Genomic DNA, 57,671 nt, shown 5'->3' with positions numbered 1-57,671 from the left:
CCTGGCAGAGAATGTCGAGACGTCCATCCTCGTATTGGTGCAGGACGCGGAGCATACGGGCTGTGCATCCGATGACGGCCAGGCCGTCCTGCTGCGCGCGCACCACGCCGAAAGCGGTGTTCTGCTCGAGGCATTCCCCAATCATCTTCTTGTAGCGATCTTCGAAGATGTGCAGCGGGAGCGGTGCTCCGGGAAAGAGCACCACGTCCAGCGGAAAGAGGGGGATTCTCATGGTTTTTGTATTATGCGCGTTTCATCCGCCGCGTGGGCCAGAGTGAAGAGCCTGTTTTGATGCCGCACTCCGCGGGTGTGCATGAGCCGCAAAGACTCAGCCGGCCAGATCGAGATCGTCGAGCATGGCCTGCATTTCGCTGAGTGCGTGCTGGTTGCCGGTGCGCTGTGCGGATGCAATCCCCTCATGGAGCCGGGCGCGGGCCTCGTCATTGCGGCCGGCCTTGGCCAGCGTCTGCGCCGCCATGAAGTAGCCGGCAGTATAGTCAGGATGCTCGGTAAGCAGGTGGCCGAATTCGGCCAGTGAGGTCTCGACCTCGCCGCGGCTGGCATATTCCATCGCCAGACCATAGCGTGCGAAGGCATCCGACGGGTTTTGCGCCAGGATTTCGGAGAGCAGGGCAACTTTGTCCATGAGGATATTTTCGCCCGGCCGCCGCGCATTTGCCTAAAATCGTGCGATTGCCGACACTGGAGAAGAACGCTGCAAGAAAGAGCAGCGCGGGCTACAGTCGTCAGCCCCGAAGGCAAGAAAGGGATTACGCATGGAGTTTTCCGGCCAGTCGTTACCGGTCCGCAGTGTAAGAGAGTCGCGGTCCGAGATGACCGAATTGATTCTGCCGAATGATACGAATACGCTCGGGAACCTGCTGGGCGGACGCCTGATGCACTTTATCGACCTGGTGGGCGCCATGGCTGCCTATCGGCACGCGCGCACGCATGTGGTCACGGCTTCGATGGATCACATCGACTTCATCGCGCCCGTGCATGTGGGCGATCTGCTGATCCTCAAGTCGTCGCTGAACCGCGCCTTCAACACTTCGATGGAAGTAGGCGTGAAGGTGTGGGTGGAGAACACGGTAGCCGGAACCTATCGGCATGTGGGCTCGGCCTATCTCACCTTTGTGGCCGTCGACGCGCGCGGACGCAGCGTGCCGGTCGCGCAGCTGGTGCCGGAGACCGACGAGGACAAGCGCCGCTACGAGGATGCGATCCGTCGTCGCGAGCTGCGCAAGCTGGAGCTGGAGCGCAAGAAGCAGGCGCGCGCGGCAACGCCCGAAGCCCGGGTATAACCAGAGTTTCAGAGAAGCAAGGAGTGAGCAGTATGGCGCACGGACACGCACATGCCCCGGCCCCGCAGCCTACATCGCTGCCCGGCGTGGCGAACATCATCGCAGTCGGATCAGGCAAGGGAGGAGTAGGCAAAACTACGCTCTCGGTGAACCTGGCCATCGCGCTTGCCCAGCTCGGCTTCCGCGTCGGCCTCATCGACGCCGATATATACGGCCCCAATGTGCCGTTGATGATGGGCACAAATCGCCAGCCGAAGGTCCTCGAGGGCAACCGCATCGAACCGAACCTTGCGCACGGCGTGAAGGTGATCTCGGTCGGCTTCATCTCGCCCGGCGACAAGCCGCTGGTCATGCGCGGACCGATGCTTCACCAGATCATCCGCCAGTTCCTGCAGCAGGTGGAGTGGGGCGAGCTGGACTTCCTGCTCATCGACCTGCCACCGGGCACCGGGGACGTGGTCATCTCGCTGGTGCAGACCGTCCCGCTGACCGGAGCAGTGGTCGTTTCGACGCCCTCTGACGTCGCGTTGCAGGACGCGCGCAAGGCGCTTGAGATGTTTCATCAGGTCAACGTCGAGATTCTCGGACTCGTTGAGAACATGAGCCATTTCACCTGTCCGCACTGCCATCAGGAGATCGATATCTTCTCGAAGGGCGGAACGGAGCGCACCGCGCAGCAATTCGGGCTGAAGTTTTTTGGCTCCGTCGAGCTCGATCCCAGTATTCGCAAAGGCGGCGACAGCGGCCTGCCCATAGCGCTGGCTGGAGCCGACTCGCCGCAGGCCCGGCAGTTCTACGAGATCGCCCGCCAGGTCGCCGAACGCGCGCAGATGCAGTCGGCGAAGGACGAAAACATCTTCGAGATCAGCTAGCTTCTCGCAGTAGTACAAAGCGGGAGGGGATGGTCTCACGCGAATCTTTAAGTAGGGCACGATCAGAGCCTAAAGGGTGCCCCACGTCTCGATTCTGAGACGTGGGAAGGCACGAACCTGAATCGACGAGATCGAAATCAAACGGCCGATCCCTCAAGGGATCGGCCGTTTGACGATTAGCGCGCAGCGTCTATTGAATCGCGAACTCCTGCGAAAGCGGCGTATTCTCCGAAGAATCCCCCACCATAACCACGAACTTGCCTGGATCGACCTTCCAGCCGTTCGACGCCGTATCCCAGTAGGCAAAGGCGCGGCGGTCGAGTGTGAGCGTGACCTGCTGCGATTCTCCCGGCTTGAGATGGACCTTCTGGTAGCCCTTGAGCTCCTTCACCGGCCGCTTCACCTTCGCAGAAGGATCGCCGATGTAAAGCTGCGCGACCTCCGCGCCTTCGCGTGAGCCGGTATTTGTCACCGTGAAGGTGACAGTGACCGGGTTGTCGGCAGAGGCGGACTCCGGCGAGACCTTCAGGTCCGAAAAAGAGAAGGTCGTGTAGGAGAGCCCGAATCCGAAGGGATAGAGTGGCTCTTTATGCATCGAGGTGTAATACCGATAGCCGATGAAGACACCTTCTTCGTATTTCACGTGCGGCGTTTGGCCTTCGGGCACCGGCGGTGCGTAGTAGTGGTCGTGGACCGGGTTCTCCTCCCAGCTGGTTTCGAGGCTCATCGGCAGATGGCCTTCCGGGGAGTGCTTGCCGAGAAGAATCTCGGCGAGCGCCGTGCCGCCCTCCTGGCCCGGATACCAGTTGAAGAGCAGCGCAGGCACATGCCCGAGCCACGCATGCGTGGCTACGCCGCCGCCCGAAGTGACGCTGACGATGGTCTTCGCATTTGCCGCGCTCACCGCTTCGATCAGCTCATCCTGGCCCCAGGGCAGGGAATAGGTGCGGTCCGAGCCTTCGCTCTCGGTCTGTGGTCCGAATCCCACGGCCAGCACGGCTGCATCGGCCATCTGTGCAATCTTCTTCGCCTCCGGGGTCACAAGCTCATCGGTGGCGCGCACGCCCAGGGCAAAGCGAATGTTGGTTCCGGCCGGCAGGTAGTCGGCCTGGATCTTCACCGGCGTTCCCGCCGTCAGCTGCAGCTCGATCCAGCGCGGAGACTGGCCTTCATGATGCGGCTGCTCAATGACCGGCTTGCCGTCGAGCAGGACCTTGTAGCTGTCGCTGCCGTTCGCGGCGGCCATGATGAGATACGTGCCGCTGCTCTTCGGCAGATACTCGGCGGTGTAGCGAATGCTCTTGTGCTCCTTGCTTTCCGGTTCCCATTCCTCACGGCCAAAGTTCGCCATGTGTGCGATGAAGTGCGTCGTGGGCGTGCCGCTAAAGCTTGTGCCGACGAAGGTCTCTACCTTCACGCCGCCCTCATGAGACGATGCCGCGCTCTCGAAGTTCGTGCTGTTGCAAAGCTCTTCCGCCGTGGGCAGGCCGCGCGCATAGAGGACCTTCACATGCTTGCCTAGCGCATCGGAAAGCCCGGTGAAAATGCTCACCGCGGCAAAGGGTGTCACCGTGGAACTGCCGCCGGCGCCCGGCACGGCCGGCCACGCATCGGGGCCGATCACGGCCAGCGTCTTCATCGTCGAGGCATCGAGTGGCAACAGTCCGCCTTCATTCTTCACCAGCGTGATGCTTTCGAGCGCCTCATCCAGAGCGACGCTGCGGCCGTTCTGTGTGTATGCGGGAATCGAGAGATCGGTCTGGTCGCGCTCGAGGAAGTGGAAGCGGATCGCGGTGCGGAAGATGCGGCGCACCTTGTCGTCGATCGTAGCCTCGGAGACCTGGCCGCTCTTGATCGCGGCTTCAAGGTTCTCCGGGTTCATGAATTTGCCGAAGGGCATCTCGAGATCGAGGCCGCCATTGGCCGCGCCCACCGCGCTGTAGGTCGCATCCCAGTCCGACATCAGGATGCCGTCGAAGCCCCAGTCCTTCTTGAGAATGTCGTTGTTGAGGTGGCTATTCTGCGTGGCGTGCTCGCCGTTGAGCAGGTTGTAGGAGTTCATCACCGCGCCGACGTGAGCCACTCTCACGGCCGCTTCAAATGCCGGCAGATAGATCTCGCGCAGCGTGCGCTCGTCCACATCGGAGCTGACGTTATGCCGGTCCCACTCCTGGTTGTTGGCGGCAAAGTGTTTCACCGTCGCGATCACGCCCTGGCTCTGCACGCCTTCGATGTAGGGCACGGCGGTGTGTGCCGAGAGATAAGGATCTTCGCCGTAGTATTCGAAATTGCGGCCGTTCATCGGGGCGCGATAGATGTTCACGCCGGGGCCGAGCAGGAAATGCACGCCGCGGGCGCGGGCATCCTGTCCGAAGGCTTCACCGGTGCGTTCTGCCAGGGCAGGGTCCCACGATGCGGCCAGCGCCACCCCTGCCGCATAGGCGGTGTCCGGGCCCCAGGTGCGCACGCCCAGCGGCCCATCCGACATCTTCAGCTTGGGAAAACCGGCGTCGGGCTCGGCGCGGATGTAAAAGCCTTCCACCCCGCCGATCAATTCGAGCTTCTGGTGCAGCGTGAGCTTCTTGAGCATCGCATCGGCCTGTTGGTCGATCGCTGGGCTGTCCGGCGAAGGCTCCTGCGCGCGAAGGCTGGGAAGAACAAGGCAGGAAGCAAGGGCGAGCGAAGCAGCGAGCTTCAGGAAAAACGATTGTCCTGGCAAGGGGATATCTCCTCTGGAAACAGCGCGTCAAGGCTATCAGGAGATTTGAAAGCCAGGCAAGAACGGCACAGGGCTGCAACCGTGGACGGGCCGCCGAGCCTCGGTGCCGGCTACAGATCCGAGGCTCATGCCCGCGCGCTCCCGGCTGCGGTCAGGTCGCCGGGGTGAAAGGAACACGCTATGCTGCGGGACGGCCTGCAGTCGACGGCCAGGAGCGGCCCTTCTGTTCGCTGAGTTGATCGAGGATCGCGGTAATGGAGTCTTCGAAGCGGCTGCCTGGCTTGTGGATGACGCGGATGCCTTTTCCCACGATCTGGCAGATATCGAAGCGGGAGTGGCCTTGCGCAATGGCGCGATGGATTTGCTCGGAACGCATGAAAGCTCCGTTCGGGAAGGGTGAGGAAGAGTAAGGTACGGAGCTCGCTGGAAGGGAAGGGAAAAGACAGCCGAGCTGGAAAGGGACAGATGCTCTCCCTATGGTACGCCCTGAAAGCTTGTTATGGGCTTTTCAGGCAGCCGTTGTCGGGCGCTAATCCTTTCTAATTTGTCATCCCGGCTGAAGCATTCTTCTCTCTTTGTCATTCCGACCGGAGCGAACCGGGGTCCCGGTACGCCCGATGTTGGCGCGCTGGGGTGGGGAAGCGAAGTGGAGGAACCTGCGGTTTGCTCCTGCCCGGCGAGGAAACCGCAGGACGATAAAGCGGTCCCGCACCGGCCAAAATAACAACCACTTGCCTGGGCCCTAGGCGGTATCCCCATAGAGCGATCGTAAAAGGCTGTCATTTCGACCGGAGCAGGACAGTTTCATCGTCCTGCGGAGTGGAGAAACCTGCAGTTTTCTCCGGTACCGGCAATAACGCAGGTCCCTCCACTGCGCTCCGCCCTTCGGGCTGCGCTCCGGTCGGGACGACAACGATATGGGCAAGTTCTTTAGTTTCATGCCATCTCTATGGGGATGCCGCTCTAGGGTTCGAGCGAGACCGCCGGCAGTCCGCTGAGCCGCTGCGCAATATGCATGCCGAGCTTGTCTGCAACCGAGCCATCTCCTGGCGCGTAGTTGTTGAGCACGATGACGCCGAAATCTTTTTCGGGGTTGAAAATCGCATAGCTCGAGAAGCCGCCCGTACCGCCGTTGTGCCAGTAGCTGCCCGTCTCATCGATGCGGAACCAGTTCATCGCGATGTGCATGCCGTTGCCCACCTCCGCGTGGATCTGGTGCGTCATGGCGAGCGCGGCCGGCAAGGTCTTTCCATGCGTCTGCGCCAGGGTTGCCGGAGACAGCTGTTCCGGGTGCAGTTGTGCTTCGAGGTAGAGCAGCATGTCCGCCGCAGTCGAGCGGATACCCCCGGCGCCGGCCAGTGCGTCGAGGTCCCATGCATGCGCCGGCTGATGATGATCGCCGTAGCCCTGCAGGAAGCGCGGCTGCAGGGCCGGTGTCATGGCAATGACTGTATCCTTCATGCCCAGCGGGCCGGTGACCTCTGCCGCGAGCAATGCCGGGTAGGATTGCCCGGCACGGTCCGCGAGCGCCTGTCCCAGCAGCCCCACGCCCAGATTGCTGTACTGGAAGAGCGGATTCGCCGCTTTTGCCACGCCCTGCTTGCTGAGGAACGCATAGAGCAGCTTCGCATCGTAATCCGCGTAGGGGTTTTCCGGATGCGCAGGATGAAAGTTGTCCGGCATGCGCGGCAGGCCGGAGTGCTGATCGCTGAGATCGATCAGCGTGATCTCTTCGCCCGCAGGCTTTGCTACCGTGCCCGGCGGAAGCAGCTCGCGGACCGGCTCATCGAGCTTGACTTTGTTTTGCAGGACCATCTGCGCCAGGATGAGTGAGGTGAAGGTCTTGGTGATCGAGCCGATCTCGTAGACCGAATCGTCCTTCGCTGTTCCGTAGCTGAAGACAAGCTTCTGTCCATGCTGCACAATGCCGATGGTGACACCCGCGCTCGTTGCCGGTGCAAGCGCGCCCTTCGTCAGTGCGTCGGCAAGATCGTGATCGAGCACAGCCTTGATCTGGCTGAGTGGCACCGGAGGCATGGCGGCCTGTGGCGGCACCGGAGGCGGCGCGGCAATGGCTTTTGCCTGGCGCTCGAAGACGAGCGGCAGGCTCGAGCCCTGGGTCCAGGTGCCGTCGAGTGTTTTGCCGTCCGCCGAAAGCTGCCCCGTCCATTTGCCATGCACGGCTGCCACATCGAAGGAAACCGCGTTTCCATTCACCTGCACGTTTTCGCAGGGGATGCCGAAGGCCTTCTGGTCGATGCTGTCGGTGGTGCAATGGATCGCTCCGCCGGGAGCGGACTCGATTTGCAGTTGGAGGCGGAGCGTCGCTGCTCCCACGTGCAGGGTGCCCAGCCAGATGCCGGCGATGGATGCAACCGTGATCGGCGGCTGCTGGGCAAAGACGGTGTGGCCGAAGAGCGAAGCCACAAGGAGCGCAATGGCGGCACGAACCATGGTGCCGCCAGCATACACGGGGAATGTTTTTGCGGTGAGAGGGAAGCGATATCGTACCCCTGCGCGTGCGTAGAGCTGGAGTCTGCGGCTTCGGGTCGTGCGATTTTTGATGTCAAAATAAAACTGAACCGTTTAGTATTGCTTCCATCTCCAATGGACTACTACAGGAGGGTTATCGATGATCTCCGTTCATAACCTGGTCAAGCGCTTCGGCGAGTTTGAGGCTGTCAAAGACATCAGCTTCGAGGTGGCGCAGGGCGAGATCTTTGCTTTTCTCGGGCCGAATGGCGCGGGCAAGACCACAACCATCAAAATGCTGACCACGCTGCTGCAGCCGACCAGCGGACGCATCGAGCTGGATGGTCTGAATCCGACCACCCACGCGAAACAGGCCCGCCAGCGCTTCGGCATCGTCTTTCAGGACCCGAGTCTCGATGGTGAGCAGACGGCGTGGGAGAACATGGACCTGCACGGCGTGCTCTATGGCGTACCGCGCAAGGTACGCGCGCAGCGGTCGGAAGAGCTGCTCAGGCTCTTCGAGCTGTGGGAGCGCAAGGACGCCTATGTGAAGACCTTCTCCGGCGGCATGAAGCGCCGGCTCGAGATCGCGCGCGGCTTTCTGCACACGCCCAAGATCCTCTTTCTCGATGAGCCGACGCTGGGCCTCGATCCGCAGAGCCGCAACCAGCTGTGGACACACGTGAAACGCCTCAACGAGACCGAGAAGACGACCGTCTTCCTCACTACCCACTACATGGACGAGGCCGACCGCGTCGCCCATCGCATCGCCATCATGGATCACGGCAAGATCATCGCGCAGGGCACCTCGGCCGAGCTCAAGGAGCAGACGAAGACCGAGTCGCTCGAAGCCGCCTTCCTCGCCCTCACCGGCAATTCACTGCGCGACGAAGCCGCGAACAGCAAGGATCAGCTGCGGCAGGTGGCGCAGATGTTCGGGCGCAGATAAGGGACTAGCCGCGGGTGGCCCATGCAAGCCCGAAGCTGGCTTGTGTGGGATACCAAGAACCCCGGGTGCCCCATGTCTCGCTTTTGAGACATGGGAAGGCACGAACCCCAACGGCGGGTGGCCCATACAAGCCCGAAGTTGGCTTGTGTGGGGAACAAGGTGGCTCACAACTCGCTCGAACCGTCACAAGAAAGGATTTGTAACCGTATGGGTGCCATTTACATTCTCTGGCTGCGTGAGCTGAAGCGCTACGTGCGCTCGCGCGTGCAGATCGTCGTCTCGCTCGGGCAGCCCTGCCTCTACCTGTTGGCTCTGGGCTTCGGTTTTGGACCGGTCTTCCGGCAGGCCGGACATGGCAGCTATCTGCAGTTCATGGCGCCGGGTGTCGTCGGCATGACGGTGCTCTTCAGCTCGGTTTTCTCCGGCATCGCGATGCTCTGGGACCGCCAGTTCGGCTTCCTCAAGGAGACGCTGGTCGCGCCCGTCTCCCGCATGCAGATCATGGTGGGGCGCACACTCGGCGGCGCCACCGTCGCCGTGATCCAGGGCACGCTGATCCTCATCATCTGCCTGATCGCCGGCTTCCGTCCGCAGAACTGGCTGGCCATTCCGACGGCCTTTCTCTTCGTCATCATGATCGCCATCGTCTTCGCTGCGCTGGGTACGGCCATCGGCTCGGTGATCAAGGACATGCAAGGCTTTCAGCTGGTGATGAACTTCCTGGTCATGCCCATCTTCTTTCTCTCCGGCGCGCTTTATCCGCTGGCCAATCTCGGTCCCATCATGACCGTGATCACGCGGCTCGATCCGCTGGCCTACGGTGTGGACGGGTTGCGCGGCGCGTTGATCCGCACCTGGCACTTCAGCCTGCCTTTCGATCTTGCGCTGCTGGCCGGGATAGCCGCGGTCTTCCTCAGCCTCGGCGCGTACCTGTTCTCTAAAATCGAAGCTTAGGCATGGCGAGAACACGCAGCGTAACTGTACATAAGAACATTCTCGAAGCGGCGGTAAAGCTCTTCTCCGAGCGCGGCATCGAGGCCACCAGCATGGACGCGATCGCCGAAGCCGCCGGCGCAAGCAAGGCGACGATCTACAAGCACTGGCCAGACAAGGATGCCCTGTGCCTGGAGGTCGTCGGCTACCTGCATGGTCATGATGCGCCGCGTCCGGTCTTCCACTCCGGCGATTTCCGTGCCGACCTGATCGCGCAGCTCGGCTACCAGCCGGTGCCGGAGCGCAAGGCGCTGCGCGAGCGCATGATGCCCCATCTCATCGCCTATGCCTCGCGCAACGAAGGCTTCGGCATCGTATGGCGCTCACAGGTGGTCGCGCCGGTCCGCGAAGCCATGAGCACACTGCTGCGTCGTGGCGAGTCCGAAGGGCTGCTGAGGAAAGAGCTCGACCATGAAGTGGGTCTGGCGCTGCTGCTCGGTCCGCTCGTCTATCGCAATATCTTCGTGCGCAAGGCAGGATACGCCGGGCCGCCGAATCTCGAGGCGGAGACCGCGGACGCATTTCTGCGGGCATGGGCGGTCGAGCGGAGTACGGAGCGTAGCAGAAAGACAGGAAAGAAGGTCAGCTAAGTCCTATCGGCACCGAAACTCAGTTCACTTCCCAATCCTTCACGCCACTACCTCGTTGTCATTTCGACCGAAGCAGGACGGTTTTATCGTCCTGCGAAGCGGAGAAACCTGCAGTTCGCTGGCAGCAGTAAGAAGCCGGGTGCCCCGTTCAAGCTCCGCTTGGGCGGGAGGGCAGGAATCAACGACAGTCGGAGCTTCATGCTTCCGACCGAAGCACGTTTCCCCCTCACTTTGTCATTCCGACCGAAGCGGAGCGGAGGAACCTGCGGTTCGCCGGCACTCGGTTTCTTGCTGGTGCTGACAGAATGCTGCTTTCTTTGCGCCGTTCGGGATGACAGGCCTGAGCTGAGCGCACCGCAAAAGCAGAAGGGCATCCGGTAAGGATGCCCTTCGCGTTTGCGACTGTCGTGGAGACTACGGCAGGTAGTAACGGAACGAGGTCTCGAGGACGTTGTCCGTACCGTGCGCGCCGCCGCCAGGGTTGGTGGTGCCACCCGCACCCGACCAGAGGTCGCGGCGGAAGTAGCTGTACTGGATGCCCTGGCGCAGACGGCCCATGGGACCGTTGTACAGGTTGTACCAGTAGCCGGTCGAGAACTCCTGCACGTCCTTGTTGTTGCCCGAGCAGTTGCTCGGCGTCGAAGGCGTGAAGCCGCTGCCGCTGTTGGTGGCGGCGGTACCCGGAATCGGCTCGGTGTTGCAGCCGGACATCGCGGTTAGAGTCGAGCCGTAGCCTTCCTTGCCCCAGTAACGGCGGCCCACATAATCGCCGCCGTAGTTGAAGTAAAGGTTCAGCCGCTTGGTTGGGTTGGCCTCGATGGTGGTCATGGCCGAGAAGTTATGCAGCAGCGCAAGCTGGCCGTCCGGACGCAGGGTGGTGTCGGCAATCGTCGACGAGCCGTAGCGGCCGGTGCCCTGGCCGTAGAGGCCCTTGAGCGCGAAGGTCAGCTTCTTGGTCGCGAGCGGGAGGCGCGCGCTGCCGCCGATGGCGCCGCCAACCGTGCTGTCGTTATAAGCGCCAGCAGAGGTGCCGCTGGTGCTGGTCGAGTTGGCATTCGGATAGACGCGGTCGCGGAAGAAGCGGGCGATACCGAAGACTTCATAGTGGCCATAGCCGGGCTCGAAAGCGACCTTGGCGATCATGTCCGGAGCCAGGTTGAAGGAGTAGTTCGCCGTCGAGTTGTAGAGGCCGCCGCCGGTGCCGGCCGAGCCGATCACTTCATTCAGCGGCAGGCTGCTGCCGGCCGGGTTCAGAGTCTCGGCATTTTCAGCCGAGGCGCCGATCCATGCCTTGGTGCCCAGGTTCTTGGTTACGCGGAAGCCGTACTGGCGCGCCCACACGAAGCCGGCGACGTACTGCGGATCGATGGTGGCGGGAAGGATTTCCGTGCCGTTCGAGAGGCCCTGCGTGGTTTCCGTAGCGAGCGACCACATCTGGCCGCCGGTGAAGGTCCAGCCGCTGTTCATGGCGGCCTGCGCCCACAGCTGGCGCATACGCATCACGTAGCTGTTCGACTGGTTGTTGTTCGAGGTGATGCCGGTGCCAAGCCAGTCCATTTCGTAGTAGCCGGTCAGGGTCGCATTGGCGGCCTTGCCGGTGGCCTTCAGAGCAAGGCGGGACTGACGGCCCGAGCCGAAGAACTCGCTGATCTGCGCGTCGTCGGAGTACTCGAGCGGAATGCTGGTGAACGGCGTGTTGATGTCGCCGCCGGTTGCGCCGCTTCGCCACACGGTCGCGGCTTCAATGAAGCTGCCCGCCGGCGAAAGCGTGATGCCCTTGTAGTGAATGGTGTCCGGCGACTCGATGGCCTTCTTCACCTGAGCCTGCTGGTCCTGCACCGTGGTCACGATCGACTGGGTGTTGGTCTTCAGGTCGCTGACCGCGCCCTGGAGGCTGGCAACGTTCTGGGTGGTCTCGGTGACCTGAGCCTGCTGGGCATTGGCAGCCTGCTGGGCCTGTTCGGCGGCGGACTGCGCTGCCGAGGCGGCCTGCTGTGCCTGTTGGAGCTGAGCATCCTTCTGCGTCAGCTGCTGCTGCAGAGAGTTGATCTGCGAGCGCTGCGAGTCCATTTCCTGACGCAGTGATTCGATCTGGGATTCAATCGACGGCTTCTTTTCGACGGCATGATGCGCCTTGCGCGTCGCCGGCTTCTTAGCGGTCGAGCTCGCGTCAGTCTGGCCCTGTGCGGCAACCACGGTCGCCATCAGGATCATGCCTGCGAGTGCTTTCAAATTGTTGTTCATCTGGCCTCTCATCGGAGTAAGAACATCTGCTGCCTCCGGCTCTTGCGTACAAGCCGGTTCTGAATCAGGCCGTGTCTCTGCTTGAAAACGCACGGCAAAGACAGCACATCTCCGCCGGGCGCGACACGTAGCGGCCCGAGTCCGATGTTGGCAGTGGCTTGTGAAATTCCTGCGAATTTACGATGAATAACCTACGAAACCGTGCTAGTCCTTTGTTATGTTGCGGTTGCCGCGCCGCTAAAACGAGGAAAAGGCGCAGCGCTTCCCTTCAGAAGCCGCCGCGGCCGTCTGCGCAGACAAAGAACCGTGTGCTCATGCCGCGCTTTTGAGGCATGCGAAAGCACGAACCCCGGCAGTGGGGAACAAATGAATCGTCGAGAATCTGGGTGCCCCGTCCAAGCTCCGCTCGGGCGGGAAGGAGGAACCCAGGGTGCCCCACATCTCACGCCGTTCGAGATGTGGGTTCGCAGCACGCCAGATCGCGACCAAAGGGAGCGGAAGCCGAAGGCGATTCGCGCCACGCGCAGTGGCGACCGGAGGGAGCGGGTGCCAAAGGCGATTCGCGCCACGCGCAGTGGCAACCGGAGGGAGCGGGGGCCGAAGGCAAAGAGCCTGGACGGCCAGTCCCTAGTCCCAGCTGTAATGCACGGTGTAGGTCACGGTCTGCTGGCCGTGCGCAGGCACGGTCACGGGGAAGACGACCGTGGCGCTGTCCTGCTTTTCAAAGGCGGTGCTCTTCTCCACAATGTCCCAGTTCGCGGCGCGGAAGAGATGCTCTGTAACGTTGACCTGGACAGGAGCCTCCTTTGCATTCTTCACGGTGATCGTGAAGGACTCGTCGATGGTCTTCGCCTCGCTGCTGATGCGGAAGTTGGTCTGCTTCCGTTCTCCGGTCACGTCGAAGGCGTTGCCGGTCGTCAGGCGCACGGTCGCATCCTCGGGCGTGTGACGGATGCTGTTTTCGCCGACGAACTCCATCTGGCCATCCGCATCGCGGCGATAGAAGCGCAGCGTGCCCGCGGGCAGCGGCATGCCCAGATGGTTGGCCTTGCTGTTCACAAATTCCTGCTCGATGCGCACGGTCTTGCCGTTCGATACGCCCATGTTGCGATCGTCATACACGCCCGAGCCGATCGGTTCGAAGGTGCTGTCGGAGCCGTCGTAAACATAGGTCCGCTTCACCGGGATGGCGTTGGCGCGCAGGAACTCGATCTGCTTCGTCTCACGATCTTTCAGCGTGACCGTGCGCCCGAGGTCATAGAGGTGGAAATCGTCGAACGACTGTTGCGTCACCTGCGGAGCTGCCATGGCCTTCATCATCACGCCGCCGGCTGCTCCGGCTGCGAAGCCGCGTGCCATGTTTTGCACCTGCGCCACATCGCCGGCCATCAGCTTCACCTTCGCGTCGGCAAAGTCGGTGCCGCTGTTGTTGCTGATCGTCACCCAGCCCACCAGGTCCATCGGCTCTTCGCCCGACGAAGAGCTGCCGCCTGTCGCCGAAACGATGTTGTACGTCGCATTCCAGTTGAACCCGTGCGTAAGATAGCTGAGCTCCGCGGGGAAATGCTCGCCGCCGTCTGAGGCGATCTTCCAGCGCAGCGTCGGTTTGAGCAGCAGGCCATCGGTGGAAGCAGGGAAGAGCGGTAGCCCCGGCAGCTTGAACTGCATCTGCCCATTGACCTCGATCAGCGGTTCCTTCTCGTTATTCGAAGGCGCGCGCAGGATGCGGCCGGAGACGGTCGACACCTGATCTCCGTGCGTCACCTGGAACTGGATCGTCTGCCCTTCGTACTTGCTGAGCATCCATGCCTGCGTGGCCACGGCGGCATCGTAATTCTGTTCGAGAATCTGCACCGGATGCCTGCCCGTGGGATCGCGCAGCACGACCGAGTCGGGCTCGAGCTGGCTGGTGACCTTACTGGTCGTCACCTCGTTGGTGCCCGGCTTGAGGTCGAGATCGACCGTGGCGCGGGCGATGGCCAGGTTGTCGTTATAGATCGTCAGCGAGGTGCCGGAAGCATCGTTGGCTCCGGCCTGCTGGGCGACGACCGTGGTGGCGCCGCAAAGGAGAAGAGCAGGGAGCAGGAGAGAGTGGACGGCCAGCGTTCGATTCAAAGATGCACCTCCGTGCATGCATTTGCTTGGACACCGCAGGATATCGTTTTGTTTCTTCTCGTGCCGGCGGGTGGAAGGCGAATGCTCCGCGCAAGCTCTTGAGTTTGAAGTACGCGGGGAAGCCGCGAAATTTCAACCGGCGACCAGGCGCACCTTGCTGTTCTTGAGATACGGCGCCAGCTTCTCCATGGCCGCGGCCACGGTGATGCCGTAGCGCTCGCGCAGCTGGTCCACCTTGCCGTGCTCGATGAAATGATCCGGCCATCCGATCCGCACTACCGGAACCTGGAAGTTCATCTCGTTGAGTGCCTCGAGCACCGCGCTGCCAAAGCCGCCCATCAGCACGTGATCTTCAAAGGTGACGAAGGCCGAGACGCGGCGCGCATAGCTCGCCAGCATCTCGCGGTCCAGAGGCTTCACAAAGCGCGGATTGACGACCGCGGCCGAGACTCCCTGCGCTTCGAGGCGATCGGCCATCTCGGCAGCCATGGGCAGCAGAGCGCCCAGGCCGAGAATGGCAATCTCATCGCCGTCACGAACGACTTCGGCTTTGCCGATAGGCAGCGCCTTGGGCTGGACCTTCACCGCCACGCCGGGTCCGGTGCCGCGCGGATAGCGCACCGCGGACGGGCCGTCGTGCTGCATCGCCGTGTAGAGCATGTCGGCCAGCTCGTCTTCATTCGCCGGCACCATGTGGATGATGTTCGGCACCGAGCGCAGATAACTGATATCGAAGAGCCCGTGATGCGTCGCGCCGTCGTCCCCGCTCAGGCTGCCGCGATCCATGCAGAAGACCACCGGCAGGTTCTGCAGGCAGACGTCGTGCACGATGGGATCGAAGGCACGCTGCAGGAAGGTCGAATAGATGGCGCAGAACGGCTTGTAGCCGCGCGTGGCCATGCCCGCCGCGAAGATCACCGCATGCTCTTCCGCGATGCCCACGTCGAAATACTTCTTCGGATGGTGCGGACGGAAGAGATCGAGCGCGGTGCCGTTGGGCATCGCCGCCGTAATGGCGACGACCTTGTCGTTCTCATTCGCCAGCTTCACCATAGTGTCGGCGAAGATCTCCGAATAAGTCTTCTGCCCGGCGGAAAGCGTCTCACCCGTCTCCGGATCGTACGGTCCAAGGCCGTGGAACTTCTTCAGATTGTCCAGTGCCGGCTGGAAGCCGCGTCCCTTCTGCGTGATCGCGTGCAGCAGCACCGGCTTGTCCTGCTGCTTGAGAAACTTGAAGGTCTCGATCAGCAGGCCGATGTTGTGGCCGTCGAGCGGACCATAGTAGGTGAGGCCGAATTCTTCGAAGAAGACCGAAGGCCACAGCATGCCCTTGGCTGCTTCCTCGGCGCGGCGGACGACATTGATCGCCGTCTTGCCGCCAAGCTTCTCGAGCAGGCGCGAGGCGCTGTCATGCAGATGCGTGACCCGCTCGTTGGTGACAATCTTGTGCAGATAGCGGGCAATGGCGCCGACGTTGCGGTCGATCGACCACTCGTTGTCGTTGAGCACCACGATAAGCCGCTTCGTCTGCTCGGAGATGTTGTTCAGCGCTTCGAAGGTGATGCCGTTGGTGAAGGCCGCATCGCCGGCCAGCGCGAGCACATGTTCCTTGCCGCCTGCCATGTCGCGCGCCACGGCCATGCCCAGCGCTGCGGAGAGCGCGGTGCCCGCGTGGCCGGCGCCGTAGACGTCGTGCTCGCTTTCGCCGCGCAGCATGAAGCCGTTGAGGCCGCCCGGCTGGCGGATCGTACTGAAGCGCTCCCGGCGTCCGGTGAGCAGCTTGTGAATGTAAGCCTGGTGGCTGACGTCAAAGACGAATTTATCGGTGGGAGTATCGAAGACGTAGTGCATGGCGAGCGTCAGCTCGACCACGCCGAGATTCGGGCCGAGATGGCCTCCGGTCTTCGAGAGCGAGAGGATAAGCCGCTCGCGTATCTCCTGTGCCAGCTGTTCCAGCTGAGGGATGGTGAGCGTCTTAATATCCGCCGGGGAATGGATCTGATCGAGTAATGTGCCCATGCATCAACCGAAGGTGCTGAGAGTAAAAACCCTCCTTCGCACAGCCTGTTGCTCGAATACCAAAAAAGACCCCGTTTCGGGGTCTGTGCTGATACCGCGCAACCGATTTCTTCCGTCCACCAGTATATCAAGGCCAGGGCGCAAATTCTTACCGGACGGAGGAATGCTGGATCGAATAAAAGCGTCGCTCGTCAGTAACCCAGATACCGAAGCGCCATCTGCGAGGTCCGCTTGAGCTCTGCCTTCGTGGAGCCATTCGCTGCCTGGATGGAGAGACCGGCAAGCATCGAGGAGAGATAGCGGGTGTAGTCGTCCACGTGGATGTCCTTGGAGAGCTCGCCGCTCTTTCGCGCCTGCAGAAAGCGTTCTCTCATCGCGGCTTCATTCTGTTTTCGTATCTCGGTCATGATCTCCCGCGCCGGCGCAGCCTCTACGCTGCAACCCACTGCTCCTGCCAGCGTCATGCAGGTTGGCGGATGGCCGGGTGTCGTGAGAAACGTAACCGTGCTGTCGAAGAGAGCGCGAACAACCTCTTTGAGGGTCGGCTCTTCGAGTGCCGTTCTTCCGTATTGTGCTCTGGTTTCCAGATAGCGCTTCACCGCATGGGAAAACAGCGCCTGCTTGTCGCCAAAGGCCGCATAGATGCTGGAAGCGCTGAGGCCCATCGCCTGTGTAAGGTCGGCCATGGACGCACCTTCAAAGCCCCGCTCCCAGAAAAGCAGCATGGCCGCTTCGAGCGCTGCGTCCTTATCGAAGCCGATCGGCCGTCCCGTCTTTCCGTTCCCCGTTTTCATATGTTTGCCAGCCACTCCTGATATTAGAGTGCAAAATCGTGAATCCGATTCTCGAGCCCTACATCTGTAATGACTATTCCGGAATAAATATTCCAGAATTGAACGGCTGCCGGCAGGCAAAGGAGAAATCGATGGGTGCACTGGAAGGCAAAGTGGCGGTTATCACGGGGGGCAACAGCGGAATCGGTCTCGCTGCGGCCCAGCGCTTCGTGAGAGAAGGAGCGTACGTGTTCATCACCGGGCGCAGGCAGGCGGAGCTGGACAAGGCGGTATCGCTGATCGGAAAGAATGTAACGGCTGTTCAGGGAGATGTCTCGAAGCTCGAGGATCTCGATCGTCTCTACGAAATCGTGAAGCGCGAGAAGGGCAAAGTCGATGTCCTTTTCGCCAATGCAGGCGTCATAGAGCCTGCCTCTCTTGCCGGCTCGACTGCCGAGACCTATGACAAGCAATTCAACCTGAATGCGCGCGGAGTGTACTTTACGGTGCAGAAGGCGCTCCCGCTGCTGGCCGGGAAGGCATCGATCATTCTTTCCGGATCGGCTGCATGGCAGCTGGGCGTGCCGGACTTCGGCGCATATTCGGCGACGAAAGCAGCGCTGGTGTCCTTTGTCCGCACCTGGACTGCGGAGTTGGCTGGCCGCGGCATCCGGGCGAACGTCATCAGCCCCGGACCGACGGAGACGCCAATGGTGCATATAGGAGCCAGCACCTCGGACGAGGGCACAACCGATTACTTCAAGAAGATGATCCCGATGGGACGGCTCGGCACGCCGGAGGAGATTGCATCGGCAGCCGTATTTCTTGCCTCCGAGGAAAGCAGTTTCATCACCGGTATCGATCTGCCGGTGGATGGTGGCACCACCTCCCGGTAAGGTAAGAAGTCATCGGTCCACGTCGAACAGCGGCTTTGGAACGCGTGAAGCCGGGCTCAGACCGTCTTCCTGATCCTGCTCGCCAGCCAGATGGCGAGCAGGACCAGTGCTCCTCCGGCCAGCTGCATGCCGGTCAGACGTTCGCCCAGAGTGAGATAAGCAAAGAATGCAGACAGCGGCGAGACACCCAGCAGGATCACCGAGCTGATGGTCGCAGGCATGTGGCCGAGCGCATAGGTAAGTGCAAAATATCCGATCACCTGGCACACCAGCGCGAGCCCCAGCACCGCAGCCCAGGAACTGATGTTCGGAATCCGCAGCGAAGTGTGCGTGATCCACGCGACCGGCAGCAGCACCGCTGCGCTGGTAGTGGAAGAGAGTGCCAGCAGTGTCGCCGCATCGCAGCGGTCGCGCAGCCGCTCGGTCACCAGCAGGTAGAGCGCGAAGCAGAAGGCGGTGCTCACGGCCATGATGTCGGCCGAGGCATGAATGCCGAGAGCCGTGGTATCGGAGCGCATGATGAGCACGACGCCGGTCGAGGAGAGAGCGAGCGTCGCCCAGAAGAGCAGCGGCGGCGGCCGCCGCGTGATGGCCCAGCTCAACAGCCCGACGAAGATGGGAGCGTTGTTGCCCAGCAGCGTGACGCCGCCGGCCGTGGTATGCAGCGCAGCGGTGTTGTAGAGTCCCACATCGCCGGCAAAGAAGAGTCCACCCAGCGCGGCCATGCGTAGCACCGGGCCGTCCACGCGTCGCAGTTGCTCCGGATGCCGCAGCAGAACAGGCCACAGAAACAGCGCGGCGAAGAAGACGCGGTAAAACGCAGACGAAATGCCGGGCATGTGCGTGAAGCGCACAAAGACCGCCGACCAGGAGATCGCGACCACGCCCACCGCCAGGGCCAGCCAGGCGCGGCCGGGATGATTATTCGGCATCGGCAACCGCAACAGCAGCTTCGAGCGAAGGCGTTTCGGAGCCCAGCTCGCCTTCCCAGCGTGCAACCACTGCCGAGGCAAGGCAATTGCCGACCACGTTCACCACCGTGCGTCCCATGTCCATCAGCGCGTCGATGCCCAGCAGCACAAAGATCGGCCCCGGTGGCAGATGAAAGATGGATGCGCTGGCCAGCAGCACGACCAGCGTGGCGCGTGGAACTCCGGCCACGCCTTTACTGGTCAGCATGAGTGTGCCGAGCATGATGAGCTGCTCGCTGAGCTTGAGATGAATATTCGAAGCCTGTGCCACGAAGATCGACGCCAGGGCCAGGTATAGCGCGGAGCCTGCAAGGTTGAAGCTGTAGCCCGTGGGGATCACGAAGCCCACGATGCGCCGCGGCACGCCAAAGGCTTCCATCGCTTCGATGGCGCGCGGCAGCGCCGCCTCTGAGGTGCTGGTGGCGAAGGCGATGGTGGCCGGCTCGGCGACATAGCGCAGGAATCGCCGCACCGGGATGCGCGCGATCAGCGCCGCAGGCAGCATGCCGAGCAAGGCAAACGCGATGAGCGCTGCGTAGAGCGTGAGCAGCAGCTTGCCGAGATTCACCATCACGCCCAGTCCGGACTGCGCGATGGTGAAGGCCAGCGCCGCTCCTACGCCCAGAGGCGCCGCATACATCACCAGGTTGGTGAAGGCGAACATGGTTTCGGTCAGCGATTCGGTCAGCCGCAGCATCGGCGCGCGCTTTTCTTCGCGGACGTGTGCCAGTGCCAGGCCGAAGAGCAGCGCGAAGACCGCCACCTGCAGGATCTGGTTATCGGCGACGGCCTTGGCAATATTTTCCGGAAAAAGATTCAGCAGGAAGTGCTGCCAGGAGAGCGTCGGCGGCTCCGGCACGGCATTCGCAGGGGTGATCGTCGCCGTGGCCTCGGCATGCACCGGCGGCACCGAGCCCTGCAATCCCGTACCCGCGTGGGATACATGGATGGCCACCAGTCCGATCACCAGCGCAACGGTGGTCAGCAGCTCGAAGTAAACGAGCGATTTCAGTCCCAGGCGTCCAACGGATTTGATCTCGCCGTGGCCGCAGATGCCGGTCACCAGCGTGCCGAAGATGAGCGGCGCCACAATGACCTTGATCAGCCGGAGGAAGACATCGCTCAGCACATGGGTCGAGAGTGCGATCTGCGGTGCGTCCAGTCCGAGTTCGACTCCGGCCACCATGCTGAAGAAGATCCATGCGGTGAGCGTCCGCTTCGTCAGCGCCCAGGCGAGCACCAGCCCCACGCCGACCAGGCGGATGGCCTCGGCGGCATGAGGCCAGCGGGTCAGGGCGAATCCCGCAAGAAAGAGAGCCATGCCTGCTGCTGCGAGGAGCAGGGAGCGGGTGCGTGTCTGGGAATGTCTCAGGGAATCTCGTTGAGAGTGCGGATGGGTGGACACAGACTTACTGTACGGGAGTCGGTTCAGAGCGGCGAGTAGGAAGAATGCAGAAATCCGTCGCTGCGGCGGCATGCATTGTCCATCCGAAGTACGGCATCGTCAAGACCCCATTCGATAGAGCACAAGGTTGCTTCCGGACTGATATCGTCTCTTTCGAGGAACTGTCTCCATCCGGTGATGGATTGTGCAGGGTGTCTTTCAGGAAGTAGGATGCACTCATCCCCCGGAGCTGAAATCGATGTCGGAGTCTACGCCAGGAATGCGTCCGCGCGAAGTCCTGATGCAAAGCGGAGCTCCCCGTCCGGAGCTGACGGGCGAGGAAGCGTTGCTGCTCGATCGAACGCATGTTCTGTTTCTGGCGCTCGACCGCAAGGGCTGTGTCTCGCGCTGGAATCGCGCCATGGCAGAGCTGACGGGGATACCCGCTGCTGCCGTACTGGGACAGCCTCTGCCGCTTTCCGTTTTCGCAGAAGAAAGCCGGCCGATGGCGAGAAGCTTCTTCTCCGCATCCACGCAGCAGAGCGAAGCCACGATAGAGCTGGAGATGTGCGGCCTCGACGGCGGCAGACGCCGCATGGCGTGGTCGAGGAACGGCTCTCCACTCGATGCGCTGGCTGTCGTGTTGACGGGGACGGATATCACCGCGCGCCATGAGACCGAGATGCGTCTGCGCGCCGAAGAAGCCCAGGCGCGTCTGCTCGTGGAAGGTTCGCTCGGCATGATCTGCACGCATGACCTGAACGGCTACCTGCTGTCGATCAATCCATTCGCAGCGGCAAATCTCGGCTATACGCCGGAGGAACTGGTGGGCCGTTACATGCTTGACTTCATGGATGTCGAGCATCAGCACGGATGGCAGAGCTACTGGGATGCCATGGCGGCGCGAGGCGAGGAAGAAGGACTTCTCTACGTGAACCGTAAGGACGGTTCTCTCTGTGTCATCGCTTTCCGCAATAAGCTGGTCCAGATTCCCGGAGCCGAGCCGTTTGTGATCGGGCACGGCATCGACCTGACGGAAAAGATCGAAGCGGAGGAGAAGCTGCGCGCATTGATGCGCCAGCGGGAGTCGATTCTGGAGTCGGTGGGCGATGGCATCTATGGTCTCGACATGGAGGGCCGTATTGTCTTTGTGAACCGCGCAGGCGCACAGCTGCTGGGCTTCACGCCCGAAGAGATGCAGGGCCAGCCGATTCATCGGCTCATTCATCACAGCCGCGCCGACGGGATGCCTTACCCGGAATCGCAGTGTCCTGTGCTTGCCACGCTGCATCGCGCAGGTCCGGTGCGGGTGCGCGGCGACGTCTTCTGGAAAAAGGATGGCATGTCGATTCCGGTCGAATATGTGGCGTGTCCGCTCACCCACGATGGCCGCACCACCGGAGCGGTGGTGGCCTTTCAGGATGTGACCGAGCGCCGCCAGCTCGACCGCATGAAGGATGAGTTCATCTCCACGGTGAGCCATGAGCTGCGAACGCCGCTGACCTCGCTGCGCGCTGCCCTGGGGCTGTTGAGCAGCGGTGCGCTGGCCGAGCGTCCGGACCGGGCCGAGCAGATGCTGGACCTGGCGATCAGCAACTGCAATCGTCTGGTCTTTCTGGTCAATGACATTCTCGACTTTGAACGGATCGGCGCCGGACGCCTGCATCTCGATTGCGCGGAGATCTCTGCGGAGGAGTTGCTGCGTGAGGCCGTGCAGCGGCAGGCGGCATCTGCAAGCCGGGCCGGACTGCGCTTCCGCGTGGATGCGGAACCGGTGCGTCTGTGGGTGGATGGCGGCCGTATTCAGCAGGCGCTCTCGCGGCTGCTGGCCAATGCCATCAAGTTTTCTCCGCCCAACACCGAGATTGCCGTTCGCGCTCAGGCTGTGAACGAGAAAGAAGCGCTGATCGAAGTCCGCGACCATGGACGGGGCATCCCTCCCGAGATGCTCGACTCGATCTTCGACCGCTTCCGCCAGGGAGATGCCTCCGACTCCCGCGCCAGCGGTGGCACCGGCCTGGGGCTGGCGCTCTGCCGGGGGCTCGTCAATCTTCATGGTGGCCGGATATGGGCGGAGAGCACGGTCGGCCTGGGAAGCTCGTTCTTCCTGACCCTGCCGCGCGCGGTTTCCGCTTTCGATAAGCCGATGTCCTGACGGATTTTCCGCGATATCGATGGAACTTCCCCGGCTCAGGCCGCGTATGTTCCCGTGCAGTGGCGACTCGCCTTGCGGGGTGGAATGATCATGCGCGTTTTCTCTCTTTCCAGTGGTATGGCTGCTGCCGTTCTCGGCCTTGTCTCGGTCGGCGCTTGTGCGCAGAACTCCGACTTCCAGATGGAGATGCATGCCAAGGGCGAGGCTCCTGCGGCGAAGATCGGGCTGCCGTGTTATCCCGGGGCAAAGCTCGATAAATCCAGCTCGAGCGACAGCGCAGCCGTGGACCTGGGACTGAGCTTCGGGACTTTCCGCTTCAGTGTGATCGCCGCGGGCTACACGACTGCGGACACACCGGACAAGGTGTTTGCCTACTACCGCAAGCCGCTTTCCCGCTATGGCGACGTGCTCGAATGCGTGCATGGCCAGCCGGTGGGCGCGCTGAAGATCACCAGCACCGGCCTCACCTGCTCGTCGGAGAAGGGCGGTCATCTGCAGGTGAACGACAGCGTCGATTCAGCGAACGATCACGAGCTGCGTGCCGGTACACCGCACCGCTTCCACATCGTCGCCATCGATTCCAAGACCAGGCCCGGTGACACGCATTTCGGACTGGTGGCGCTCGAGCTGCCGCGCGATTCCGATAACGACAGGCAGTCAAACTGACGCCTTACTTTTCTCTGCCTCATTGTCATCCCGACCGGAGCATATTTCTAAACGCCTGTCATCCCGACCGAAGCGAGACAGTCTTATCGTCTCGCGCAGTGGAGAGACCTGCGGTTCGTATGTCCCCCACCTGAGCAGCACCAGCTTGAGTGGGAAGCACGAGAATTCCTTTGTTCTGAAAGGGCCGGGCACGTAGGCTGGAGTCGTTCACCTCACTCCATGGATGGCTCATGATCCTGCGCCGCATCCTGCCCGGCCTGCTGCTTTGTCTCTTTGCTTTTCGCCTGCATGCGCAGGCTGTCGCGTCCATTCCGAATCCGATCCCGATCAAGGTTGTCATCGTCGCCATGTATGAACAGGGTGAAGACACCGGCGATGTACCGGGCGAATACCAGTACTGGGTCGAGCGCATGCATCTCGACCGCGTGCTGCCGCTCGATGCCGGTTATCACCACCTGCGGATGAATAACGATGGCATGCTCGCCGTGCTGACCGGCGTGGCCACGGCCAAGGCAGCGGCCACCATCATGGCGCTGGGCCTCGATCCCCGCTTCGATCTCTCGCATGCCTACTGGCTGGTTGCGGGCATTGCCGGCGGCGATCCGGCCGACGTTTCGCTTGGTTCCGCGGTGTGGGTGCAGCAGGTCATCGATGGGGAGATCGCGCACGAGCTCGATGCGCGCGAGATTCCCGCCGACTGGCCGACCGGCATTGTGCCTCTGCGCCGTACCAAACCCTACGAGGAGCCGGCTGACGCGGGCTATGGCGAGCTCTACGAACTGAATCCCGGACTCACACGCTGGGCGTTCCAGTTAACCAAGTCCACGCCGCTTGCCGACGACGATCGCATGCGCGAGAAGCGCTCGCACTTCGCCCAGCCTGCCGCGCAGCGTCCACCCTTTGTCACCACGGGTGACGAGGTCTCTTCTTCTACGTACTGGCATGGCGCAAAGCTCGACACATGGGCCAATGCCTGGACGCGCTATTACACCGGCGGCAAGGGCAACTTCATGGTCAGTGGCATGGAAGATTCCGGCACGCTGCAGTCGCTCACCTTTCTTGCTCATGCCGGCAAGGTCGACGAGCGGCGCGTGCTCGTCCTGAGAACCGTATCGAACTACGATCAGCCTCCCGTGGGCATGTCCGCCGCCGAGAGCCTGACCGAGCAGAAGGTGAGCCGCTTCGGCGCTTATCTGCCGTCACTCGAAGCAGCGTATGCGGTCGGGAGGCCAGTGGTCGATGCCATTCTCGCGCACTGGAGCGAGTATCGCGATCACCCGCCGTCGGCCTCGGAGTGAGCAGGGCGGAAAGGCCATTCGCGTCTGCGCCAGGCGCGTACGAGGTAGAGCGCGGACCCGCTGATGGCAACGGCAACGGCATCCAGCAGCTCGCGTGAGGCTTCCTTGCGCGAGAAGACGATGAACAGGAAGCCGGCCAGCGCAGCCAGCGGCGGCAGCGGATAGAGCCACACGCGGAAAGGGCGCGGCATCTCCGGCCGTCGTATGCGCAGCACGATCACGCCGATCTGCTGCAGCAGGTATTGCAGCAGGATGCGGATGGCGACCAGCGCGGCGATCACCGTTGCCAGATGGAAGAAGCAGAAGATGGCTGCCATGCCGCCCAGTGCCAGCAGGGAAACAGACGGAAACTTGTGCCGCTTGTCCACATGCGCGAAGGCGCGGAAGTAGTTGCCGTCGAGCGCGGCGGCATAGGGGGCGCGCGAGTAGGCGAGCAGCAGCGAGTAGACGGAGGCGAACGCTGTCCACATGACCAGGAGTGTGAGCACACGGGCTGTGCCGGCACCGAATGTCTGCTGCATTAACGTAGACACGATAGCGAGTTTGGCGGTGCCGGAGTGCGTGAGCTCCTGTACCGGGATGACCCCGAGCACGCTCACGTTCATCGCGAGATAGAGCGCGGCGACGATCACGATGGACCACAGAACCGCGCGTGGAATGGTGCGCCCCGGCTCCTTGACCTCGCTGCCGAGGAAGCAGACCGAGTAGTAGCCCCAATAGTCATAGGTGGCGAGCAGCGTTGCCGAACCCAGCCCGGCGAAGAAGCCTGCGTGCAGATCGAAGGCGTGTGGCGCAGGGCGCAGCAGCGCGGCATGGAAGTGCGTAAACCCGGCGACAATGACCGCGCCGATGGTGAAGAGCACTCCACCGGTGAGCACCCAGGCGGTGCGGGCAATGGTGCTGACATTGCGATAGAGCATGGCCACGGCTAGCAGGCAGGTGGCCGCGGCCAGAAAACTCACTGCCGGGATGGAGGCGCCACCGGGCAAATGAAGGATCGGCGTATGCAGCGCCGGCCACAGCCAGGCCGCGTACTGTGCGAGGCCGATACATCCCGAAGCGATGGAGAGCGGCGCGCTGAAGCCGAGCTGCCAGATGTAGAGGAACGAGATCATGCGCCCGGCTCCGTTGCGGCCATAGATCTCGCGCAGGAAGGCGTAGGAGCCGCCGGCCTCCGGCATGGCCGCGCCGAGTTCGGCCCACACCAGGCCGTCGCAGATAGCGATCAGCGCTCCGAGCAGCCAGCCCAGCACCGCCTGCGAGCCGCCCATCGCTGCCACGACCAGCGGCAGCGTGATGAAGGGGCCCACGCCGATCATGTTCATCATGTTCAGCGAAATGGCGCTGCCCAGGCCGATGCGGCGCTCGAGTGCGGGCTGTCCGGATACGATCTGTTCGGGGTCGGCCAAAGTCGCGTCGGTAGAGGGGAATCGAAGCTTCAGACTACCGCATGGGGAAGGCCTTGCGGGCGCGTTCGATCTCCTCGTGATGCGTCTCTGCCCATATCCATACGCCGCAGAAGGCTTCACTGAGGCTGAGGCCGAGATGCGTGAGCTCGTAGTCGACGTGGGGCGGGATGACCGGGTGCACGGTGCGGACCACCAGGCCGTCGTGCTCCAGCTGGCGCAGGGTCCTGGTCAGCATCTTGAGGCTGATGCCGTCTACCCGCTCGCCGATCTGCATGAAGCGGAGAATGCCGTGGGTGGCGAGCGCCTCGATCACCAGCATGGTCCATTTGTCGGCGACCCGCTCGATGATCTCGCGGGTCAGCTTTTCGATCTTTGGATCGATTTGGGGATCGATTTGGGGATCGGTGGCGGGATCGCCAGGTTCTGGCGGGGTGGCTGCGGGCTTCCCGGGCTCTTTTTCGTCAGGTAAGGTCAGTGCGGTCATATGACTACCCTTTGAATGGATATAGATCTTTTTGATTATTACTCTCTTTTAGAGAGTAATAATCAAAAAGTAGTATTTAGCCTTTATGGAGAGTTCAATGTCTCTCGGAAAGTGCTGTGGTGAAAGGGGTTTGTGCCGACTGCCGCATGGTGGCTCCTCGTTTGTGCGAGCCGGGCGTGAGGGGAAGGCGGACAAACGAAAGGCTGCGCAGGCGGAATGCCGGCGCAGCCTTTTCTGTTTCCTGTGCGGATGCTACTGGCGAACGGTCCAGGTCATGCCGTCCGGGCCCGCGCCGGCGTTGATGTGGCCCACAATCTGCCAGGTATGCAGGTCGAGCACGGCGATGTCGTTGTCCGGCGTGCAGGCGATATATGCGCGGGCGCCGTCCGGCTGTACGACGATGCCTGCCGCGCCGTGGCCCATGGGAATGCGCTTCACGACTTTGCGCGTGGCGGCGTCGAGCACCGTCAGCTCGCCCTTCTGCAGACTGGAAACGAGGACGTACTTGCCGTCAGGCGTGAACTTGAGACGATTGGCGCCGGGGACGTTGGCCTGCAGCGTCGCCACGACCTTCTTTTCCGCAAAGGAGAGAACGGAGATGGTGCCGTCCTTTGCGTTGGCAACCCAGATTTCCTTCGTGTCCGGCGAGACGTCGAAGCCCTCCGAGCCGTTACCTACTTTTACGACCGTCTCATCCCAATCGCTCTTCGGCATCGGCTCTCCGGGGAGTGCGGCGGGCGGTTTGGGCAGCGCTACGGGCTCGGCAATGGTCACGGTGCCGGAGTTGACGTTGGTGGTGACGATGCGCTGCATGTCCTGGGAGACCCAGACCATGTGCGTGCGGTTCTGTCCGGTGCCCAGAATCCAGTCGATGCGCTTGCTCGAGGGGTCATAGCGGCCGATCGACTTCGCCTTTTCCGCGGTGAACCAGACGCGGCCGCCGGCCCAGGCCAGGCCGTGCGGTCCGGCCAGCGGCCCGAGGTCGACCGGGCTGAGGGCTTTGTGGTTCACCAGGTCCACCACCGCGAGGGTATGGAAGGCTCCGAAGCCGTAGTTCGAGACGTAGGCGGTGCGGCCGTCGTTGGAGGCGATCACCTCATGCGGGTCCGAGCCCACCGGCATCTTCGCGATGACCTTCAGCGTCGAAGGGTCGATGACGGCAAGCGTGCGATCCTGCTTCGAGAGTGCGAGCAGCGTAGCCCTGGGCGCATTCTGCGCGTGCAGGAGAGGGGCTGCCAGCAGGGAAGCGAGGACGGCGGAGCGGAGAAGGAGCTTCATGCTTTTAGCCTATATCTACAGGCGGGGAAAATCTTTTCTGAGCCGGGGCGGCCGGCGTGCGCATCGAAAGAGGGTTTAGAGTTTTGATATGTCCCAAGCAGAGAAGTCGCCGGTCGTTGACCTGGCCGGTGTCGGGCTGAATGCCACTGACACGTTGATTCACCTCCAGCATTACCCCGCGCGCGGCGCCAAGGGCGAGTACCGCAGCTCGAGCATTCTGCCCGGCGGCCAGGTAGCCAGCACGGTCATTGCCTGCGCGCAGTGGGGACTGCGTACCCGCTACGTCGGCAAGCTCGGCGAGGATGATGCGGCGCGCCTGCATCGCAGCGAGTTCGACCGCATGGGCGTCGAGGCGCGGATTCTTACTGTTCCCGGCGGCGCCAGCGCGCAGTCGCTGATCTTTGTGGATGGTACCGGCGAGCGCACGGTGCTCAACCGCCGCGACGATGCGTTGATTATGCGCGCCGAAGAGCTGAGCCGCGAGTGGGTGGTGAATGCCCGCGCTCTGCACCTGGATGGATGGGATACGGAAGCTGCTATTCAGGCGGCCCGCTGGGCTCGCGAAGCCGGTGTGCCGGTGATTGCCGATCTTGATGAGCTCTATGCCGGCATCGAGCAACTGGTGCCGCTCATCGACTACCTGATCGTCAGCCGCGACTTTCCCAATCGCTTCACAGGTGAAGCGGATCTGGAGTTTGCTCTTCGCCGCCTGCAGCGCGAGAGCGGCTGCAAGCTGGCCGCGGCCACGCTCGGCGAGCATGGCGTGCTGGCCTGGGACGGCTCGCGCTTCTACCATTCCGCGGCTTACAGCGTGCCGGTGGTCGACACTACGGGCGCGGGGGATATCTTCCACGCCGGCTTTATCTTTGCGCTGCTGCAGGGCTGGCCGCTGGAGCGGCAGCTGGACTTTGCCTGCGCGGCCGCTGCGCTCAACTGCGCCGGCGCCGGCGCTCGCGGCGGCATCCAACCGGTGGAGCGCATCGAGGCGCTGATGGCTTCCGGTGAGCGCCACGACGCGGCGGAGTTCGCGCTGCTGGCTCGCTAGACGGCATCCCCATATAGCTGGTATGAAACTAAAGAACTTGCCCATATTGTTGTCATCCCGACCGGAGCGAAGCGCAGTGGAGGGACCTGCGATTTTGCCAGTACCGGAGAAAACTGCAGGTTTCTCCACTCCGCAGGACGATGAAACTGTCCTGCTCCGGTCGAAATGACAGCCTTTTACTATCGCTATATGTGGATGCCGCCTATGACTGGCCGTCCAGGCCTTTTGCGCTTCGCGCCTCCGCTTCTGTTGGTCGCGATGCCGATTTGTTTCTCTCCTATGTGACATGCGCGGGGTGCCGTTGAAGTTTTCGGTGCCCCACCCATGACGAAAACTGTCATGGGTGGGGCACCCGGGCATTCCGCTCTTATCCGAGCCCTGAGTCCTGAGCCCTATTTTGTACACTGGCTCTGCATGTCCAAAGCTGCTTCCACTCGCATCCGCGCTGCCTCCGCTCTCGCGATGGCCGGCTTCGTGACGGTGTTCCCGTTCGTTTCTCCGCTTGCCGCGCAGGTCACTCCCTGGCAGACAGCGATCGCTGCTTCGCCCGATGCGCAGACTCTGCCTGAGGATCGCGGCGCCGACGGTCTGGCCCAGACGCTCAAGAAGCTGCATACCTGGGCGAGCCTGATGATGATCGTGGCCCATCCGGATGACGAAGATGGCGGCATGCTCACGCTCGAGTCGCGCGGCCTGGGCGCGCGCACGGCGATTCTCACGCTGACGCGCGGCGAGGGCGGTCAGAATGCGATGTCCGGCGAGGCCGACGACGCGCTGGGCCTCATCCGCACCAACGAGCTGCTGCTCGCAGACCAGTATTCGGGCACCGAGCAGCTTTTCTCGCGCGTGGCCGACTACGGTTTCTCGAAGACCCTTGAAGAGGCGCATCAGCAGTGGGGGCGCGACCGCGTGCTCTACGACGTGGTGCGTGCGGTGCGCATGAATCGTCCGCTGGTTGTCACCTCGGTGTTTACCGGGAATATCACCGACGGCCATGGGCATCACCAGATGTCCGGCGAGGCGGCACAGGAGGTCTTCCGCATGGCCGGTGATCCGAACGTGTTTCCCGATCAGATTGCCGCGGGCCTGAGGCCGTGGTCGCCGTTGAAGGTGTATGCGCGGCTGCCGTTCTTCTCGGTCACCAGCAAGGGCATGTTCGACTATGCGACCAACAAGTGGGCGCCGGTGCGCTTCTACGATTACGTGCAGCAGAAATGGTCGGACACGGCTCCCACTGCCGACGTCGAGATTCCGGAAGGAAACTACGACCCGATCCTCGGGCGCTCGTATGTGCAGATGGCGCGCGAGGGCTGGGCTCAGCAGAAATCGCAGTATGGCGGAGGCAATCCTCCGCTGCCCGGCGATTTCAGCGTGGCCTATCACCGCTATGGATCGCATGTGCAGGAGCCTGCGGCGGACGGAGGACGCGAGACCAACTTCTTCGACGGCATCGATACGTCGCTTGCCGGTATCGCTTCGCTGGCGCATGGGGATACAGCATTTCTCACCGCTGCCCTCAAAGAGATCGATCAGCATGTGATGACGGCCACCTTCAACTACCTGCCGTCGAATCCGGCGAAGATCGCGCCCGAGCTTGCGCTGGGCGCGCAGCGAACGCAGTCGCTTCTCGACCAGGTGCAGGCGAGCAGTCTGAGCGCGGACGACAAGGCGAATGTCGCGCATGAGCTGGAGATCAAGCTCGCGCAGTTCAATACCGCGCTGGCAGAGGCGCTTGGATTGCAGGTAAATGCGCTGGTGATCCCGGAAGATGGCTCGAAGAATGTCTCACTCTCGCTCAATGCCGAGGAGACGCGGACCGAGGTTGTGCCCAGCGAGCAGTTCACTGTGCGGCTGCACGTGACCAGCGCCGGGCTGTGGACGACCGGCGGCAATCTGAAGCTCACGAAGACCTGGCTGGCCTCGAGTGGCGAACCCCCCTGGAAGTTCGAACGCGCCGGTGCTCCGGGCATGGATACCGCGGCCAGCCACGAGGGCGACATCCTTTATCGGGTGACCGTGCCGCACGATGCGCTGCCCACGGAGCCTTATTTCTCGCGGCCTTCCCCGGCGCAGCCTTATTACGACATTTCCGATCCGAAGCTGCTGAATCAGCCGTTCGCGCCGTATCCGCTCGCGGGCTGGGCGGAGTTCGAATACAACGGCGTGCCGATCCGCATCGGACAGGTGGTGCAGACGAACCATCGCGAGCACGGCTATGGGAATCTCTTCGAGCCGCTGGTGGTGATGCCGCGGCTGGCCGTGAATCTCACCGCGCATGCCGGAGTGGTGCCGCTGGGCGCGCAGTCTTTTCCTCTGACGGTCTCGGTGAAGAACTACCAGCCGGATACGGCCGACGGCACGCTGCATCTGGAACTGCCGCAGGGGTGGACCGCGGAGCCTGCTTCGAGCAGCTTTCATCTGGCTCCGAATGCATCTGTCACCGATACGGTGACGATTCATCCTGCCGGTCTGGCTGCGCAGGCCTATGATCTTCGCGCGGTGGCGCAGAGCGGCAACGGCGAGTACAGCACCGGCGTGGAGCGGGTGGGATATCCCGGGTTGCGCCCGTATTTCTTCGACCGCCCTGCGACTTACCGTGCGCGCGGCGTCGATGTGAAGGTTGCTCCTGGTCTGCGCCTCGGCTACATCATGGGCACCGGCGACGAGGTTCCCGAGGCTCTTACGCAGCTGGGCGTTGCGCCGCACCTGCTCACGGCGTCCGATCTCGCCTCTGCCGATCTGAGTCGTTACAACGCGATTCTTGTCGGTATCCGCGCGTATTCGAACCGCAGCGATCTTATGGCCAACAATGCGCGGCTGCTCGAGTACGTTCACAGCGGCGGCGTGGTCATTGTGCAGTATCAGAGTCCGGGGATGAGCCGCGACTACGGTCCGTATCCTTATTCGCTGCCGGGCAGCGCGGAGAAGGTGGTGGATGAGTCCGATCCGGTGAAGCTGCTCGTGCCTGCGCATCCGCTCTTTCAGTGGCCTAATCGCATCACCGAGGCCGACTTCTCGGGCTGGGTGGAGGAGCGCGGCCACACCTTCGCAGCTTCGTGGGATGCGCACTACACGCCGCTGACCGAGGTGGCTGATCCGGGCCAGGACCCGCAGCGCGGAGGCCTGCTGATTGCGCCTTACGGCAAGGGACTGTATATCTACGCCGCGTATGCGCTCTATCGCCAGTTTCCTGAAGCGGTGCCCGGAGCGTACCGCATCCTTGCCAACCTCATCAGTCTCAGCGCCAATCCGGCACGAGGCATGCAGCCATGAGCCTGCGCCGCGCCGCACCAGCTCTAGATTCCTCTACTCCCACTCCTCCACATTAGGGGCTACGCAACGATGATTCCTCGCCATGCCGGGAAGGGTATTCACCGCAGGCAGTTTCTCCAGCAGATCGCGATGGCAGCGCCGGCTGCCGCGCTTGCCTTCCGTGCAGGCAGCCCGCTGCGCGCCTTTGCGCAAAGTCCGGGACCGCTGGTCAAGACGGCTTCCGGTGCTCTGCGTGGAGCCAGCGCTGCGGGTATCCGCATCTTTCGCGGCGTTCCTTTTGCCGAGCCGCCGGTCGGCGATCTTCGTTTTCGTCCGACCGAGAAGGTGAAGCCCTGGCAGGGGGAGCGCGATGCCACGCAGTTCGGCACCTCGCCCATGCAGTTCGGTGAGCCGCGGATCGCGCACAGCGAAGACTGCCTGCAGCTGAACATCTGGGCGCCGGAGGGGAAGGGTCCGTATCCGGTCTTTGTCTGGATTCATGGCGGCGGCTTTACCGGCGGGCATGCCTTCGAGGGGATCTACGACGGCAGCGAGTTTGCGCGCGAAGGCGTGGTCTGCGTGACGGTGGCCTATCGGCTGGGTGTGTTCGGCTTTCTCGACATGGCGCCGCTGCTCGGCGATGACTATGCCGGTTCGGGGAACAGCGCGCTGCGTGATCTGATCACCGCGCTGAGCTGGATTCGCGAGAATATTGCCGACTTTGGCGGCGATCCGGATCATGTCACGATCGGCGGCGAATCGGCCGGGGCGAAGCTTACGGATATCCTCATGGGCGTTCCGGAGGCGCAGCCGCTCTTCCAGCAGATGATTTCGGAAAGCGGCGGCGCCGAGCGCGTCTGGCCGCAGCAGAACTCCTTCCGCGTGGCGCAGGGATATGGCGATGCGTGGAAGAAGCAGTCAGGCCAGGAGATTGCGGCGCTGCGCACGGCTGCTGCAACACAGCTGATCCAGGTTCAGCATGATTTCATCTCCGACTGGCCGCAGCATTTTCCGCTGCGCTGCGAGATCGATGGAGACCTGCTGCCGAAGCTGCCGGTGCTTACCATCTCGGCCGGGAACACAAAGGGGAAGCGGCTGCTTATCGGGACCAACCGCGATGAGAGCGCGCTCTTTGTCGGACCGCATCCGACCGGCGATGCCACGGCGAAGGACATCGGCAACATCACGCTGGAACAGTTCCTGCCGGTGTATCGCAAGTACAAGGCGATCTATCCCGAGCTGAGCGTGGAGCAGCTGCGCATCCGCGCGCTCTCCGCGGAGGAATACTGGGTTCCCTCGATTCGCGTGGCCGATGCGCACATTGCCGCGGGAGGGAAGACGTGGATGTACCGTCTGGACTTTCTTGAGACGAGCGGGCGGCTCTCGGGCTATGCCTACCATTCGCTCGATATTCCGCTGGTGTGGGATAAGCCGCACGCGACGGTTTCCAATGCCGCGGCGGAAGCGGTGATCGCCAAGCAGATGCATATTGCCTGGGTAGCCTTCATCAAGGGTGAAACGCCGGCCGCGCCCGGTCTGCCCACGTGGCCGGAGTACACCGGCACCGGCCGCGAGACGATGATCCTCGATGTTGCGTCGCATGTGGAGCAGAAGCCCCAGGAAGCGGAGCTTCGGCTTTGGGATCATGTCCTTTAAGGGGATAGGGTTTAGGGGATAGGGTGTAGTTCAGTTTTGCGCTCTTGGGGGTTCGTGTCTTCCCACCCAAGCGGGCCACCCAAGCGGGGCTTGGATGGGGTATCCATCTGCTTCGCGCAGGGCGGATCGTCTTCGGCCTCCGCTTCCTTTGGTCGCGATCTGGAGGGGGATGAAGGATTTCCCGGAGGAGATGGAGAAAGCGGCGCTTTTTCCAATATGGATTCCTTCCTCTATGGATGGGCCTGGTGCATCTCCGGTTCTGCTTACAGCATTTATCCTGTAGGAAGTGCCATCCGGTTTTGTCGAGGTGGCGCCCGGTTTCTGATGTCGACTACCACCTCATCCTCTACTGCCGAGAGCACAGCCAAGGCCAGCCATACGCATTCCCGTCCTACCGCCATGGAAGGCTGGGTGATGGCGATCGGCGGGCTCAAGATGCTGGAAGCTCTGCTTTGTATCCTGCTGGGCATCGGCGCTCTCAGGCTTCTGCATAAAGACCTGGTGGATGAGGCCACGCGCGTGATTACGGCGCTGCGGCTCGATCCGGAAGGACGCTTCGTCAATCTTCTGCTGGACAAGATTGCGCTGATCAGCCCGCATCGCCTGAAGCAGATCAGTCTCGGCATCTTCGCTTACGCCGGGCTGCACACGATAGAGGGCGTCGGGCTGCTGTTGCGGAAGACCTGGGCTGAATATGTAACGCTGATCCTGACTGCGTCGTTTCTGCCCTGGGAGGCATTCGAGCTTTTCCACCATTTCACGTGGATCAAGGTCACCTTGTCCTTCGTAAACCTGCTGGTGGTGCTCTTTCTTTTGTTCTATGTTCGTTCCAGAGCGCGGGTGCGTGGGGCAGAGCAGGAAAATTCTCGCGTAGCCGAAGCAACCTTTTCTGGCAAGCGCTAAGAAGAGTACGGACTCATAACAGTCAACACTGCTAATTGTGGGTAATTTCTTTGGGTAACCGCAAGGGGTAGTGGTTTTCCTGTCACGACAGCGCTGAAATCAGACACTTTCGGCGCAAATCGAAGAATCCACAATTTTTCTCCTTTGACGACTTTGCTCAGTGCGCTACGATTGTGGACGAAAGAGGCCCAAAAGGGTCTAAAGTGGTTCGAAGATACGGTTTTTAGCCCTCATCCCTTAGCCGCTGTGGAACGTTAGCACACCGACTCCGGTTGGGCGACGGATTTGATTATGTTTCGCGGCAATTACCCAACTCGAGTCGACGAAAAGGGGCGCTTGAAGCTCCCTGCCGACTTCAAGCGGGTGATGGAAGAGAAGCAGTACGGCGAAACCTTCTACATCACGAGCAGGGACGGCGTGGACGTAGAGATCCACCCGATGAAGGAATGGGAAGAGATCGAGCGGAAGATCGCCGCGATTCCCAACTCCAACCCGGCCAAGAAAAAGTTGATGAACTACATCAACTATTACGGCCAGACGGTTGATATGGATACGCAGGGCAGAGTTCTCTTGCCGCAGCTCCTGCGCGAAAAGACCAGTACGTTAGGCGATGTCCTGATCTTCGGTATGCACACGTTCCTCAAGGTGACCAACCGCGAGAACTTTGTGCAGATGATGGACGAATCGCCCATGACGGCAGAAGACGAGCAGGCGCTCGAAAGCTTCGGTTTGTAGAAAGGTAACCCCTGAGGGGGAGCACATGACAGAACGGGAACGCCATGTGCCAGTTCTTTTACAACAAGCGATCCGATACCTGAACCTGCGACGCGGCGGCACTTATGTCGACGCGACGCTCGGACTGGCAGGACACTCGAGCGCGATTGCGCGGGCGATTGGGCCGGAGGGCAAGCTGATTGCCTTCGACCGCGATCCCGAGGCGCTGGAGCTGGCGAAGGCCAGGCTCCAGGCATTGCGCGAAGAGCTGGGCGCGGAGATGCCCGAGGTGATCCTGCACGACACGGAGTTTTCCGGGATGGCCGAGCTGATTGAGCCGGCGAGCCTGGACGGACTGCTGGCCGACTTCGGCGTGAGCTCGCTGCAGTTCGACGAGGCACACAGAGGTTTTAGTTTTCAGGCGGATGGGCCACTGGAGATGCGGATGAATCCGCGCCAGGGGTACTCCGCCGCACAAGTGGTAAATCAGATGGACGAAAAAGAGCTCGCCAACCTGATTTACGAATTCGGAGAGGAAAGGAGGTCGCGGAGAATCGCCAGAGCCATTGTCAGGGCCCGGCCAGTTACGACGACGGCAGAATTAGCCGGCATCGTGAGGGCTGCGGCCCCGCCAATGAAATCAGACCGCATTCATCCGGCGACCAGAACCTTCCAGGCTCTCCGAATTTACGTGAACGACGAGTTAGGCGAGATCGAGTCACTGCTCAAGGCAGCACCCCGGTTGTTGAAGCCCGGCGGACGCCTGGTGGTGATCAGCTTCCACTCACTCGAAGACCGGCGCGCCAAGGATGCCATGCGCGAAGGCGCGCAGCAGGGGATTTATGAGGCTCTCACCCGCAAGCCGGTGATTGCCGAGGAAGAAGAGACGGATCGCAACCCGCGAGCCCGGAGCGCGAAGCTTCGAGCGGCGGAAAGATTGGCAGCAAAGCCGGGACCGGGCAGGAAGCAGGAGATGCGGTCGCGGAAGTATTAACCATATCGGGCCGGGGTCGTCCCACCGCAACAAACGGCGAAAGTTTTTATCCGCGTAAGACGAGCCCCGTAAGACCTCTCCTCAGAACCCAGCGCCCCGGCCCGGTCGCTTGAGGAGAACGACAAGTTTGAAGTAGAGCAGAGAGCAGGGAGACAACCCATGGCGACACAGGCAATCGCGTCCCCCAACATTTTCGATACCCCTCGCCGCGCCGCTGACCGCATGCAGGAGCGTAACCTTGAGCTGCTTGCGGCACAGCAGCAGCGCGCCCGCCGCGGTCCCACGCCCGAGGTCTTTTTCGTCAAGCGTTTCGACAACAGCCGCATCGTCAAGGCGGCCGATCCGGCACGCGCCAAGGAGATGCGTCTCTTCGCAGTTGTGATGGCGACGCTCTTCGCGCTCATCATGACGTACGGCTGGCAGCACCTCAGCTCCATCGAGTACGGTTATCGCATCGAGAGCGAGAAGCAGCAGCTGCAGCAGCTCGAGGAGCAGAACCTCCAGCTTCGTCTTTCCGAGGCCGATCTTGGCGATCCGGCCCGCATTGACCAGATGGCGCGTCAGCTCGGTCTCACCGCGCCGCAGCCCGGCCAGGTGGTTCGTCCCGATGCGGTTGCCGATCCGAACGCGCCCGCGCTGGCCGAGGCCACGCCGATGCTTCCGGTGATGCGCTAGGACTGGCCGTCCAGGCCTTTCGCCTTCGGCTGCTTCGTGCAGGGCGGATCGCCTGCGGCCTCCGCTCCCTTGGGTCGCGAGCTGGGATGCTGCGAATGGGCATCTTGACCGGTCGAGATTTAGGGCACCCAGGAATGGGATTGAGATAATGATGCTTCACCTGTTCCTGCCATGAACCGTCCGTCTTTTACGCCAGTACAGCCCGTATCGAAGGCCGGTGTCGTCACGCCGATGCGGCGCATGCGGGTGCTCAATGTGCTGGTGTTTCTCAGCTTCTGGTGCCTGATCATCTGCTTTCGCCTGGTGTGGCTGCAGGTTTTTCAGCATCACGAATGGGTAGAGCGGGCTGCACGGCAGCAGCAGCGTACCTTCGAGGTGGCGCCGCGCCGCGGCATTCTTTACGATCGCAATCTGCATGAGCTGGCCATGACGGTGCTGGCCGATTCGATTTTCGCCGTGCCGACGGAAGTGGGCAACGACAAGGCCGCCGAGGCCACGGCGCTGGCTGCGGTGGTGCACACCGATCCTACCGATACCTTCACTTCCGGCGCGCAGATACTTGCCCGGCTGAATGCCTCGCGGAACTTCGCGTGGATTGCGCGCAAGCAGGACCCGGCGGTGATTGCGAAGGTGAAGGCGCTGGATCTCAAGGGCGTCTACACGGTCAAGGAGTTCAAGCGTTTTTACCCCAACAACGATATCGCCGCGCAGGTGCTTGGGTATGTCGGTATCGATGACAACGGGCTTGGAGGTCTCGAGGAGAATTTCGACGAGGATCTCCACGGCACGCCGGGCCGCATGTACACGAATGTCGATGCGCGGCGCCATCGCCTGGGCAGTGAAGAGCGCGAGCCGCTTCCGGGTGAGAACCTGGTTCTGACTATCGACGAAAACATTCAGTACATGGCCGAGCGTGCGCTCGAGCACAATATGGAACGCACTCACGCGAAGGTCGGTACGGTGGTCGTGCAGGACCCGCATACCGGGCAGATTCTTGCGCTGGCGGTGCGGCCGACGTTCGATCCGAACGATTTTCGCCATGCCACGACCGACCTGCTGCGCGATCACGCGGTGAGCGATGTGTATGAGCCGGGTTCGACGTTCAAGCTGGTTACCTATTCGGCCGCGCTCGAAGAGCACGTGGCTACGCCGGATGGGATGGTGGACTGCGGCGGTGGACAGATCAATGTTGCGGGACGCATCGTGCACGATGCTCCCGGCGAGCATTTCGGGAACATTACCGTGGCCAAGGCCCTGGCCGAGTCGAGCGACGTGGCGGCCATCCGCCTGGCGCAGCGCATGGGCGCCGAGCGGTTCTACCAGTACATCAAGGCATTCGGTTTCGGCGACAGGACCGGCATCGAGCTTCCGGATGAGACGCGCGGCCTGTTGAAGCCGGTGCGCAAGTGGAATCCGACGACCATCGGTTCTATCCCCATGGGACAGGAAGTGGCGGTGACGCCGATTCAGCTCATCACCATGGCTTCGACGATTGCCAATGGGGGCGTCTATTTGCCGCCGCATATCCTGATGCAGAGCACCAACGATGTGAAGGGCGATGGCAAGCTGCAGCCTGCGACCTTCCATCCTGAAACGGAGCTGCCGAATCCGCTGCCGGATGGCTCACACCGCGTGATTTCGACGCTGACGGCGGCGCAGATGCGCAAGATGATGGAAGGCGTGGTGGAGTTCGGCACCGGACACCTCACGACCCAGCTCAATGGCTATAGCGCAGCGGGCAAGACCGGCACCGCGCAGAAGATCGATCCGCGCACGCACACTTATTCGAAGACGAACTTTGTCGCATCGTTTGTGGGCTTTGCGCCGGTGAACAATCCGGCGGTGACGATTGCGGTCATCACCGATTCTCCGGACCACAGCATGCACTTCGGCGCCGAGGCCAGCGGTCCTGTTTTTCAGGAGCTGGCGCAGGAGATTCTCGAATACCTTGGCGTTCCGCACGATCAGCCGCTGAGGACGCCGGTGCAGATCGCCAAGGCGGATAGCGCCGCGAAGGCCGTGGACGATGCGCCGCAGGATAACGCCGACGATCTGGATTCGTTGTTTGCCGAGGTCAACAATCTTCCGGCGAATGATCCGCTGCGCTCTTCGCCGGCCGACGGCACGCGTGCTCCTGTTTCGAAGCACGACCTCGATCAGCAGGCTGCCGGCTTGACTCCGCCTGCGCCGGTTGTGCCCGGTCAGCCTGCTGCGCCTCTTATCGATCCGAAGATTCTTGAGGCCAAGCGCGAGCAGGACAAGGAAGAGTCTGCCAAAGAGGTTGCGGATAGCAGGGCGAGTCAGCAGCCGCTCCAGGCGCCATCGTCCACCAGCTCTACTCCGGGTGGAGGCGTGATGGTGGCCTCCGGCAAGAAGGTTGCCGTGCCCTCGTTTGTCGGTGAGCCGGTGCGCAAGGTGATCGAGCAGGCGGGCAGCATCGGCATCACCGTGAAGGTGCTGGGCAGCGGTATTGCGCGCGAGCAGGCTCCCGCGCCCGGAACCATGGTCCCGGAAGGTACCTCCGTGGTGGTGCGCTTCGGGCGCTGATGCGCCTGTGCAGCACGCAGCCGCGCGGATCGCTACAATCATCTCCAGTATGACCTTCGACGACGTCCTCGCCGGCATTCCACTTCTCGATCGTGGCGGTCAGAACCCGCTTCTCCGCGGCATGGAGTACGATTCGCGCCGCATTCCGCCCGGTGGCCTCTTCGTCGCCATGCAGGGCGAAACGACGGACGGCAATCGCTATATTCCGAAAGCGCTTGAGCTGGGCGCCGCGGCTATCCTTACGGATTCTGCCGAAGCCTTTGCCGGGCTGCGCCGCGATCATCCCGAGACTGCGGCAGCCCTCATCGCGCATGGGCGCAATGCGCTCGCTCTGGCCTCGGCGAATTTTTATGCCCATCCGGAGCGTGCGCTGAAGCTCAGCGGTGTGACCGGAACCAATGGCAAGACGACGACTGCCTTTCTGCTCGACGCGATTCTGAATCATGCCGGGCGTAAGACGGTGCTGGTGGGCACGATCGAATATCACGTTGCGGGGAGCGTTCGTCCTTCGCCGCACACCACGCCCGAGTCGCGCGATCTCTACGAGCTGTTGCGTGAAGGTGTGGATGCAGGAGCGAGCGAAACGGTGATGGAGGTTTCCTCACATGCGCTCGAGCAGGGCCGTGTTTTTGCCGTGCCGTACGATGTTGCGATTTTCACGAACCTCACCCGCGACCATCTCGACTTTCATGGCACGATGGAGAACTACTTCGCGGCGAAACGCCGTCTTTTCGATGGCTCTCTGACGGAGGCTCCACGCGTGGCTGTCGTCAATATCGACGATCCGTATGGGGTTCGGCTCGGAGCTGCCGCGCGTGAGGCCGGCGCGCAGACTTACTCGTATGGACTTGCGTCCGGAGATTTTCACGCCTCGGATGTGGAGATGAAACCCTCCGGCATGCGCTTCACGCTGCACTCTCCTGCCGGGAGCATCGCTATCGCAACGCGGCTTACGGGCCAGGTGAATGTCTACAACCTGCTCGCTGCCTGCGCGGCTGCATTTGCGCGCGATCTTTCTCTGCAGCAGATTCAGGCTGGAATCGCTTCGCTCGAGTGCGTGCCAGGCCGCTTCCAGACTGTGGATCGCGGACAACCCTTCACCGTGGTTGTCGACTACGCTCACACCGACGATGCGCTGCGCAACCTCACTGCCCTGGCGCGCGCATTTGTGACATCGAGCGGAGGCCGCGTGCTCACGCTCTTCGGCTGCGGTGGCGATCGCGACTGCGCCAAGCGTCCGCTGATGGGACGGGCTGCCGGCGAAGGCAGCGATTTTGTCATTCTTACTTCGGACAATCCCCGCAGCGAAGAGCCATCGGCCATCATCGCGGACGCGCTCCCCGGTCTTGAGGCGACGGGGACGACATTTGCCGTTGAACCTGATCGCGCTGCTGCGATTTCGCTTGCGCTGCGCGAAGCGCGTGCCGGCGATATTGTTCTGCTTGCCGGCAAAGGGCACGAGAAGACACAGACCATAGGAGCTCACGTGATTCCGTTCGATGATGCCGCTGTCGCAGCAGCCGCTCTTGAAACCCTGCAGGAAGAGGTGCGCGCATGAACCTGGAACTTCACCAGGCCGCACAGTGGTGCAGCGCGGAATTGCATGGGCATACGCCGCACGCCAGCGTGATCACCGGCTACTCCATCGACTCGCGCACCATCCAGCCGGGCGATCTCTTTTTTGCCGTGAAGGGCGACCGTTTTGATGGGCACGCATTTGTGGCCGCGGCTTTCGCTGCTGGCGCTATCGGGGCAGTGGTCGCCTCGAAGCAGCTTGGCCACCTGGGCAGCGTGTCCGGTCCGCTGCTCGCGGTAGAAGATCCTCTTGTTGCCCTGCAGCAGTTGGCTGCGGCGGTGCGGCGCCATTGGGGCAAGCGCGTCGTCGGCGTTACCGGGTCGGCCGGAAAAACTACGACGAAAGAGGCGATTGCCGCGGTGTTGGGTGCGCGTTTCGCTGTCCTCAAATCGCAGGGCAATCTCAATAACGGTTTCGGCCTGCCTCTGCAGCTTTTGAAGCTCCAGCCGGAGCACGAGGTCGCGGTTATTGAGATGGGCATGTCCGCTGCCGGTGAGATTGCCGCGCTGGCGCGCATCGCCGCGCCCGAGTGGGGTGTGGTCACGAATGTGGGCAATGCGCACGCGGAGTTTTTTCCGGACGGCATTGCCGGTGTGGCTCGCGCCAAGTATGAGCTGATCCAGTCGCTGCCGCACCAGGGCATCGCATTTTTGAACTGCGACGATCACTATGTTTCGCAATTCGGACGCGACTTCAAGGGCGCCGTGGTCTACTTCGGGTACGGTCCCTGCGCCGATCCGCGCGCTACCGCTGTCGAGCCGCTCGGCATCGATGGTCTTCGTGTCTCGGTGCTCGCGGGGCAGGAGACGGCGTCGCTGCATCTGCATCTGCCGGGTGAGCACAATGTTTCGAATGCGCTTGCGGCCATCGCCGTGGGGATTGCAGCGGGCATCCCTCTCGAAGCCTGCTGCCGGGCTCTTGAGGCGTTGCTGCCGGATGAGAAGCGCGGGCGCGCTGTTTCTGTGCGCGGCGCGACCATTATCAACGACAGTTACAATTCGAACCCTGAAGCTCTGAAGGCCATGATTGCGACCCTGGCTACGGTCCCGGTGGGGGAGGGGGGACGCCGCATTCTGGTTGCAGGCGAAATGCTCGAACTGGGTGCGCAGGCAGCGGCGCTCCACACGGCCTGCGGCGCGCGTGCCGTTCAAGAGAAGATCGATATTGTGCTCGGCGTGCGGGGAGCGGCTGCTCATATCGTCGAAGAAGTCGCAAAGCGTGGCCGGGAGGCCCATTTCTTTGCAACTCCCGAAGAGGCCGGTGCGTGGCTCCACGAGCATCTCCAGCCTGGGGATGTAGTTCTGTTGAAGGCTTCGCGCGGAGTACGCCTCGAGCGTCTCCTCGATGTTTTGTAGCTGTCGCAGTTACGATTACGGCGCGGCAGGGTAGACGAGCGGCGGCGGCCGGTATCCAAAGGCCCGATCGACGCACCCTGCTACGGTGAGGACAAGCTCGTCTTCAAACGGACGGCCCGCAATCTGCACTCCGATCGGCAGTCCATTGCGGGACTGGCTGACCGGCACGACCGCGGCGGGCGCGGCCAGCAGGTTGAACCACTGGGTGTAACGCATCGCGTCGAGATACTGCACCGGCTGGCCATCGATCTTCCACTCGCGCTCTCCATGCCGGAATGCGGGCACTGAACACGCCGGCAGCAGCAGGATGGGGTATTCGCGCATTTCTGCCAGCAGCTTTCCGCGCACCTCATCGCATTGCGCCCAGGCATCCAGCAGTTGTGTCGCCGTGAGCGGCGGCGCCTCGCCGGAAAGGTGCAAAAACTCGCGAAAGATGGGGCTGAGCTCTGCCTGGCGGCCTGCGATGGCCGGCGCATAGAACATGGCGCCGCATTGCATGAAGAATTTCCACCACAGTTGCCGCGCCTCTTCGAGAGCGGCCGGGCGAAAGGGCTCCACATGAAAGCCTTGCGCTTCGAGGGACTGCACGGCGGCTCGCACAGCCTCGCGCGTCTCTTCCGTCACGGGAGTCAGGCCATCCTCTTCCAGCCAGCCGATCCGTACCTGCTTTGCGGATTCGATCGACATCTCACGCAACGATAGCGGCGGGCTCGCCGGATCGAGGCGATCCTGTTCGGCGAGTGCTTCGAAGAGCAAGGCGACGTCGCCGATGGTGCGCGCCATGGGACCGACTGCGCCGAGGATGGAAAATGGTCCGATACATGGCGGTGTATGTCCGCGCCCGGGGACGCGTCCCGGTGTGGGCTTCAATGCGCTGATGCCGCAGAAGTGCGCGGGCACGCGCACCGAGCCGCCGCTGTCGCTGCCCAGGCCTCCGGCGGACATGCCCGCTGCAATGGCTGCGGCTTCGCCGCCGCTCGAGCCGCCTGCCGAGTGATCGAGGCTCCATGGATTCCGCGTCTTGCCGTAGAGAAGGTTGTCGGTCTCATACGCCATGAGGAATTCGGGGCAGTTTGTTGTGCCGAGAAGCGTCGCGCCGGCGGAGCGCAGACGGGCCACGGCTTCGGCATCCTGCTCTGCGACGTCGCCGCGGAGCAGCGCGCTTCCAATCTCGCAGCGATAGCCGGCGATGGGCACTGTCGCCTTCGAGCTGAGGCAGAGTCCGGCGAGTGGACCGCTCGCGCCTCGTTTCGCCTGCTCGCGCACGCGCCCGGCATCAAATTCGATGAAGGCTCCAAGCGCATTATTCCATTGCCCGATCTGACGGATATGTTCTTCGGCGAGTTCGATGGACGATATTTTACGCGCGCGCAGCATGGCCAGCTGTTCGCGGGCCGAGAGAAATGTCACCGTCATGGTTGCGTATCCGGTTCCGACTTGACCGGCGTGTAATCGAACTGGAAGTGCTGCAGCCGGTCTCCGGACTCGAAGCGATCATCCCAGTTCAGCAGGTAGCGCAGTGTCTCCGGCGTCTCAGGATAATGCTCGGACTTCGGATACGGATAGCTGCTCTCTTCGTGGAAGGGAAGCTGTGCCACGCTGAAGGGCATCGCTTCGTAGAAATCCATGTCCTTCACAAAACCATTCGCATAGAAGAAGTAGTCGCGCTTCCAGTGCGGCGGCAACGGCGGCAGAGATGAGGCTGCAAACTCCGCATCGATCTCTTCGCCGCTGCCGAAGATGACGTACCGGTTATCGGCCGCGGCCAGCAAGGGAGTCACGCTGCCGTAGTGTGTGTATGGGCCGCGCTGCCATTCGAAGGGGCCTGTCTGGCTGATCTTCTCGTAGTTGTAGGTGAGGTCGCCCGGGGTTGCGCCCTCGATCTGCTGCGGGTAGCCGCGGAAGGCGAGGTGCGCCATTCCCAGCGGTAGCTCTGTCTGCCGCATCGGCACACTCTGCGAGGGACCATTGTCTACCAGCGCCTGGTCCCAGTAGATCTGCAGATTCGTGGTGAGGCGGACCTTTGTCGCGCCTGCGGGCAACTTGCCGGTGAGATCGACGACGATGGTGCGTGGCAGACCCGCAGGAAAGCCCATGTCGTCGATGATCCGCTTCCAGCTGCCGTCCGGCATCTGCGCTTCGAGATACGGCGATACCGGCTTGAGGCCGGCCTGCCACGCGGCATACATCGAGCTTGCGCTGAAGTACTCGATATAGCCATGCAGGAAGAGCCGCAGCGGGTTTGCAGGAGACCATGTGCCGAGATCGAGCGTGAGCGTGTGCATGTTGGCGTAGCCTGCGTAGCTCAGGTTGGTGAAGTCGCGCACATACTGATGATCGCGCCTGGCGAGCAGCGGCAGTACGTCGTGCCCATGATCGTCCCAGGCTCCGGCAAGCGGCCGTGTCTGAGCAGAGGCCGCGACAGCCTTGCCCGATGCGAAGGGTGATTCGTCGAGGAAGCGCTCGTCCGGATAGACCTCGGTGCCTTCGGGATGATCGATGGCCACGAGCCGCAGCTGATCGATGTAGTTGATCTCCTCCATCGGCTCGCCGAAGCGCAGGCTCAGGTAGCCGTTGCGGGCTTTGAGCTGCGAGCCCTCCACTTTAATCCATTCATCCGGATCGGCCTGGTTGGTCGCGGTTGGAGAGACCCAGTGTCCGACGACGGCTGCGCCGATCACGTCGGCAACGAACTGGTACTTTGTGCCATCCCATGCGAAAAGCACCGGGCACGAGCTGCCGCGCCGATCCAATTCCTTGAGCTCAAGAGGTTTCGCCGCTGAGATATCGATCTCGTCCTGCGGCACGCCGGTCGGCCACAGGAGGCGCACCACGTCTACCTGCTGGCTCTGTCCGAGCCCGGCCAGAATTTCCGTCGCACCCTGGCTCAGATAGCCTGCTCCGCCGGTGATCTCGAATTTCTGCTTCTGTCCGTTCGAGAAGACCTCAACTTTTGTACCGATGGCTGTCTTGTTGTCCGCGAGCCCGGTCAGTGCAATCCGCAGGGAGTGATTTTTGTTGCCGCCGATATTTTTCAGCGCGATCACGGAGCCATCCGCCTGCGTCACGATCAGGTCTGCGGCCCCGTCTCCGTCGATGTCATCCGCGATCAGTGCGCGCGGATTGTTCAGCTTCAGCTTGCTGGCGCCTACGGCATCGCTGACGTCTTCGAATCCCTGTGGACCGCGATTTCTGAAGACACGCAGCTCTGCGCCAGAGGAGGTTTCGACGATCGCGGCAAGATCCATCCAGCCATCGTTGTCGATGTCGATCGGCGTCAGGCCCCAGGCAGCAGTCGCATCCTTGAGAGGGAGCGGCACCCGTTCGAAGGCGTTGCCTCCGTTATTGCGCCACAGGCTCAGCCCTGGAGAGCCGGCATGCGAAACGGCTACGTCCATCCAGCCGTCTTTGTCGAAATCGAAGACGGCGAGGCCGCGCGATGCGGCGAGCGCGGGCTCGGCATAGAGCGGGAGGGGCAGGAATTTTCCTTCGCGTTGATTCAGGTAGATCGTCGGCGCGGCATCTTCGCCTGCGACCAGCAAATCTACGGCGCGGTCATTGTTGATGTCGGAGAGCGTGGCACCCGCAGTTGTCTTTGTGCCTGCAAGTCCGGTGGGCGCGGTCCATTCTGTAAAGGTCGAGTTGCCGTTGTTGCGCCATAGCACGCTTGGGCCACTGTTCTCTTTGGCTGCGCCGGTCACCAGCAGGTCCACGTCGCCGTCGTGATCGAAGTCGAGGAAGAGCACGCCGGCTGGGCGATTGAGCTGGCGGATGCCTGCTTTTTCCGTCGCGTCCTCAAAGTGTCCGTTCCCGGTGTTGTGATAGAGGACGACCCGATCGGTGAAGGCAATTGCGAGGTCGGGCTGCCCGTCTGCATCGTAGTCGCCGACAGCGCAGGCGACGGCGTCTCCGCTGGCTGTGAGTCCGGTCTGCGCGGCGGGAAGCTCAGTGTAGCCGCTCGCCGAGGGAGTGAAGACACGCAACGCCTGCGAGCCGCTGCCGAGCACCAGAAGATTGGCTCGTCCGCTGTCTTTTGTCGGCAGCAGGCATGCGCCCGCGGCGTGTCCGGCGCCAGGGTTGCTCTGTGGCTGGACAATGGTTTCCGGCTTCAGCGTGACGGGGATCATTGCGCCCGGCGTTACCGGAGGCGCCAGCATGTCTTCGACAGTTGCGTAGTGGCCCTGTTCTCCGTAAGCCGCGCTCAGAGGGCTCGAAATCTTATTCTGCGTGAGCTGCTGAAAGCGCTTCAGGTGCTCGCGGGAACCGGGTGTGTCGCCGAGGCGCTGCAAGGCGCGCGCGAGTCCGAACTGTGCCGAGGCATGGATCGGATTCCGCTCGATCGCAGCTTCATACTCCTGCCTGGCGTGCGCGTAATCACCCAGGCTGAGGTAAAACGAGCCGAGAAAGTAGTGGGCGTCCGCATCCTTCGGATCGAGCGTTACTACATGCTGCATGTCATCGATGGCCTGCCTGGGATTGCCGGCATCGAGGTGCGCCAGCGCCAGCGCGTACCATGCGCGCGGGTTCTTCGCGTCGATTTTTGCCGCCGCTTCGAGAGCGGTTTCGGCCTCCGGCAGTTTTTGCAGGTAAAGCAGCGCTATTCCCTTGTTCAATACTGGAATTGCGGTCTGCGTATCTGCGGTGTGCGCGGCCTCAAATTTTGCGAGAGCCTTCTCGGTGAACTGCTGGTTCATCAGCGCTACGCCCACGTTATTGAGCCGCGAGGCTGCAAGCGATGGAGCGTCCTGGGCGAAGGCCATGGGCGCGCTGCTCGCGCAGAGGAGCAGGCAGAAAGAGGAGGCCAGGCAAAGCGTGGCGCGGCGGATGAGCAATTTGTGCGCGAACATCGTCGGGGCCAATTATAGAAGAGCAAAACGATAGACTGAGAGCGATGCCAGATCCTTGTGACAGCCGCTGGAATGCCCTTTTTCGCTCGATGGAACTCGAGTCCCTGCCGCCCATCGACCGGGCTCTGATCGAGAACAGGCGCGTGCTGGTTACCGGTGCAGGCGGTTCCATCGGCTCCGCGCTTGTCCGCCAGGCAGCCTCGCTCGCGCCCCGGGATCTGGTGCTGCTTGAGGCCTCGGAGCAGGGCCTGTTTCAGCTTACTCAGGATCTCGAGGCGGCATACACGGCGGTGCTAGGCAGTGTGTGCGATGAAAAGCTGCTGCGTGAGCTTTTCGAGTTCCACCGCTTCGATGTGGTGCTGCATGCGGCGGCTTTCAAGCATGTGCCGCTGCTGGAATCGCAGGCTTTCGCTGCCATCGCCAACAACGCTCTCGGCACAAGAGCGCTGGTTCGTGTGGCAGCAGAGGCGGGCACGCCGCGCTTTGTCCTGCTTTCCACCGACAAGGCGGTAGAGCCTGTGAGCATGCTTGGCGTCTCGAAACGTATTGCGGAGCTTGTGACCCTGGCGGCGGGATTCACGGTCATTCGCCTTGGCAACGTGCTGGCCTCGGCGGGCAGCGTGCTGCCGTATTTTCAGCAGCAGCTCGACCGCGGTGAGCCGCTCACCGTTACGCATCCCGAGGTCAGCCGCTATTTCGTCACGCTTGCGGATGCGGTGCATCTGCTGCTGCTGGCCCTGGGCGAAAGGCCGCAGCTTTTCGTTCCGCAGATGGGTGAGCCGGTGCTTATCCGCGAGGTAGCGCATCGGCTCCTCGCATCGATCTCCGAACCGCATCCGGGCATTGTTTATACCGGACTGCGTCCCGGTGAGAAGCTCAACGAAATACTGGTGGCTGCGAAGGAGATGCTCGCGGGGCGGGCAGGTTTTCCGCTGCGTGCGGTGATCACGCCGCAACCTGCGCCACAACAGCTTTCCGCCGCGCTCGATGCGCTTGAGGCGGCAGTGCAGGAGCGCAATTTGTCACAGTTATTGAACGGTATTCGTCTCCTCGTGCCTGACTATCGGCCTGGTGAGCAGATTGAGAATCTGCTCGCGCAGCAAGCTCGGACCGAGGTGCGCGCATGACGGCAGGCAAGCGCACCATCGCCGTGGTCACCAGTTCGCGCGCGGACTACAGCCATCTCTACTGGCCTCTCCGCGATCTTGCCGATCATCCCGGCGTCGATCTGCGCCTGATTGTGATGGCTTCGCATCTTTCTCCGGCGTTCGGCGCGACGGGGAAGGAGATCGAAAAGGACGGGTTTTCTATCGCCGGCCGGATTGAGTGCCTGTTGAGCTCGGACTCCGATATCGGCATGGCGAAGACCATCGGCGTTGCGGTGCAGAGCCTTGCCGATCTTCTCGGTGCGATGCGGCCGGATTTGCTGCTGCTCATCGCCGATCGCTACGAGATGCTTGCTCCGGCCTCGGTAGCGCTGGCGCTGCGCATCCCCATCGCGCATATCGAAGGGGGTGAAGTCAGCGAAGGCGCCATCGATGATGCGGTGCGCAATGCGCTCACCAAGATGAGCCATATTCATTTCACCTCCACGCATGGCGCGCGTGCCCGTGTTCTCTCCATGGGGGAAGAGCCGTGGCGGGTGCACTGCGCCGGAGCGCCTTCGCTCGATCACCTGCGCAGGAGTACCTTGCTGGGCTGTGCGGAGCTGGAGAAGAAGTTAGAAATCGATCTGAGCCGGCCGCCTGTTCTTGTTGCCTATCATCCAGTGACGCTGCGTTCCGATACGACGGAGGAAGCCGAGGCGTTGTTTGCCGCGCTCGAGCAAGTGGACGAGCCGGTGTTCTTCTGCTTCCCGAATGCCGATGCAGGGAGCTACCAGATTATGGAGCGCACCCGCAGCTTCCTTGCCAAGAGAGGGGATGGCCGCGTTTTCGTAAATCTGGATGCGGTCACTTATTGGAGCCTGCTGCGCCATGTTCGCATGCTGGTGGGCAACTCCTCGAGCGGCATCATGGAGACGGCGTCCTTTGTGCTGCCGACGGTGAATGTGGGCCTTCGCCAGAAGGGGCGTGAGCGCGCGAGGAATGTTCTCGATGCCGCGCCGGATGCTGCCGATATCCTTGCGAAGATTTGTATCGCTGGCAGTGACGCATTCCGCGCTTCGCTGGCAGGGATGATAAATCCCTATGGCGATGGCCACGCCGCAGAGCGCATCACCCGTGTACTCACCGACGCGCCGCTCGGCGATGCGCTTCTTATCAAGCAGGCTGTGCCACTGCCTATCCTGCTTTCAGATGAGCCGGGCGCATGAACATCCCGCTTTCGCAGCCGGACATTACCGAGGCCGAGATTGAGGCCGTTACTGCTGTCCTGCGCAGCCCTCAGCTCAGCCTGGGGCCGCGGCTCGTCGAGTTCGAACAGGCCATGGCGGGCTTTGCCGGCGTGCGGCATGGCATTGGCGTGAACTCGGGCACCAGCGGCCTGCATCTTTGCGTGCGCGCGCTCGGCATCGGTGAAGGTGACGAGGTCATTGTGCCGTCATTTACTTTTATCGCGGCGGCCAATGCCATCCGCTATGAGCGCGCGATGCCGGTCTTTGCCGATATCGACCCGCTTACGCTTAATCTCGATCCTGCACAGGTGGAAGCCGCCATTACACCGCGCACGCGGGCGATTATGGCCGTGCACAATTTTGGCATCCCCGCACCGATGGACGCGCTGCTCGACATTGCTGCGCGACATCGGCTCGTTGTCATTGAAGATGCCTGCGAGGCTATCGGCGCAGAGTATCGCGGACGCCGCGTGGGCAGCTTCGGTCATGCCGCGGTCTTCGCCTTCTATCCGAACAAGCAGATCACGACCGGCGAGGGCGGCATGATTGTGACGCGCGATGCTGCGCTCGCTGCGAAAATGCGCGCCTGGCGCAACCAGGGCCGATACGATTCGGCCGACTGGCTGCAGCACGAAGAGCTTGGCTACAACTATCGTCTGCCGGAGATAAATTGCGCGCTGGGTCTCGTCCAGTTGCGCAGGCTGAGTGAGATGCTTGCCGCGCGGTCCTCGGTCGCGGCGATGTACAACCGTGTGCTGGCCGGTGTGCCGGAACTGATTCTGCCTGTGCTCGACGTGCCGGAGAGCAGGCAGAGCTGGTTTGTCTATGTGGTGCGCCTCGCGGATCGTTTCACCGCGCAGCATCGCGATCGGCTTGCGGCCTATTTACAGGAGCAGGGCATTGGCTGCGCACGCTATTTTGCGCCCATTCATCGGCAGCCGAGCTCCCGTGCGTGGTCTGCCGCGCATCTTCCGGTGACCGAGGCTGTCGCTGCGCGCACGCTTGCGCTGCCGTTCTTCAATCGCCTTGGGGAGGATCAGATCGCACGTGTCGCCGACGTTCTGCAGGCAGGGCTGCGCACGCTTTAGGTAGAGTATTTTCCCTGATGTTGTGTAGTCGCCAGCGGGCGATCCTGCCATCCCCCATGCCTTCAGGGAAAAATGCTCTAGCCGCCGATGTGCACCATGCTGCGCGAGGGCTTGAGGAAGCCGGGTTCGCCGATATGATGCCGGGCTTCTTTCCCGGCGATAGCGCGGGCGATGTATGCCTCGAGTTCCTCATCCGTGCTGCCATGCGCCATCTGTCCATAGAGATCGTGCTCACTCTGGGAGAAGAGGCAGGTGCGAATCTTTCCGTCTGAGGTGAGGCGCACGCGGCTGCAGGCGCCGCAGAAGCTTCGCGAGACCGGTGCGATGATGCCCACTTCGCCTTTGCCGTCTTCGAAGCCGAAGCGCACTGCTGTTTCGCCGGGCGTGGTCTCCGGCAATGGCACCAGCCTGCCTGCGGTTCGCAGCCGCTCTACCACTTCCGCATAAGGCACGACGGTGTCCGGCGTCCACAGACGGTCTTCTTCGAGGGGCATGAACTCGATGAAGCGCACCACCACGTTCTTTGCGCGTGCGAATTCGGCGAAGGGCGCAATCTGGTCATCGTTGAAGCCGCGCAGCACGACGCAGTTTACTTTTACCGGCTCGAGTCCGGCGCGTTGTGCCGCTTCCACGCCTCGCAGCACGCGCTCGAAGCTGCCGGGCACGCGCGTGATGCGCGAAAACTTCTCTGCTTCCACTGCATCCATGCTTACGGTGATGCGCTGCAGCCCGGCTTTACGCAGCGGCTCCGCCATCTCTTCGAGCAGGTGGCCGTTGGTGGTGAGCGCCAGATCCAGTGCGTCGCCGCGCGGCGTGCGCAGCTCTGCGAGCTCACGCACAAACTCGACGAGCCCGCGTCGCAGCAGCGGCTCGCCTCCGGTGAGGCGCACTTTCTCGACGCCGAGCCTGACAAATGCACGCACCATCCGGAGATAGTCCGCGAGAGGCAGTTCGGCATACTGCGCGCCGTCATTGCCTGTCCGGCAATAGATGCACCGGTAGTTGCAGCGATCGGTGATCGAGACACGCAAGTCGCGGATGCGGCGTCCGTGGCTATCGGTGAGCGGCGTGCGCACGGTTGTGCCGGCTGCAGAAATGAGGCTGCCGGGAGTAAGAGAATGCTGCATGTGCGTCTTTTACTCTAGGGGATGCAGCAGCAGATGAACAACCTCCCATGCGTGCATCAGGCATTCGGATGCGGCGTGGATTCAGGCTCCGGTTGCTTGTCGCTGCGGAAAGCACTGAAGAAACGCCGGTTGCACATCAGGCAACGATAAGGATATCGGCCGAATAGCCGGGGAATGTAATCCAGTATCCGGGTGTGCGACTTCCTGATCGATTCGCGTTCCGAGCAGTAGGGACAGATGAGTTGGCTCTCCATCGGAGATCTCCACCGGCCCATTTTGGGCGTTTCGTTTGCACTGCGGCTATGAGGGGAGCGGAGCCATATGCGTTGCAGACGGCAGATGCTACGCCATGTCCCGCGCGGTGCATACGACTATACGCGGCAACTTTTCGTACTGTCTCATGCTTTCCCGCGCGACGCAACCAGCGCCACCGTTCGATCCGCATAGACAAAGCGAATCGAGATACCGGACTGTGGCGATCAAGCGCTTCTATGGGTGTGATGCCGATTGATGCGCCAGCGTCACCTGCGCCAGGCACAGAGAATGCGTCCGCTCTCTCCACGCATGCGCAGTTCGTCCTGGCGATCGGCGAAGTAGCGGGCGTTGAGCTCGGAGGAGCCCACGTCTTCGAGTTGTGCAAATGCGTGGAGCTCCTGCTTCAGCTCTTCGGGGAGGAAGAAGAGCTGAAAGGGCTCGCCGGCGAGCGCTACCCGCGCAGAGAGCGATGCGCGCTCGAGCTGCTCGAGCGGAGGCAGGGCCTCGGTGCGCAGGCCGTAATCCATGACCAGGCCGCTGCCGGCAGGCCTCGCTCCGAGATAGGCGAGGGTGCGCTGGAAGGCCTCGAGCGTCAGGTAAGGAACGACGCCGAGCCATGCGAAAAATGTGGGCGCTTCGGAGTCAAAGCCTGCCGCCGTGAGCTCCTGCTCGAGCGATTGTTGCTCAAAGTCTACGGATACATAGCGCAGTGAGCCGGGGATGGCGATGCTGTTGCGGGAAAGCAGGCCGCGCTTCCATGCCTGCGTGGAAGGGTGATCGACTTCGAAGACGCGCAGCCCTGCGAAGGGATTGCGATAGGCAAAGGTGTCGAGCCCGGCGCCGAGCAGCACATACTGGCGAACGCCGTTCGCGACTGCGGTGGCGAGATGGTCTTCCGCGAAGCGGCTGCGGGCCACGAGAAAGGCGCGCATGCCGAGCGAAGAGGGCTTGTTCCTCTTGAAGCGTGTGCGCTCCAGCTCTTCGCGAAACTCCGCGCCGAGCAGAGGCACCGCGATCGGGTCTTCGAAGACGATCGGCGCATCGTACAACTGGTGGGCGGCGCGGCGCAGCGCGACACGGATCGCGGTGCGTGAGGGAAGTCCTGCATCCATATAAGACTGATTGTAGAGACTGCTTCGCGCAAGGCGAATCGCCTTCGGTTGCTACGCGCAAGGCGGATCGCCTTCGGTTGCTACGCGCAAGGCGGATCGCCTTCGGTTGCTACGCGCAAGGCGGATCGCCTTCGGCCTCTGCTCCCTTTGGTCGCAATCCGGGGATGGGCTACCGTCAGCCCTGCGCTGCTGCGATCCGCACGGAGTTGAAAGAGTCGGCCGGCATCATGCCGGCGATGCGCTCTCCGCGGATCACCAGGTCTACAGGCCGTTCCTGGGCGCTTGCGTTCCTCAGCAGAACGATCACGCTGCCGTCGGGGTTTGCATACGCCAGTGCGTCGTTCATGGTGCCGTCGAGATCGAGCCTGCGTGCGCCCGGCTTTACGAAGTGGCTGGCGTGCTTGAGCAGATAGTACTCGTGGTTCCAGTGGTAGCTGCGGTCTGCGGGGTTTACCGTCAGCAGGGAATTCTGCGGCCAGCCCCAGTGGCTTGCGCCTCCGGGCAGCAGAGAGATGTTCCAGTACATGTAGCCGGTTGCGCCGTCGGCGAGGTAATGCCGCATCAGATCCCAGCAGTAGGTCGCATAGCTCCAGTCATTTTTGCCATCGCCGCATTCCTGCTCGGACTGGTAGAGCGTAAGTTCCGGATGGGTGCGATGGATGGCTGCGATCGCATCCTTGCCGGCCCACTGAATGCCTACGCCGCGCACCCAGCGCGCGGCCTCGGGATCGGCGAGGGTGCGATTGAGGAGCTCGGGATTGCCGCGTTCGAGGGTGCCGAAGAAGACGCTCACGCCGCGCTTCTGCATCTCCGGGCCAAGATGGCGGAGGAAGCGTGCGAGGCCTTCGGGCGTCCAGGTACAGCTGGGGAATGCCTGCGCGGAATTGAATTCGTTCTGCGGCATGACGGTCTCAATGTCGATGCCGAGCGCGCGGTAGCCATCGATGAATTTGCCGAAGTAGCGGGCGTAGGCGTCGAAGTAGCGCTCCTCCTGGAGGAACATGTCTTCGCCTTCATGTCCGACCTGATCGGGACGAATGTTGTTTGCGGGCCAGCCGGGGAAGGGCATGGCTTCGGCATAGTGGCCGTTTTTCTTCATCCATGTGGGCGGGCTCCACGGCGAAGCCCACAGGCGCAGGTGCGGGTTCTGCTGCTTGGCTGCGCGAATAAAGGGCACCAGCGTTTCGTGATCGTTGGCGAGGCTGAAGTGTTCGAGCGAGAAGTCGCCGGGCGTCTCGTCGTAGGCATACCATCCGCGCGAGAAGTCGTTTGCGCCTACCGGCATGCGGCAGAGGTTGAGACTTGCGCCCTTATCCGGGGCAAAGAGCTCGGTGAGGACGGTCTCGCGATCCGCGTCGCTGATCAAGGCCAGCGAGGTCCAGCCCAGCTCGTTGAAGCACCCGCCGAAGCCCTGCATCACCGGGCCTGCGGGCGAGTCGCTGACCAGAAGATCCAGCGTGTCCCACCGCCAGCCTGGTTCACGCAGTGCGCGTGTCTGCCAGGGAGCATTTTCGGTGGTGCTGATCCAAGTGACCTTGCCTACCGCGGCAGGCAGGGTTTGCGCGTGTCCATTGCGAGCTGCCACTGCGGCGGCCACGGCTGCTTTCCCTGAAGCTTTTAGAAATGCACGTCTTTGGATGGTCTTTCTCCTTGCCCGATTCGTTCCAGACGAAGGAAGGCAGGGCCTTAGCCCTGCCTTTTCCTCAAGTCTCTGCGATTGACAGAAGTATTTAGAAGAATTCCGGAGAACCGCGGCGCAGGTAGGCTCCGTAGCTGCCAAAGCCGAGTGCGGCGATGACTGCGATGGCGTTGTAATAGAACATGGGGTGAATCCAACCCGGTGAGTAAGTCAGATCCTGGCCTGACCAGAGGGTGAGCAATACGGCGAAGACTCCGAACTGCCCGGCAATGACCTGCAGCGCCAGTCCCCAGCGCCGCCGCTTGTCGATCGCCTCAATTTGATCGGGCGTCGCATGCTGCTCTTCCACGGGAATCATCGGATTCGCCATCCTGCCTCCCTGCCGCAGATTCAAACACAGTCACACCGGTTGGCACCGCTGCGATTCGCACAACATTAAAGCAGACTTTGGCCGGCTTCGTCGCCTTCGTTTTGAAATTTTCAGGAGAGCTGTCCTGCGAAGCAGGAATGGGGCGCGATTCGAGATTTCTTCATTCTGCCCACGGGGCTATGGCATTTTGTCAGAAGAGACAGGTCCAGGGTGTGCCCATGCGGGCAGGAAAAGCAGGTTCCTCCACTCCGCGAGACGTAAGAGCGGTCTCGCTCCGGTCGGAATGACAACGTGAAGAACGAATGCTCCGGTGGGGATGATAGTACAGCGGTATGTTTTTATCTTTCATGCCGCTCTATGTGGATAGGGCCTAAGCTGGAGGTGGGTACTGCCTCGTGCCTGAATTTCTGAGCCGTGCTGTTCTTTGCTGATTCCGGGAGCCATTCATGAATGCCGCTGTTGTTACTTCTTTCGCTGCTCCGCCCCGCTACACCAGCTTTCCTGACCCGGTGCCGCAGCCTGGTGAATCGCTGGTTACGATCACCGCTGCCGGTCTTCACCCCATTGTGAAGGCGCTGGCCAGCGGTACTCACTATGGCAGCACGGGGGAACTGCCCTTTGTGCCTGGCATTGACGGCGCCGGCCGCCTGGAAGACGGCACCCGGGTCTATTTCGGCGTGGCACGGAGTCCTTATGGGACCTTCGCGGAACGCGGCCTGGCGGGCGGTCCGATTCTTTTGCCCATCCCGGATGGGGTGGATGACGTAACCGCGGCCGGGATTGCGAATCCCGGCATGTCTTCCTGGGCGGCATTGAAGGCGCGTGCGGGGTTTTCCGCCGGTGAGAGTGTGCTGGTGCTGGGCGCTACCGGTGTGGCCGGGCAGATGTCCGTCCAGATTGCGAAGCGCCTTGGAGCCCGGCGCGTGGTCGCCGCCGGGCGCAACCCTGCGGCGCTCGAGAAGCTCAAGAGCCTGGGCGCCGATGCGGTGATTTCTCTGGAGCAGCCGCAGGAGGCGCTCGTTGCCGCATTCCGCGAGGAGTATGCCGGCGCGGGCATCGACGTGGTCCTCGATTACCTCTGGGGACAGCCGGCCGAAGCGCTGCTCGCCGCGATTGCGCAGAAGGGGCTGCGCAGTGCGAGCGGCCGCCTGCGCTATGTCCAGATCGGTTCGAGCGCCGGGGGCAGCATCACGCTGCCAGCCGCCACGCTGCGCAGCTCGAAGCTCGAGCTGCTGGGCAGCGGCTTCGGCAGCGCCTCGCTCGAGGAACTGGTGACGTCGATCCGGGATTTCTTTGCGACGGCGGCGGTTCAACCCTACAGCTTCGAGGTGAAGGCCGTACCGCTCAGCGAGGTCGAAGCCCTCTGGAATGCGAAGGAGCAGGCTACGCGGCTGGTCTTTGTCCCTTGACCCTGCTCTGGCGGCTGTGCAGGAATTGAACCCGCCATGCCCCTCGTGATACACCCGGGGCATGAGTTCTTCTTCTCCGCAAGATTCTGCCCGGACAGCTGTTCCGCACGATCCCGCCGAGGCGGCCAAACGCAAGGCCGCCGCTTATGCCGCTGCCCAGGTTCAAGACGGCATGGCCGTCGGCCTCGGTTCCGGCACTACCTCCAAGCTGGTCATCGACGAGGTGGGTCGCCGCGTCAAGGAAGGTCTGCGCATCAAGGCGATTGCTACCTCCATCCAGTCGCATCACCAGGCCGTCGCGCTGGGCATTCCCATTACGAATTTTGCCGAGACTCCCCGCCTGGACCTTGCTGTGGACGGGGCGGACGAGGTGCAGCGTGGCAGCCTGTCGCTCATCAAGGGACATGGCGGCGCGCTGCTGCGCGAGAAGCTGGTCGAGATTATTGCGGATCGCCTGCTGATTGCGGTCGATCCGCGCAAGATTGTGGATGTTCTCGGTTCGGTCTTCCAGGTTCCTGTCGAGGTCGTTCCCTTTGGATGGGAATCGACGGCCAAGCGCCTCCGCGACCTGGGTTTTGCTCCCGAGCTGCGTGTGCACGAGGACGGCAAGCCCTACATCACCGACGGCCAGCACTACATCCTGCACTGCGATCTGCCCGGCTCCGGGCTTTCCCCTGAGGACGCAGCCGAGGCCTTCAACCGCACGGTGGGTGTGGTGGAGCATGGCCTTTTCCTCGGCATGACCAGCCAGGTGGTGATCGGCAGTGCCGAGGGGATTGAGATCCTCGATCCGGCTCGATAGCCGCAGGTTGTATGTGACCCACTCAAGCCGACGGCTGGCTTGAGTGGGCCACCCGGCAGCTTACTGCTTCCCCCAGGTCCGTGCGAATGGGGACGAACTGCAGGTTCCTCCACTTCGCTTCCCCACCCCAGCGCGCCAACATCGGGCGCGCCGGGAACCCCGGTTCGCTCCGGTCGGAATGACAACGTGAAGAACGCATGCTCCGGTCGGGATGGCAGGGCTTTTGAGCGCTGGGCGATTGACGGTTAGAAGTCGACGTGGGCGCGGACGGAGGGGACCCAGACCGGGCCGCGGTCACGGTTGTAGCCGGGGTTGTTGATGTGCTGCAGGTCGAGGGCGAAGTAGAGGCCCTTCCAGGTGTGCAGGTTGTAGTAGCTCT

At 62.2% G+C, this 57,671-nt stretch carries 45 protein-coding genes (2 of these 45 cut by a window edge); 24 read left to right on the top strand and 21 right to left on the bottom strand.

The features are described 5' to 3' along the window. Nucleotides 1–232: the 5' end (the start) of an LON peptidase substrate-binding domain-containing protein gene (locus ESZ00_RS14705; RefSeq protein WP_129209077.1), read on the bottom strand. Its footprint begins 374 nt before the window's first position; only the first 232 of its 606 coding nucleotides appear in the window; the start codon lies at nucleotides 230–232; the stop codon falls past the left edge of the window. Between the two features lie 96 nt (nucleotides 233–328). Then, nucleotides 329–646: a tetratricopeptide repeat protein gene (locus tag ESZ00_RS14700; protein WP_129209076.1), complete on the bottom strand. Its 318-nt coding sequence runs from the start codon at nucleotides 644–646 to the stop codon at nucleotides 329–331. Nucleotides 647–776: 130 nt separating this feature from the next. Here ESZ00_RS14700 and ESZ00_RS14695 point away from each other — a divergent pair, with 130 nt between their 5' ends. Next, nucleotides 777–1,304: an acyl-CoA thioesterase gene (locus ESZ00_RS14695; protein WP_129209075.1), complete on the top strand. Its 528-nt coding sequence runs from the start codon at nucleotides 777–779 to the stop codon at nucleotides 1,302–1,304. A gap of 32 nt (nucleotides 1,305–1,336) precedes the next feature. Beyond that, entirely contained in the window at nucleotides 1,337–2,176 is an 840-nt protein-coding gene (locus tag ESZ00_RS14690; RefSeq protein ID WP_129209074.1) for an Mrp/NBP35 family ATP-binding protein, read from the top strand. 190 nt (nucleotides 2,177–2,366) lie between these two features. Here ESZ00_RS14690 and ESZ00_RS14685 read toward each other — a convergent pair whose 3' ends face one another. From ESZ00_RS14685 to ESZ00_RS14675, 3 genes are all read right to left on the bottom strand, one after another. Next, complete coding sequence (locus tag ESZ00_RS14685) at nucleotides 2,367–4,895, bottom strand: beta-glucosidase (RefSeq protein ID WP_229741365.1); 2,529 nt, start codon at nucleotides 4,893–4,895, stop codon at nucleotides 2,367–2,369. Nucleotides 4,896–5,073: 178 nt separating this feature from the next. Next, nucleotides 5,074–5,271 (bottom strand): hypothetical protein, encoded by a 198-nt coding sequence (locus tag ESZ00_RS14680; RefSeq protein WP_129209073.1) that lies wholly within the window; start codon nucleotides 5,269–5,271, stop codon nucleotides 5,074–5,076. Between the two features lie 587 nt (nucleotides 5,272–5,858). Then, nucleotides 5,859–7,349, bottom strand: coding sequence for a serine hydrolase domain-containing protein (locus ESZ00_RS14675; RefSeq protein ID WP_129209072.1), 1,491 nt, complete (start codon nucleotides 7,347–7,349; stop codon nucleotides 5,859–5,861). Between the two features lie 178 nt (nucleotides 7,350–7,527). On the opposite strand from ESZ00_RS14675, the gene ESZ00_RS14670 reads away from it, so the two are divergent. The 3 genes from ESZ00_RS14670 to ESZ00_RS14660 all read left to right on the top strand — a co-directional run bounded on the left by ESZ00_RS14670 (nucleotide 7,528) and on the right by ESZ00_RS14660 (nucleotide 9,899). Beyond that, nucleotides 7,528–8,316 carry an ABC transporter ATP-binding protein gene (locus ESZ00_RS14670; protein WP_129209071.1) on the top strand — a complete coding sequence of 263 codons (789 nt, stop codon included), beginning with the start codon at nucleotides 7,528–7,530 and terminating at the stop codon, nucleotides 8,314–8,316. Nucleotides 8,317–8,523: 207 nt separating this feature from the next. Further along, nucleotides 8,524–9,270: an ABC transporter permease gene (locus ESZ00_RS14665; protein ID WP_129209070.1), complete on the top strand. Its 747-nt coding sequence runs from the start codon at nucleotides 8,524–8,526 to the stop codon at nucleotides 9,268–9,270. A gap of 2 nt (nucleotides 9,271–9,272) precedes the next feature. Next, nucleotides 9,273–9,899, top strand: a complete 627-nt coding sequence (locus ESZ00_RS14660) for a TetR/AcrR family transcriptional regulator (RefSeq protein ID WP_129209069.1) — start codon at nucleotides 9,273–9,275, stop codon at nucleotides 9,897–9,899. Nucleotides 9,900–10,313: 414 nt separating this feature from the next. Here the strand turns inward: ESZ00_RS14660 and ESZ00_RS14655 are convergent, their stop codons facing one another. The 4 genes from ESZ00_RS14655 to ESZ00_RS14640 form a co-directional block, all read right to left on the bottom strand. Further along, nucleotides 10,314–12,143 (bottom strand): hypothetical protein, encoded by a 1,830-nt coding sequence (locus tag ESZ00_RS14655; RefSeq protein WP_129209068.1) that lies wholly within the window; start codon nucleotides 12,141–12,143, stop codon nucleotides 10,314–10,316. A gap of 627 nt (nucleotides 12,144–12,770) precedes the next feature. After that, nucleotides 12,771–14,258, bottom strand: coding sequence for a DUF4139 domain-containing protein (locus ESZ00_RS14650; RefSeq protein WP_229741366.1), 1,488 nt, complete (start codon nucleotides 14,256–14,258; stop codon nucleotides 12,771–12,773). Between the two features lie 132 nt (nucleotides 14,259–14,390). Continuing rightward, nucleotides 14,391–16,277 (bottom strand): 1-deoxy-D-xylulose-5-phosphate synthase, encoded by a 1,887-nt coding sequence (gene dxs, locus ESZ00_RS14645; RefSeq protein ID WP_129209066.1) that lies wholly within the window; start codon nucleotides 16,275–16,277, stop codon nucleotides 14,391–14,393. A gap of 191 nt (nucleotides 16,278–16,468) precedes the next feature. Next, nucleotides 16,469–17,071 (bottom strand): TetR/AcrR family transcriptional regulator, encoded by a 603-nt coding sequence (locus ESZ00_RS14640; RefSeq protein ID WP_129209065.1) that lies wholly within the window; start codon nucleotides 17,069–17,071, stop codon nucleotides 16,469–16,471. A 131-nt stretch (nucleotides 17,072–17,202) separates the two neighbouring features. Here ESZ00_RS14640 and ESZ00_RS14635 point away from each other — a divergent pair, with 131 nt between their 5' ends. After that, a complete protein-coding gene (locus ESZ00_RS14635) occupies nucleotides 17,203–17,946 on the top strand; it encodes an SDR family NAD(P)-dependent oxidoreductase (RefSeq protein ID WP_129209064.1) in 744 nt (247 codons plus the stop codon). Between the two features lie 56 nt (nucleotides 17,947–18,002). Here the strand turns inward: ESZ00_RS14635 and ESZ00_RS14630 are convergent, their stop codons facing one another. Together ESZ00_RS14630 and ESZ00_RS14625 are read right to left on the bottom strand one after the other, a co-directional pair. Then, on the bottom strand, nucleotides 18,003–18,890 hold the full coding sequence (locus ESZ00_RS14630) for a DMT family transporter (protein ID WP_129209063.1): 888 nt from the start codon (nucleotides 18,888–18,890) through the stop codon (nucleotides 18,003–18,005). Continuing rightward, entirely contained in the window at nucleotides 18,868–20,238 is a 1,371-nt protein-coding gene (locus tag ESZ00_RS14625) for a dicarboxylate/amino acid:cation symporter (protein ID WP_129209062.1), read from the bottom strand. The genes ESZ00_RS14630 and ESZ00_RS14625 overlap by 23 nt, the downstream gene beginning before the upstream one ends. Before the next feature lie 322 nt (nucleotides 20,239–20,560). On the opposite strand from ESZ00_RS14625, the gene ESZ00_RS14620 reads away from it, so the two are divergent. From ESZ00_RS14620 to ESZ00_RS14610, 3 genes are all read left to right on the top strand, one after another. Beyond that, nucleotides 20,561–22,456: a PAS domain S-box protein gene (locus ESZ00_RS14620; RefSeq protein WP_129209061.1), complete on the top strand. Its 1,896-nt coding sequence runs from the start codon at nucleotides 20,561–20,563 to the stop codon at nucleotides 22,454–22,456. 90 nt (nucleotides 22,457–22,546) lie between these two features. Then, entirely contained in the window at nucleotides 22,547–23,122 is a 576-nt protein-coding gene (locus ESZ00_RS14615; RefSeq protein WP_129209060.1) for a hypothetical protein, read from the top strand. Nucleotides 23,123–23,352: 230 nt separating this feature from the next. Beyond that, nucleotides 23,353–24,420 carry a purine nucleoside permease gene (locus ESZ00_RS14610; RefSeq protein WP_129209059.1) on the top strand — a complete coding sequence of 356 codons (1,068 nt, stop codon included), beginning with the start codon at nucleotides 23,353–23,355 and terminating at the stop codon, nucleotides 24,418–24,420. Here the strand turns inward: ESZ00_RS14610 and ESZ00_RS14605 are convergent. The 3 genes from ESZ00_RS14605 to ESZ00_RS14595 form a co-directional block, all read right to left on the bottom strand. Then, nucleotides 24,396–25,829, bottom strand: a complete 1,434-nt coding sequence (locus ESZ00_RS14605; protein ID WP_229741367.1) for an APC family permease — start codon at nucleotides 25,827–25,829, stop codon at nucleotides 24,396–24,398. The two genes, ESZ00_RS14610 and ESZ00_RS14605, sit on opposite strands and share 25 nt — an antisense overlap. A 34-nt stretch (nucleotides 25,830–25,863) precedes the next feature. Next, nucleotides 25,864–26,313 carry a winged helix-turn-helix transcriptional regulator gene (locus ESZ00_RS14600; RefSeq protein ID WP_129209058.1) on the bottom strand — a complete coding sequence of 150 codons (450 nt, stop codon included), beginning with the start codon at nucleotides 26,311–26,313 and terminating at the stop codon, nucleotides 25,864–25,866. Nucleotides 26,314–26,565: 252 nt separating this feature from the next. Beyond that, complete coding sequence (locus ESZ00_RS14595; RefSeq protein ID WP_129209057.1) at nucleotides 26,566–27,591, bottom strand: YncE family protein; 1,026 nt, start codon at nucleotides 27,589–27,591, stop codon at nucleotides 26,566–26,568. 88 nt (nucleotides 27,592–27,679) lie between these two features. Between ESZ00_RS14595 and ESZ00_RS14590 the strand changes: the two genes are divergently transcribed. The 10 genes from ESZ00_RS14590 (at nucleotide 27,680) to ESZ00_RS14545 (ending at nucleotide 42,308) form a co-directional block, all read left to right on the top strand. Continuing rightward, entirely contained in the window at nucleotides 27,680–28,636 is a 957-nt protein-coding gene (locus tag ESZ00_RS14590) for a carbohydrate kinase family protein (RefSeq protein WP_129209056.1), read from the top strand. 414 nt (nucleotides 28,637–29,050) lie between these two features. Then, nucleotides 29,051–31,909: a PIG-L family deacetylase gene (locus tag ESZ00_RS14585; protein ID WP_204520214.1), complete on the top strand. Its 2,859-nt coding sequence runs from the start codon at nucleotides 29,051–29,053 to the stop codon at nucleotides 31,907–31,909. A 129-nt stretch (nucleotides 31,910–32,038) separates the two neighbouring features. Next, a complete protein-coding gene (locus tag ESZ00_RS14580) occupies nucleotides 32,039–33,544 on the top strand; it encodes a carboxylesterase/lipase family protein (RefSeq protein WP_129209055.1) in 1,506 nt (501 codons plus the stop codon). A 324-nt stretch (nucleotides 33,545–33,868) separates the two neighbouring features. After that, complete coding sequence (locus ESZ00_RS14575) at nucleotides 33,869–34,447, top strand: DUF2127 domain-containing protein (RefSeq protein WP_229741369.1); 579 nt, start codon at nucleotides 33,869–33,871, stop codon at nucleotides 34,445–34,447. Between the two features lie 291 nt (nucleotides 34,448–34,738). Next, nucleotides 34,739–35,182, top strand: coding sequence for a division/cell wall cluster transcriptional repressor MraZ (locus ESZ00_RS14570; RefSeq protein WP_129209054.1), 444 nt, complete (start codon nucleotides 34,739–34,741; stop codon nucleotides 35,180–35,182). Nucleotides 35,183–35,207: 25 nt separating this feature from the next. Continuing rightward, nucleotides 35,208–36,155, top strand: a complete 948-nt coding sequence (gene rsmH / locus ESZ00_RS14565; RefSeq protein ID WP_129209053.1) for a 16S rRNA (cytosine(1402)-N(4))-methyltransferase RsmH — start codon at nucleotides 35,208–35,210, stop codon at nucleotides 36,153–36,155. A 159-nt stretch (nucleotides 36,156–36,314) separates the two neighbouring features. Next, nucleotides 36,315–36,830 (top strand): cell division protein FtsL, encoded by a 516-nt coding sequence (locus tag ESZ00_RS14560; RefSeq protein WP_129209052.1) that lies wholly within the window; start codon nucleotides 36,315–36,317, stop codon nucleotides 36,828–36,830. A gap of 171 nt (nucleotides 36,831–37,001) precedes the next feature. Further along, complete coding sequence (locus ESZ00_RS14555; RefSeq protein WP_229741371.1) at nucleotides 37,002–39,377, top strand: penicillin-binding transpeptidase domain-containing protein; 2,376 nt, start codon at nucleotides 37,002–37,004, stop codon at nucleotides 39,375–39,377. Between the two features lie 7 nt (nucleotides 39,378–39,384). Next, the gene (locus ESZ00_RS14550; protein WP_308419078.1) at nucleotides 39,385–40,935 is read left to right on the top strand and encodes a UDP-N-acetylmuramoyl-L-alanyl-D-glutamate--2,6-diaminopimelate ligase; all 1,551 of its coding nucleotides are present in this window, start codon (nucleotides 39,385–39,387) and stop codon (nucleotides 40,933–40,935) included. Then, nucleotides 40,932–42,308, top strand: a complete 1,377-nt coding sequence (locus ESZ00_RS14545; RefSeq protein ID WP_129209051.1) for a UDP-N-acetylmuramoyl-tripeptide--D-alanyl-D-alanine ligase — start codon at nucleotides 40,932–40,934, stop codon at nucleotides 42,306–42,308. The genes ESZ00_RS14550 and ESZ00_RS14545 overlap by 4 nt, the downstream gene beginning before the upstream one ends. A gap of 15 nt (nucleotides 42,309–42,323) precedes the next feature. Here ESZ00_RS14545 and ESZ00_RS14540 read toward each other — a convergent pair whose 3' ends face one another. After that, on the bottom strand, nucleotides 42,324–43,724 hold the full coding sequence (locus ESZ00_RS14540) for an amidase (RefSeq protein ID WP_129209050.1): 1,401 nt from the start codon (nucleotides 43,722–43,724) through the stop codon (nucleotides 42,324–42,326). Continuing rightward, nucleotides 43,721–47,155 (bottom strand): CRTAC1 family protein, encoded by a 3,435-nt coding sequence (locus tag ESZ00_RS14535; RefSeq protein WP_229741373.1) that lies wholly within the window; start codon nucleotides 47,153–47,155, stop codon nucleotides 43,721–43,723. The genes ESZ00_RS14540 and ESZ00_RS14535 overlap by 4 nt, the downstream gene beginning before the upstream one ends. Nucleotides 47,156–47,199: 44 nt before the next feature. Between ESZ00_RS14535 and ESZ00_RS14530 the strand changes: the two genes are divergently transcribed. Genes ESZ00_RS14530 through ESZ00_RS14520 form a run of 3 tightly spaced genes read left to right on the top strand, consistent with a single transcriptional unit; the run spans nucleotide 47,200 to nucleotide 50,578 of the window. Further along, a complete protein-coding gene (locus ESZ00_RS14530; RefSeq protein WP_129209049.1) occupies nucleotides 47,200–48,282 on the top strand; it encodes a polysaccharide biosynthesis protein in 1,083 nt (360 codons plus the stop codon). Next, nucleotides 48,279–49,469: a UDP-N-acetylglucosamine 2-epimerase gene (gene neuC, locus ESZ00_RS14525; protein ID WP_129209048.1), complete on the top strand. Its 1,191-nt coding sequence runs from the start codon at nucleotides 48,279–48,281 to the stop codon at nucleotides 49,467–49,469. Before ESZ00_RS14530 ends, neuC begins: the two co-directional genes overlap by 4 nt. Beyond that, nucleotides 49,466–50,578: a DegT/DnrJ/EryC1/StrS family aminotransferase gene (locus ESZ00_RS14520; RefSeq protein WP_129209047.1), complete on the top strand. Its 1,113-nt coding sequence runs from the start codon at nucleotides 49,466–49,468 to the stop codon at nucleotides 50,576–50,578. The genes neuC and ESZ00_RS14520 overlap by 4 nt, the downstream gene beginning before the upstream one ends. A 77-nt stretch (nucleotides 50,579–50,655) precedes the next feature. Here ESZ00_RS14520 and moaA read toward each other — a convergent pair whose 3' ends face one another. The 4 genes from moaA to ESZ00_RS14500 form a co-directional block, all read right to left on the bottom strand. Further along, nucleotides 50,656–51,705 carry a GTP 3',8-cyclase MoaA gene (gene moaA, locus ESZ00_RS14515; RefSeq protein WP_129209046.1) on the bottom strand — a complete coding sequence of 350 codons (1,050 nt, stop codon included), beginning with the start codon at nucleotides 51,703–51,705 and terminating at the stop codon, nucleotides 50,656–50,658. A 521-nt stretch (nucleotides 51,706–52,226) separates the two neighbouring features. Beyond that, nucleotides 52,227–53,072, bottom strand: coding sequence for a class I SAM-dependent methyltransferase (locus ESZ00_RS14510; protein WP_129209045.1), 846 nt, complete (start codon nucleotides 53,070–53,072; stop codon nucleotides 52,227–52,229). Between the two features lie 175 nt (nucleotides 53,073–53,247). After that, nucleotides 53,248–54,669 carry a glycoside hydrolase family 30 protein gene (locus ESZ00_RS14505; RefSeq protein WP_204520213.1) on the bottom strand — a complete coding sequence of 474 codons (1,422 nt, stop codon included), beginning with the start codon at nucleotides 54,667–54,669 and terminating at the stop codon, nucleotides 53,248–53,250. 133 nt (nucleotides 54,670–54,802) lie between these two features. Further along, complete coding sequence (locus ESZ00_RS14500; RefSeq protein WP_129209044.1) at nucleotides 54,803–55,081, bottom strand: hypothetical protein; 279 nt, start codon at nucleotides 55,079–55,081, stop codon at nucleotides 54,803–54,805. Nucleotides 55,082–55,527: 446 nt separating this feature from the next. Here ESZ00_RS14500 and ESZ00_RS14495 point away from each other — a divergent pair, with 446 nt between their 5' ends. Both ESZ00_RS14495 and rpiA read left to right on the top strand, forming a co-directional pair. Then, nucleotides 55,528–56,490, top strand: a complete 963-nt coding sequence (locus ESZ00_RS14495; RefSeq protein WP_129209043.1) for a quinone oxidoreductase family protein — start codon at nucleotides 55,528–55,530, stop codon at nucleotides 56,488–56,490. Nucleotides 56,491–56,551: 61 nt separating this feature from the next. Continuing rightward, nucleotides 56,552–57,292, top strand: coding sequence for a ribose 5-phosphate isomerase A (rpiA, locus tag ESZ00_RS14490; RefSeq protein ID WP_129209042.1), 741 nt, complete (start codon nucleotides 56,552–56,554; stop codon nucleotides 57,290–57,292). Between the two features lie 245 nt (nucleotides 57,293–57,537). Here rpiA and ESZ00_RS14485 read toward each other — a convergent pair whose 3' ends face one another. Further along, nucleotides 57,538–57,671, bottom strand: partial view of a carbohydrate porin gene (locus ESZ00_RS14485; RefSeq protein WP_308419079.1) — the 3' end only. Its footprint extends 1,366 nt past the window's final position; only the last 134 of its 1,500 coding nucleotides appear in the window; its start codon lies off the right edge, out of view; the stop codon is at nucleotides 57,538–57,540.

This window comes from Silvibacterium dinghuense, assembly GCF_004123295.1.
Taxonomy (GTDB): Bacteria; Acidobacteriota; Terriglobia; order Terriglobales; family Acidobacteriaceae; genus Silvibacterium; species Silvibacterium dinghuense.
This window is presented reverse-complemented; position numbering and strand designations above follow the sequence as displayed.

What these genes read in the sequence shown, in the direction of transcription:
- ESZ00_RS14575 (WP_229741369.1), top strand. Translation starts at nt 33,869, where the DNA reads ATGTCGACTACCACCTCATCCTCTACTGCCGAGAGCACAGCCAAGGCC.
- ESZ00_RS14625 (WP_129209062.1), bottom strand. Translation starts at nt 20,238, where the DNA reads ATGGCTCTCTTTCTTGCGGGATTCGCCCTGACCCGCTGGCCTCATGCC.
- ESZ00_RS14640 (WP_129209065.1), bottom strand. Translation starts at nt 17,071, where the DNA reads ATGAAAACGGGGAACGGAAAGACGGGACGGCCGATCGGCTTCGATAAG.
- ESZ00_RS14500 (WP_129209044.1), bottom strand. Translation starts at nt 55,081, where the DNA reads ATGGCGAATCCGATGATTCCCGTGGAAGAGCAGCATGCGACGCCCGAT.
- ESZ00_RS14590 (WP_129209056.1), top strand. Translation starts at nt 27,680, where the DNA reads ATGTCCCAAGCAGAGAAGTCGCCGGTCGTTGACCTGGCCGGTGTCGGG.
- ESZ00_RS14615 (WP_129209060.1), top strand. Translation starts at nt 22,547, where the DNA reads ATGCGCGTTTTCTCTCTTTCCAGTGGTATGGCTGCTGCCGTTCTCGGC.
- ESZ00_RS14620 (WP_129209061.1), top strand. Translation starts at nt 20,561, where the DNA reads ATGTCGGAGTCTACGCCAGGAATGCGTCCGCGCGAAGTCCTGATGCAA.
- rsmH (WP_129209053.1), top strand. Translation starts at nt 35,208, where the DNA reads ATGACAGAACGGGAACGCCATGTGCCAGTTCTTTTACAACAAGCGATC.
- ESZ00_RS14670 (WP_129209071.1), top strand. Translation starts at nt 7,528, where the DNA reads ATGATCTCCGTTCATAACCTGGTCAAGCGCTTCGGCGAGTTTGAGGCT.
- ESZ00_RS14560 (WP_129209052.1), top strand. Translation starts at nt 36,315, where the DNA reads ATGGCGACACAGGCAATCGCGTCCCCCAACATTTTCGATACCCCTCGC.
- ESZ00_RS14535 (WP_229741373.1), bottom strand. Translation starts at nt 47,155, where the DNA reads ATGTTCGCGCACAAATTGCTCATCCGCCGCGCCACGCTTTGCCTGGCC.
- ESZ00_RS14585 (WP_204520214.1), top strand. Translation starts at nt 29,051, where the DNA reads ATGTCCAAAGCTGCTTCCACTCGCATCCGCGCTGCCTCCGCTCTCGCG.
- ESZ00_RS14600 (WP_129209058.1), bottom strand. Translation starts at nt 26,313, where the DNA reads ATGACCGCACTGACCTTACCTGACGAAAAAGAGCCCGGGAAGCCCGCA.
- neuC (WP_129209048.1), top strand. Translation starts at nt 48,279, where the DNA reads ATGACGGCAGGCAAGCGCACCATCGCCGTGGTCACCAGTTCGCGCGCG.
- ESZ00_RS14660 (WP_129209069.1), top strand. Translation starts at nt 9,273, where the DNA reads ATGGCGAGAACACGCAGCGTAACTGTACATAAGAACATTCTCGAAGCG.
- ESZ00_RS14695 (WP_129209075.1), top strand. Translation starts at nt 777, where the DNA reads ATGGAGTTTTCCGGCCAGTCGTTACCGGTCCGCAGTGTAAGAGAGTCG.
- ESZ00_RS14510 (WP_129209045.1), bottom strand. Translation starts at nt 53,072, where the DNA reads ATGGATGCAGGACTTCCCTCACGCACCGCGATCCGTGTCGCGCTGCGC.
- rpiA (WP_129209042.1), top strand. Translation starts at nt 56,552, where the DNA reads ATGAGTTCTTCTTCTCCGCAAGATTCTGCCCGGACAGCTGTTCCGCAC.
- ESZ00_RS14540 (WP_129209050.1), bottom strand. Translation starts at nt 43,724, where the DNA reads ATGACGGTGACATTTCTCTCGGCCCGCGAACAGCTGGCCATGCTGCGC.
- ESZ00_RS14495 (WP_129209043.1), top strand. Translation starts at nt 55,528, where the DNA reads ATGAATGCCGCTGTTGTTACTTCTTTCGCTGCTCCGCCCCGCTACACC.
- moaA (WP_129209046.1), bottom strand. Translation starts at nt 51,705, where the DNA reads ATGCAGCATTCTCTTACTCCCGGCAGCCTCATTTCTGCAGCCGGCACA.
- ESZ00_RS14580 (WP_129209055.1), top strand. Translation starts at nt 32,039, where the DNA reads ATGGCAGCGCCGGCTGCCGCGCTTGCCTTCCGTGCAGGCAGCCCGCTG.
- ESZ00_RS14680 (WP_129209073.1), bottom strand. Translation starts at nt 5,271, where the DNA reads ATGCGTTCCGAGCAAATCCATCGCGCCATTGCGCAAGGCCACTCCCGC.
- ESZ00_RS14655 (WP_129209068.1), bottom strand. Translation starts at nt 12,143, where the DNA reads ATGAACAACAATTTGAAAGCACTCGCAGGCATGATCCTGATGGCGACC.
- ESZ00_RS14675 (WP_129209072.1), bottom strand. Translation starts at nt 7,349, where the DNA reads ATGGTTCGTGCCGCCATTGCGCTCCTTGTGGCTTCGCTCTTCGGCCAC.
- ESZ00_RS14530 (WP_129209049.1), top strand. Translation starts at nt 47,200, where the DNA reads ATGCCAGATCCTTGTGACAGCCGCTGGAATGCCCTTTTTCGCTCGATG.
- ESZ00_RS14555 (WP_229741371.1), top strand. Translation starts at nt 37,002, where the DNA reads ATGAACCGTCCGTCTTTTACGCCAGTACAGCCCGTATCGAAGGCCGGT.
- ESZ00_RS14700 (WP_129209076.1), bottom strand. Translation starts at nt 646, where the DNA reads ATGGACAAAGTTGCCCTGCTCTCCGAAATCCTGGCGCAAAACCCGTCG.
- ESZ00_RS14545 (WP_129209051.1), top strand. Translation starts at nt 40,932, where the DNA reads ATGAACCTGGAACTTCACCAGGCCGCACAGTGGTGCAGCGCGGAATTG.
- ESZ00_RS14595 (WP_129209057.1), bottom strand. Translation starts at nt 27,591, where the DNA reads ATGAAGCTCCTTCTCCGCTCCGCCGTCCTCGCTTCCCTGCTGGCAGCC.
- ESZ00_RS14635 (WP_129209064.1), top strand. Translation starts at nt 17,203, where the DNA reads ATGGGTGCACTGGAAGGCAAAGTGGCGGTTATCACGGGGGGCAACAGC.
- ESZ00_RS14690 (WP_129209074.1), top strand. Translation starts at nt 1,337, where the DNA reads ATGGCGCACGGACACGCACATGCCCCGGCCCCGCAGCCTACATCGCTG.
- ESZ00_RS14520 (WP_129209047.1), top strand. Translation starts at nt 49,466, where the DNA reads ATGAACATCCCGCTTTCGCAGCCGGACATTACCGAGGCCGAGATTGAG.
- ESZ00_RS14665 (WP_129209070.1), top strand. Translation starts at nt 8,524, where the DNA reads ATGGGTGCCATTTACATTCTCTGGCTGCGTGAGCTGAAGCGCTACGTG.
- dxs (WP_129209066.1), bottom strand. Translation starts at nt 16,277, where the DNA reads ATGGGCACATTACTCGATCAGATCCATTCCCCGGCGGATATTAAGACG.
- ESZ00_RS14570 (WP_129209054.1), top strand. Translation starts at nt 34,739, where the DNA reads ATGTTTCGCGGCAATTACCCAACTCGAGTCGACGAAAAGGGGCGCTTG.
- ESZ00_RS14610 (WP_129209059.1), top strand. Translation starts at nt 23,353, where the DNA reads ATGATCCTGCGCCGCATCCTGCCCGGCCTGCTGCTTTGTCTCTTTGCT.